Origin of the sequence: Streptomyces sp. NPDC006384, assembly GCF_042870695.1 — a bacterium.
Lineage (GTDB): Bacteria > Actinomycetota > Actinomycetes > Streptomycetales > Streptomycetaceae > Streptomyces.
Genome location: NZ_JBIAHR010000001.1, coordinates 226322 through 283992, shown reverse-complemented (window position 1 = coordinate 283992; position 57671 = coordinate 226322). Strand labels below are relative to the sequence as shown.

Below are 57671 nucleotides of genomic sequence, written 5' to 3'. Positions count from 1 at the left end.
CTGGGTGCTGCGCCAGGGCGTCCCCGAGGAGTACTACGCCGAGGCCGCCGAGCGGGGCGAGGACCTGCACACCCTGCTCACCCGCAAGGCCGCGGACCAGCCGGTCGGCGGTCACGGCCTGGTCGCCCTGGACTGGCTGAACGGCAACCGTTCCGTCCTGGTCGACCACCACCTCTCCGGCGTCATCGCCGGCCTCACCCTCGCCACCCGTCCCGAGGACGTCTACCGCGCGATGCTCGAGGCCACGGCCTACGGCACCCGCGTCATCGTCGAGGCCCTCGAGAACGGCGGGGTGCCGGTGACCGAGTTCATCGTCGCCGGCGGCCTGGCCAAGAACGAGCTGCTCATGCAGATCTACGCGGACGTCCTGCGCCGCCCGGTGTCGCTCGCGGCGTCGAAGCAGGGCCCCGCCCTCGGCTCGGCCATCCACGCCGCCGTCGCCGCCGGCGCGCACCCCGACGTGCGTACCGCCACCGCCGCCATGGGACGGCTGGAGCGCGCCGTCTACGTGCCCGACCCCGCGCGCGCCGACGCCTACGACGCGCTGTTCGCGGAGTACCGGCTGCTGCACGACCGCTTCGGGTCCGACGGCCTGCTGCACCGTCTGAGGGCCATCCGCAACACCTCGCTCACCGCCGAATGACATCCCCCGCCGGCCGCAGCACCGCGGCCGGCGGCAGTCCCGCCTTTTCCTCTCAGGAGACGACGTGTCCAGCCACAAAACCCCCGTCCGTGAAGTCTGGTTCCTCACCGGCAGCCAAGGGCTGTACGGGGAGGAGACGCTGAAGCAGGTCGCGGAGCAGTCCGCGCAGATAGCCGAGGCGCTGGCGGACACGGCCGGTCTTCCCGTCCGTGTCGTGCAGAAGCCGGTGCTCACCGACGCCGCCGCCATCCGCCGCGTCTGTCTGGACGCCAACAGCGACGACCGGTGTGTGGGCCTGATCGCCTGGATGCACACCTTCTCGCCCGCGAAGATGTGGATCGCGGGCCTGGACGCCCTGCGCAAGCCGCTGCTGCACCTGCACACCCAGTCCAATGTCGCCCTGCCCTGGGACACCATCGACATGGACTTCATGAACCTCAACCAGGCGGCGCACGGCGACCGCGAGTTCGGCCACATCCAGGGCCGCGTCGGCGTGCCGCGCAAGACCGTGGCCGGCCACATCTCCGACCCGACGACGGTCGCGCGCATCGTGACGTGGGCCCGTGCCGCCACCGCCCGCGCCGAACTGGCCACGCTCAAGGTCGCCCGCTTCGGGGACAACATGCGCGACGTCGCCGTCACCGAGGGCGACAAGGTCGCGGCGCAGCTCCGCTTCGGCGTCTCCGTCAACACCTACGGCGTCAACGACCTGGTCGCGGTGGTCGACTCGGCGGACGAGAGCGAGGTCACCGCTCTGGTCGAGGAGTACGAGGAGCTCTACCGGCTGGCGCCGGAGCTGCGCGCGGGCGGCGACCGCCACGACTCCCTGCGCTACGCCGCGCGGATCGAGGTGGGTCTGCGCTCCTTCCTCACCGAGGGCGGCTTCAAGGCCTTCACCACCAACTTCGAGGACCTCGGCGGTCTGCGCCAGCTCCCGGGCCTCGCCGTGCAGCGCCTCATGGCGCAGGGCCACGGGTTCGGCGGCGAGGGCGACTGGAAGACCGCCGTCCTGCTGCGCGCCCTGAAGGTCGCCGCCGAGGGGCTGCCCGGCGGCACCTCGTTCATGGAGGACTACACCTACGACCTGACGCCGGGCAACGAGCTCATCCTGGGCGCCCACATGCTGGAGGTGTGCCCGTCGATCGCCGCGGACACGCCCAGCTGCGAGATCCACCCGCTGGGCATCGGCGGCCGTGAGGACCCCGTCCGCCTGGTGTTCGACGCGGCGCCCGGCCCGGCCGTCGTCATCGGTCTGAGCGACCTCGGCGACCGCTTCCGCATGGTGGCCAACGAGATCGACGTGGTGACGCCGCCCCACCCGCTGCCGGCGCTGCCGGTGGCCCGCGCCGTCTGGCGGCCGCGGCCCGACCTCCGTACCTCCACGGAGTCCTGGCTGATGGCCGGCGGCCCCCACCACACCGTCCTGAGCACGGCGCTCACCTCCGAGCACCTGGACGACCTCGCCGAGATGCTGAAGGTGGAGCTCGCGCTCATCGACGCGACGACCACCGCCCGGCAGTTCCAGCGCGACCTGCGGTGGAACCAGGCGTACCACCGTCTGGCGCTCGGCATGTGAGACCCCGTCGTGGGGGGGGGGGCGGCGGGGGCCCCCCCCCGCCCGCGCGCGCGCGGGCGCGGCCGGGCGGCCCCCCCGCCCCCCCCCCCGGCCCCCCCCCCCGCCCGCCCCGCCCCGCGCCCCCCCCCGCCCCGCCCGCCGCCCCCCCCCCCCCCCCCGCCCCCCCCCCCCCCCCCCCCCCCCCCCCGGGCCGTCGCGGAGAACCGACCGAGGCGAGGCACCGGCATCCCGGTGCCTCGCCTCGGCGCGTTCCGGCCCCTGCGGCGGGGGCCGGCGGGCGAGGCGCGCGGCGAAACCCTTTCGTGAGCGGACCGGTGACACGGCGATGCCGTGTCCCGATACTTTCCAGCAGCCGGCACACGGCCCAGGAGTGCACGGGCACCTCCATGCGACCGCTGGTGCCGTTCCGCCTCGCCCCGAAGCCCGCCCCGGAGGCGTTTCCCCCTGTGCGTCACGGCCGGCGGGTCGGGGCTGCCCCGGTGCGCACATCCCCTGGAGGAGCCGCAGTTGAAGCACGCATCGATACGGAAGAGTCTCGCGACGGTGACCGCCGCGGCGGCCGGGGCGGCACTCGTGCTGGCCCTCGCGCCGGACGCGTCGGCCTACCGGCCCGGCCCGTCGGACCTGTACACGGCCCAGAACCCGGCCTGCAACAAACGGCCCTGCGTCCTGTACCCGAAGTCGGCCCAGCTGCCGAGCGGCCGGATCGTGGCGGCGTTCGAGAACAGCCAGGGCGACCCGGTCGGCCAGACCATGCCCCTGTACAAGAGCGACGACCACGGCACGACCTGGCAGAAGCTCACCGACGTCGAGGCCCCCGCCCGCCTGTCCGGCGACCCGCGGTACGCGAAGTACACCAGCAACTGGACCAACCCGTACCTCTACGTCCTCCCCCACGACGTGGGCCGCATGAAGGCCGGCACCCTGCTCCTGGCGAGCGTCGTCTCCGGCGACGACGCCTACTACCGCGAGCGGAAGGCCGCCGATCCGGACTGGCAGCCCTCCGGCGACGGCGACCGCAGGGACGTCTCCATCGCCCTGTACTCCAGCACCGACGACGGCGTCACCTGGGGCTTCGAGAACATCGTCGCCGCCGGCGGCTGGCAGGGCGGCGGCGGGACGAACCGCTCGGCCGCCAACACGGCCGGGCAGCAGGACCCCGTCTGGGAACCCCACCTGATCGCCCGGGACGGCAGGCTCATCGCCTACTACTCCGACGAGAACGAGTTCACCGGCCACGACACCACCACCGGGATCCCCGTCCCCGACCCGGACAACGCCACCGCGGCCGACCCGGGCACCCAGATCCTCGTCCACAGGACCTGGGACGGCACCAGCGCGTCCTGGAGCGCCCCGGTGGTCGATGTCCCGGGCACCACCGTGCGGTCCGGCGGCAGGAACCTCATCGGCGGCGGGCGCCCCGGCATGACCACCGTCGTCCCGACCACCGACGGCAAGTGGCTGCTGACCTACGAGTACTGGGGCGGCGGCTCCACCGTCCGCCACCGCGTCGCCGACGATCCGCAGAACTTCCGCTCGGGCGGTGACGCGCCGATCGACGCGCTGCCCGTACCCGGCGGGGGCCGCGCGCCGGCGGCGGGCGGCAGTCCGGTCCTCGCGGCGATGCCCGACGGGCGGATCGTCTACAACGCGTCCGGCAGCGGCAGCGTCTGGGTCAACGAGTCCGGTGCCGCCACCGGCACGTGGAAGGAGTACCAGACCCCCGTCCCCGCCGGGTACAGCCGCACCCTCCAGTACGTGGAGGGCACCGGCCGGATGCTGATCCTCCAGGCGTCCTGGGCGGGCGGAAGCATCGGGCCCGTCAGGTACGGCGAGGTCGACCTCGGGCACTCCGACGGCGACTACCACACCCTGGTCAACCGCCGCACCGGCCAGGCCCTCGGTCCCGAGAACGGCAAGACCCAGGACGCGAACCTCACCGGCGACGTCCCCGACCTCGTCACCCTCCCGGTGTCCGCGAGCGACGACACCCAGCGCTGGCACCTGACGGAGAAGGGGGACAGGGTCACCCTGCTCAACAAGGCCGGCGGCCGCGCCACCGGCATCTGGACCGGCGCCGCGACCCCCGGGCAGAGGCTCGCCCAGTGGGTCGACGACGGCGCCACCGACAAACAGTGGACCCTCGTCCCCACCACCGACGGTCACTACAGGATCCGCTCGGCCCGGAACGGCGACCTGTACCTCACGGCCGGGGCCCCGGGCGGCGCCGTCACCGTGGAGACGGCCACCGCCGACGCCGCGCAGGAGTGGCGCCTGGTCCGCGAACCCCGGTCCGGTGACGCCGCCCGGAAGCGGAGCAGAGGGTAGGTGCACAGGCGGCGGGCGCCGGAGGCTTGTCCGCCGGTGCCCGCTGCTGTTGGCTGGCGGCGGAGCAGACCGGTGCCGGACCGGTGGAGAAAGCGGGAAAGTGACCGTTCAGGGCAAGGGACAGCGGGAGGCGCAGTACGGGATGCTGACGGGCATCGCCCAGGAGGCGGGCGTGTCCCTCAGCACCGTCTCCAAGGTGGTGCACCGGCGGCGGGACGTCGGCCGGGCGACCAGGGAACGGGTCGAGGAGCTGCTGGCCCGCCACGGCTACGTCCGGCCGTGGGAGCGGGACCCGGAGGCGCCGCGTCAGATCATCGCGGTCTTCCGGGACCTGTCGGGGCCCTACACCCTGGAGGTGGTCCGCGGGATCGTCGACGCGGCCGGTGAGCTGGGTGTGCACGTGCTGACCGGCACCACCGGCAGACGTTCCCTCTCGCAGTGGCTCCAGGAGTGCGTGGCGCTGGACGCGGCCGGGCTGATCGTCGTGATCTCGATGGTGACGGAGGAGGACCAGCGGCGCATCGTCGAACAGCGGCTGCCGGTGGTGCTGGTCGACCCGCTGAGCGCTCCCACCGAGGACATCCCGAGCATCGGGGTGACGAACTGGAGCGGCGCCAGGGACGCGGTGCGCCACCTGATCGGTCTCGGGCACACGCGGATCGGCATGGTCGCGGGGCGGTCCCACTCGCTGGCGGGCGCGGCCCGGGTGCACGGCTACCGGGCCGCGCTGGAGGAGGCGGGGATCGGCTACGACGCGGCCCTGGTGCGCTCGACGGACTTCGACTACGAGGAGGCGCTGGCCGCCGCCCGGCACCTGCTCGGCGCCGGGCGGCGGCCCACGGCCGTGTTCGCGGCCAGTGACGCGCAGGCGCTCGGGGTGCTGGAGGCCGCCCGGCAGCTGGGGCTGCGCGTGCCGGACGACGTGGCGGTCATGTCGTTCGACGACACGCTGGTGGCGGCCATGGCGAGTCCGCCGCTGAGCGCGGTGCGCCAGCCGTTCGAGGAACTGGGCCGTGAGGCGACCCGGGTGCTGCTCGACGTGGCGGACGGCCGGCCGCCCGCGTCGCCGCGGGTGGAACTGGCGACGCGGCTGGTGCTGAGGGCCTCGACGGCCGCCCCGGGCGGCGCCTGAGCCCGCGGGAAGGGGCGGCCGGCCCCGGGGACCGGCCGCCCCTTCCCGCGGGCGCGTGCCGTTCAGCCGCGCGTGACCGTCACCGGCACCGCGTGGTGCCGCAGGACCGACGCGTCACGCACCCCTCCCACCAGGGTCACCACCGCCTCGGCCGGGGTGTCGGCGCTGGAGGAGCCGGCGTGCAGGAGGATGTCGCCGGGCTCGACGATCCGCCGGCCGTCCAGGCCCGTGAAGGCGAGGCGGTCGGTGTGGACGTCGAAGGCCACGGTCACCTCCTCGCCGGGCTCCAGGTGCACCTTGGCGAACCCCAGCAGTGCCCGTACCGGCCGGGTGACCTGGGCGAGCGGGTCGGTGAAGTACAGCTGGACCGTCTCCGCGCCGGGGAGCGGCCCGGTGTTGCGCACCCGCACCGAGGCCGTGAAGGCGCCGTCCGTGGTGGTCCGGCGGCGGTCGGTCTCCAGCCCTTCGACCGCGAACGTGGTGTACGCCAGGCCGTGTCCGAAGGGGAAGGCGGGTGTGGGGTCGAGGTTGGACAGGAAGCTCTGCCGGTCGCCGAGCGGCGGGTGCAGATAGGTGTACGGCTGCCCGGCGGGCGAGTTCGGGATCTGGACGGGCAGTCTGCCGCTGAAGTTGGCGGCGCCGGAGAGGAGTTCGGCGACGGCGCGGCCGCCTTCCTCGCCGGGCAGGAAGACCTGCACGAGGGCCGCGGCGTCCGGCGCGAACCGTCCCACCGCGTACGGGCGGCCGCTGTTGACGACCAGGACGACCGGCTTCCCGGCGGCGAGCACGGCCTCGACGAGTTCCTCCTGGACGCCGGGCAGGCGCAGGTCCTCGACGTCGCACCCCTCGCCGGAGGTGCCGATGCCGAACATGCCGGGCCGGTCGCCGACGACCAGGACGGTGAGGTCGGCCGCGGCACTCGCCCCGACCGCGGCCCCGATGCCGGAGCGGTCCTCCTCCCGGACCGGGCAGCCCTGCGCGTACACCCAGTCCACCCCGGGGAGTTCGGTGGCGAGCGCCGCGCGCAGGGACACGGCGTCGACGCCGTCGCCGAGGTCGTCGCGGTCGGAGAGGACGTGGTTGGGGAAGCTGTAGCAGCCGAACATCGTGCGTACGTCGTCGGCGCAGGGGCCGATCAGCGCGATCCGTCCCGTGGACGGCAGGGGCAGGGTGCCGTCGTTCGCCAGCAGGACGGCACTGGACTGTGCGACGGCGTGTGCGAGGGCGCGGCTCGCCGGCTTGTCCAGGTCGAGTCCGCCGGCGCGCAGCGCGGTGGGTTCCGGGTCCCAGTCCGGGTCGAGGAGCCCCAGTTCGATCTTCTGCCGCAGTACCCGGCGCACCGCCCGGTCGACGTCGGCCTCGTCGGCGTCCCCGCGTCGTACGGCCTCGACCAGGGCGGCGCCGAAGCCGCGCTGGTCCGGCAGTTCGACGTCCATCCCCGCCGCGAGGGCGAGCGCCCCGGCGCCGGGGAGGTCGGCCGCCACCCGGTGGGCGTTCACGAGGAAGGGCAGGGACCAGTAGTCGGAGACGACGGTGCCCTCGAAGCCCCACTGTTCGCGCAGGACGGTCGTCAGCAGCCACCGGCTGGCGGCGGGGGCCTCACCGTCGATCTCGGCGTAGGAGTTCATGACGGATCCCACGCCGGCGGCGACGATCCGCTCGAAGGGCGGGAGGACGACGTCGGCCAGTTCGCGGCGTCCGATGCGGGCGGGCGCGTGGTTGCGGCCGCCCATGGAGACGGAGTACCCGGCGAAGTGCTTGAGCGTGGCGTGCACCCCGGCGCTCTGCAGGCCGAGGACGTAGGCCTCGCCCATCTCGCCGACCAGGTACGGGTCCTCGCCGTAGGTCTCCTCGCAGCGGCCCCAGCGGTAGTCGCGGACGACGTCGACGACCGGGGCGAGGCCCTGGTGGACGCCGGCCTCGGCCATGTCGGCGCCGATGGCCGCGCCGACCCGGCGGATCAGGTCCGGGTCGAAGGTGGCGGCCATGGCGAGGGAGGTGGGGTAGATGGTGGCGCCGTAGGCGGTGAAGCCGGTCAGGCACTCGTCGTGTGCCATGGCCGGGATGCCGAAGCGGCTCTGCGCCATGATCTGCCGCTGGCGTTCCGCCAGGAGGCGGGAGTGCTCCAGGGCGGGGCGGGGCACGGTGCCGTAGGGGCGGGTGAGCTGGCCCAGGCCGTGGCGGGCGGTCTCGGTGAGCGGGCCGGCCGGGGCGAAGAGACTGGTGCCGGGGGCGACCTCGGGGCCGGCGGGCTCGACGTCCTCCCAGCCGCTGCTGAGCTGGGCGGCCTTCTCCTCGAGAGTGAGGCGGGCGAGCAGTGCCTCGACTCGTTCGGCCGTCGGCAGCGTGGGGTCGGCCCAGGGCCGGTCGTCCGCCGTCCGCCCGGGGTGTTCGCGGTGCGGCGCGTCGTGTTCCGGCGTGGTGGTGCTCATGCAAGTGCTCCTCGTGGGCGTTTCTGGGCATGCCGGGGCCGGCCGGGCGGACGGCCCGGCCGTTTCCTCCGGGATGCGTTACTTGGAGAATCCGGCGGTCAGTCCGGCGACCAGCTGCCGCCTGGCCAGGACGAACACCACCAGCATGGGAAGGGTGGACAGCACCACCGCGGCCATGGTCGCGGGCACGTCGATGCCGAACTGGCCGCGGAAGAGGGTCAGGGCGAGCGGCAGCACGGCCTTGTCGCCGCTCTGGGTGAGGATCAGCGGGAACAGGAAGCCGTTCCACACCTGGAGGCCGTCGTAGACGGCGACCGTCATCAGGGCGGGGCGGGCCATCGGCGCGACGAGCGAGAACAGCATGCGCCAGTCGCCGGCGCCGTCGACGATCATCGCCTCGAACAGCGAGCGGGGGATGTCCCGCAGGAAGCTGACGAGGATCATCACCGTGACCGGCAGCGCGAACGCCGCCGAGGGCAGCACGATCGCGAGCAGGCTGTCGTACATCTGCATGCGGATGATCAGCAGGTAGACCGGGATGATGACCGCCTGCAGCGGGATGGCCAGGCCCAGCAGGTACAGCCGGAAGGACAGGCGGGACCAGGGGGTGGAGTACCGGACGATGCTGAAGGCGGCCATCAGGGCGGTGGCCACGGTGAGCGCGACGGCCCCGGCGGTGACGACGGCGCTGTTGAGCAGGTAGGTGGTGAAGTCGCCGTCGAGGACGGTCCGGTAGTTCTCCAGGGTCGGGTGGCCGGGCGGGGCCAGCGGGCTGTCGGTGGTGAAGTCGGTGCGGGTGCGCAGGCTGGTCACGACCAGCCAGTACACGGGGACGAGGACGACCGCGGTCCACAGCAGGGCGGCGGCGCCGGAGAGCGCGCGGCGCAGGGGGGTGCGGGCGCGTCGCGGGCGTGCGGCGGCGGACCGCACCGGGGTCCGGGTGGCGTGCTGCGGCCCGTGTGCGCCGCGTGTCTTGGTCAGGGTGGTGCTCACAGGCCCTCCTGCTGGCTTTCCATCCGGGTGAAGCCGGACAGGCGGGTGGTGAGCAGCGACAGTCCGAGGCCGAACACCACCAGGAGCGTGGCGAGCGCGCTGGCCCGGCCCATGTCGTGCGCCTGGAAGCCGGTGATGTACATGGCCAGGGGCAGTACGCGGGTCGCGTCACCCGGCCCGCCGGTGCCGCCGGACAGGACGAAGATCAGGTCGAAGTAGGTCAGCGAGCCCACCAGCATGAGCGTGCTCGACGTGACGAAGGTGTACTTCAGCTGCGGCAGCGTGATCCGCAGCAGACGGGTCAGCGGCCCGGCGCCGTCGATGGCGGCGGCCTCGTACAGGGAGACGGGGATCTGCCGGACGCCGGCCTGGTACAGCAGGGCGTGGAACGGCACGAACTGCCAGGCGATCACGAAGATCACCGTGTAGAGGGCCAGGTCGGGCGAGCCGAGCAGCGGCCGGGCCAGCCAGTGGAGTCCGGGGGTGGAGCCGATGCCGAAGGACGGGTCGAGCAGGGCCTGCCAGGTCAGGCCGATCGCCACCGCGGACAGCAGGAGCGGGAGGAACCACAGCACGGCGAGGAAGGCGCGTGTCCGGCCGCGGGGGGCCTGGAAGAGGCCGAGCGCCAGCGCCAGCGGTGTCTGGACCACCCAGCTGACCAGCATCACCTTGACGGTGAGCCACAGCGCCTGCCAGGTGGCGGTGTCGGTCAGGACGGCGCTCCAGTTGCCGAGCCCGTTCCAGCCGACGGCGCCCAGGCCGTCCCAGTCGGTGAGGCTGAGCACCAGCACACCGCCGAGCGGGACCAGGCCGAACAGGCCGAACAGGACCAGGGCGGGCGCGGCCATCAGCAGGCCGCCGACGCCGCGCCGCCCGCCACGGGCCGTGCCCGGCCGCGCCGTGCGGGGCGCGGCCGGGGACGGCGTACGCGCGACCGACGCCATTACTTCGCCGCCTCGCTCATGTTCACGCCGAACCGCTCGGGCTCGATCTGCCCCAGGAACGACTTGTCCACGTTGGTCAGCAGCGGGTCCGCCTGGTCCGAGGGCAGGTCCTGGTCCCAGGAGAGCTGGAAGTTCGGGGCTTCCGACACCAGGCCGTGGACGAAGGCCAGCCACTTCCTGTCGTCGGCCGACTTCACCTCCGCCAGCCGGGAGTCCAGCCTGGTGACGGGGGGCACGCTGCCGGCGGCGAGGTAGGCGCCGATCTGGTCCTCGTTCATGACGTAGTCCTTCAGATACGTCAGCGCCGCGTCCTTGTTCTTGCTCGCCGAGTTCAGCGACAGGAAGTTCGACGGGTTGCCGACGATGTTCTTCGGGTCGCCCGCGCCGCCGGGCAGTGCCGGGAAGGGGAGGTAGCCGAGGTCCTTCTTCACGAAGTCCGGTGCCGCCTTGACCATGTTGGCGTACTCCCAGGTGCCCATCAGCTCCATGCCGGCCTTGCCGGTGTAGAGCAGGGCCGTGGAGGCGCCCTGGTCGTAGTTGACGGAGGAGGCGTTGTCGCCGAAGGCGCCGGCCTCGGCGAGTTCCCGGAGGCGGGAGTTGGCCTCGGTGACCGCCGGGTCCTTCCAGGCCGCCGTGTCCCCGGAGGCGATCCTGTGGAACACCTCGGAGCCGCCCTCGCGGTCCAGGAGGTACTCCAGGTGCATCAGCGTCGGCCACTTGGAGTTCGCGGCGAGGGATATCGGGGTGACCTCGGCGTCCTTGAGCTTCTTCACGGCGGTGAGCAGCTCGTCGTAGGTCTTCGGCGGCTGGACGCCGGCGTCCGCGAGGACCTTCTTGTTGTAGAAGAGGACGACCGGGGCGAGTCCGTTGGCCGGGACGCCGTAGACCTTGCCCTGGAACTCCGCGCTCTTCAGCACGCTCGGCATGAAGCGCAGCAGGTTGACCTGGCTGTCGTCGACGGGGTCGACCTTGCCGGCCTCGACGTAGTCGTTCAGGGCGCCGCCGCCCCAGTTGAAGAAGAGGTCGGGGGCCTGGTTCGCGCCGAAGGCGACGCGCAGCTTCTGCTTGTAGTCGTCGTTGGCGAACAGCCGCAGGGTGATCTTCTCGTCCGGGTGGTCCTTGTTGTAGGCGTCCACGGACTCCTTGAGGATCGTCTGGTCCGTCAGCGCCCACATCGTCAGGCCCTCTCCCGAGGCGGTCGTGGAGGGGCCGGACGATCCGCACGCGGTGAGGCTCAGCGCCGCCGCGGCGGCGACCACGGGGACGCTCACGCGCCGTGCCTTCGCCGGGCGGTTTTCTCTGCTGCCAAGTCCCGGGAACCCGTGCATGTTCAGTCTCTCTTCTGTTCGGATTGCTCTGTCCGTGCGCCAGGCCGGCGACCGGGCGGCACGAAAGGCTTTCGGAAGCGCTCGGTGCGGGCGGTCCGCCTGATGAACCGGGAGACTGGCACGGATTTCACGACCGGGACAAGGAAGGGAAATCCCTCGGTTACGAAAGGCTTTCGCAGGTACGCGGAGGGCGCGTCCGAAGGAAGCGCGGCGGCAGGGACAGTGTCGTGACCGGGATGCCGGACCTGGCCACGGGCCGCTTCACCGAGCCGTGGGGGGTGGCCGACGCCGTCGTGCCGCCGGCGTCGCCGCGCTCCGGCGGTGCCGCGGGCGCCGAGTTCGTCGTGGGCGGCCGTCTCCCGCCTCTGCACTCCCTGGCCCCGGGGGGGTGTCCGTTGCGGTGAGGGACGACAAGGCCGAGCGGTCGGCCGCTCTTGTGGCGGCGCACCGGGAAGCCGGCTCCACCGAGCCGGTACGGGTCCTTCGCCGAGGCGTCCCCCGTCTCCGGCGCCCGTCTCCGTCCACGGCCGGCAAAGGCCTCGCCGACCGGGCAGGACGCCCTGTCCGGGCTCGTGTTTCCGCGGTTCAGCGTGGGTTTCGCCGTGGCTTCAGGGGTGTGTTCGGCAGTTCGGGCGCGGGCAGGGGGGCGCCGTCGTAGCCGTGCACCTCGCCGAAGCGGTCCCCCTTCGCCCAGTCCTCGCGGGCCCGCGCGATCTCCTCGTGCGTCCGGCAGACGAAGTTCCACCACATGACGATCTCCTCGTCGAACGGGGTCCCGCCGAGCAGCACCGCGCGTGCCGGCCCGTCGGACTCGTTGCGGAGCGTCAGGGTGCCGGCGCCGGGGCGTGTGCAGCCCAGTTCCGCCGGGCGCAGCAGGGTGCCGGCCAGGCGGACGTCCCCGCGGTCCACGAGGAGGCCGTGTTCGAAGCGGGGGTCCACGGTCAGGGTGAGCGAGGCGTGCGGGGCGAGGGTGATCTCCGCGCCGAGGAGGGGGGTGAAGGTCGGCACGGGTGAGACGGAGCCGGCCAGCCGGCCCAGGAAGACCCTGGTCTCGGCGCCGTCGGTCCGTACGGGCTCGGGCACGTGGTGCCGGAAGTCGCTCGCGGTGTGCCGGTGTTCGTCCGGGAGGGCCACCCACAGCTGTACGCCGTGCAGGACCGTGGTCCGCGGGGTGGAGACCTCCGAGTGGCTGATGCCGTGCCCGCCGGTCATGAGGTTCAGCTCGCCGGGGCGTACCAGGGCGTGGGTGCCGAGGCTGTCCCGGTGCTCGATCTCGCCGCTGAACAGCCAGCTCACCGTCTGCAGTCCGGTGTGCGGGTGCGGGGCGACGTCCATGCCCCCGGTGAGGGTGACGTCGTCGGGGCCGTAGTGGTCGGCGAAGCACCAGGCTCCGATCATGGACCGGGTGCGCTGCGGCAGCGTGCGCCGGACCGTCATGGCGCGGGGGCCGCCCAGCGGCACGTCGCGCGGGGTGAGCACCTCGACCCGCGGCGCGTCCGGCCGCTCGGCGTCGTCCGCCGCCGCGCAGCGGACTTCCCCGGGGTTCTTCTCGGCATTGCTCACGGAGAGGCACTTCCCGTCGTCATCGTGTTTTCGATTTCAACTGTCCGTCGTTGTGGCGCATTCCGGCCGTGCCGGGGAAACCTTGTCGGACCGCTCGATGATCCCTTACGTTCGGGAGGTGAAGAAGGTGATCGACCTCAACGCGGACCTCGGTGAAGGTTTCGGCCGCTGGACCCTCACCGACGACGACGCCCTGCTCTCCGTCGTCACCAGTGCCAACGTCGCCTGCGGTTTCCACGCCGGCGACCCTTCCGTGATGCGGCGCGTCTGCGACCTCGCCGCCGAGCGCGGGGTGCGCATCGGCGCCCAGGTGTCCTACCGGGACCTGGCCGGTTTCGGGCGGCGGGCGATGGACGTGCCCGCCGGTGAGCTCGCGGCCGAGGTGGCCTACCAGATCGGCGCGCTCAGGGTCTTCGCGGAGGCGGCCGGGGCCCGGGTGGCCTATGTGAAGCCGCACGGCGCGCTCTACAACCGCACCGTCCACGACGCCGGGCAGGCCGGTGCCGTGGTGGCGGGCGTGCGGCTCGCGGGCGGGGGCCTGCCGGTGCTGGGCCTGCCCGGGTCGCGGCTCCTGGCCGCCGCGCGGGAGGCCGGTCTCGCCGCCGTGCCGGAGGCCTTCGCCGACCGCGCCTACACCCCCGAGGGCACCCTCGTCCCGCGCCGCGAGCCGGGCTCGGTGGTGACGGACGGGGACGCGGTCGTACGGCGCGCGGTGGCGTTCGCGGTGGACGGCGCGGTCGAGGCGGTGGACGGTACGACGGTCGCGGTCGCCGCCCGTTCCCTGTGCGTGCACGGCGACACCCCGGGCGCGGCCCGGACCGCGGCGCGGGTGCGTGAGGCGCTGGAGACGGCGGGGGTCGGGGTCGGGGCGTTCGCATGAGCCCGGCCCCGCTCCCGACGGTCCGCCCCGCCGGGCGGCACGCCCTCCTCGTCGAGCTGCCCGACGCCGAGCACACCGCGGCCTTCCACGCCGAGCTGCTGCGGCGGCGCGCGGCCGGGGCGCTGCCGCCGGTCGAGGAGATCGTGCCGGGGGCGCGGACCGTGCTCCTGGACGGGGTGCGGGACCCGGACGCGCTGGCCCGTCTGCTCGCCGGCTGGGAGGTCACGCCCGGGGAGGCGGACGACGGGGAGGCCGTGGACATCGCCGTGCGCTACGACGGGCCGGACCTCGCGGAGGTGGCGGCCCTGTGGCGGGTGGCGCCCGGGGAGGTCGCCGGGCTCCACTCCTCCTTCGTGCACCGCGTCGCGTTCTGCGGTTTCGCGCCGGGCTTCGGCTATCTCACCGGGCTCCCGCCGCATCTGCACGTGCCTCGCCGCGCCACGCCCCGCACGCGGGTCCCGGCCGGGGCGGTCGCGGTGGCCGGCCCCTACAGCGCCGTCTATCCGCGCTCCACCCCGGGCGGCTGGCGGCTGATCGGCAGCATGCCGGACCCAGGCCGTCTGTGGGACCCCGCGCGGGAGCCGGCGGCGCTCCTCACCCCGGGCACCCGGGTGCGTTTCGTCCCGGCGGACGGTACGGACGGTGGGGTGTGAGCGGCGCGCTGACGACGGTGCGGGCCGGTGCCCTCACCACGGTGCAGGACGCGGGCCGGCGCGGCCACGCCCACCTGGGCGTCCCCCGCTCCGGCGCCCTGGACGCGGGGGCGATGCGGCTCGCCAACCGCCTGCTCGGCAACGATCCCGGTGCCGCCGTCCTGGAGACCACCCTGACCGGCTGCGCCCTGCGGCCCGACCGCGCCGTCACCGTGGTGGCCGGCGGCGCGCCGTGCCCGGTGACGGTGGACGGGCGTCCGGCGCCCTGGGGCGCCCCCGTGCGGGTGCCCGCGGGTGCCGTCCTGGACGTGGGGGCGGTGAGTGCGGGTGTGCGCACGTACGTCGCGGTCGCCGGAGGCATCGCCGTCGAGCCGGTCCTCGGCAGCCGCTCCACCGACCTGCTCTCCGGGCTCGGCCCAAAACCCCTGCGCGACGGGGACGTCCTTCCGCTGGGCGCCCCGGCGGGGCGGGCGGCGCCGGCGGTCGCCGTTCCCTGGCCGGGACCGCCCGCCGAGCTGGTCCTCCCGGTCAGCCCCGGCCCCCGGGCCGACCGGTTCACCCCGGCCGCGCTGCGCACCTTCACCTCGGCGGCGTACCGCGTCTCCCCGCACAGCAACCGCGTCGGCCTGCGCACCGAGGGGCCCGCGCTCGCACACGCGTCGACGGCCGAACTGCCCAGCGAGGGCATGGTGCTGGGCGCGGTCCAGGTCCCGCCGGACGGGCGTCCCGTGGTGTTCCTCCACGACCATCCGACGACCGGCGGCTACCCGGTGATCGCCGTCGTCGCCGAATCCGCCCTCGCGGCGGCGGCCCAGGCGCCGGCCGGGACACCGGTGCGGTTCACACCCGGCTGACGCGGAAGGCGGAAGCACCCGGCCCGCGCGGGCCGGGTGCTTCCGCCTTGGACTCGACTCCACGCACGGGGAGTTGGCGCCCTGGTGATCGTTCGTACGCTCCCGTTCACGGCGAGGCGCATACCTACCGGAGCGCTGGCCGCAGGGGCGCTCCTCGTGCCGCCGGATTCCCGTTCGTGGTACGGGCGAGGCCCCGGGTCCGGCCGGTGCGGGAACCCCCGTTCTCACGGAGGTCCCGCTCGGTCCGGCCGGGCCCCGGGGTCTGCGCGCGTCGGTGACGGATCGCCTCCGGCGTCAGTGGCCGGCCGTGTCGGGCCTGCGGCGCACACCGGCGGCGGCCGTCACGGCGCCGAGGACGCACAGCACTCCGGCGACCAGGGCGGCGGTGTGCACGCCGTTCATGAACGCCTGGTGGCTGCCGTCGATGACGGCGGCCTTGAGCTGGGCGGGCATCGCGTCGGAGACGGGTGCGACGCCCATCGCCACGGCGTCCTTGGCCTCGCTCAGACCGGCGGCGGCCTGGGCGGGCGCACCGGCGGAGGTCAGTTCGCCGGTGAGAGTGGAACCGACGCGGCTGCTGATGAGCGAGACGAGCACGGACGTGCCGAGGGCGCCGCCGATCTGCAGGGCGGTCGCCTGCAGGCCGCCCGCCACGCCGCCGTCCTTGACGGGCGCGTTGCCGACGATGGCGTCGGAGGAGGACGACATCACCATGCCCACGCCCAGGCCGAGCGCGATGAACGGCGGCCACATCGTGGCGTACGACGAGTCGACGCTCCAGCCGAGCATGGCGAAGCAGGCGACGCCCTGGAGGGCCATGCCGAGCGGCATGGTGAGCCGCGGCCCGAACCGGTCGGTGAGCGCCGCGCCGAGCGGGGAGGCGAGGACCGAGGCCAGGCTCAGCGGCAGCGTGCGCACGCCGGCCTCCACGGGCGTGAAGCCGCGCACGTTCTGGAGGTAGAGCATGACGAAGAAGATCACGCCGAGCAGTACGAAGAAGTTCAGCGCGGTGATGACCGTGCCGATGGTGAGTGCCGGGTTGCGGAACAGGCGCATGGGCAGCAGCGGGGCCGCCACCCGCGTCTCGTGGAAGCCGAAGGCGAGCAGGATCACCAGGCCGGCCCCGATGGCGCCGAGGGTGCCGCCCGAGGTCCAGCCCCAGGTCTCGCCCTTGACGACGCCGAAGACGACGGCGAGCAGACCGAGCGCCAGCAGGATGACCCCGGGCAGGTCGAACTTCTCGTCCGCCGCGCCGCCGCTCCTGGTCTGCGGCAGCACGATCGTGCTGAAGACCAGGGCCAGGACGCCGATCGGGGCGTTGATGTAGAAGACGGACTCCCAGTTGACGTGCTGCACGAGCAGTCCGCCGACGATGGGGCCCAGCGCGGTGGAGACCGAGGAGACCATGGCCCAGATGCCGACCGCCATGCCGAACTTCTTCGGCGGGAAGACGGCCCGCAGCATGCCGAGGGTGTTGGGCATCAGCAGCGCACCGAAGAATCCCTGTACCGCGCGGAAGGCGATGACGCCCTCGATGGATCCGGCGAGGCCGATGGCGACGGACGCGACGGTGAAGCCCGCGACGCCGATCAGGTAGAAGGTGCGGCGTCCGAACCGGTCGCCGAGCTTGCCGCCGAGGATGAGCGCGGCGGCCAGGGCCAGCAGGTAGGCGTTGGTGACCCACTGGAGATCGGTGGTGGAGGCGTTCAGGTCCCGGCCGATCTCCGGGTTGGCGATGGAGACGACGGAGCCGTCGAGGCCGACCATGAACAGCCCGAAGGCGACGGCGATCAGCGTCAGCCAGGGGTTCGCGCGCCGGCCGCCCGGCCGCTCGGCGGGCGGGGCGTGGGTGCGCGCGGTGGAGGGGTCGGAGATGGCGGAAGGCATGGGTGTGCCGGTCCTCTTTCACGTTTCGGGGGTGGGGGTCACGGGCGGGAAGGAGCAGCGGCACAGCGGCGGCTCCCCCTCCGCGCGGAGGGGGGAAACGGCTGCCGCCCCCTGGAGGGGCGGAGCGCGGAAAGGGTACGGAGGGGCTCTTCCGGCCCCGCCGTAACAGGACCCCGGCCTGTCGGAGGGTCCGGGGTCAGTCGCGGTCGTGGAGGTGCCGGCCGAGCGCCGAGAGCGCGCCCAGCGCCGAGCCGAGCGCCGCACGCTCACCGTCGGTCATCGCGCGCAGCGCGCGGGCGATCTGGGCGGCCATCACGCGCTCGGCCTCGGTCAGCCGCTGCCGTGCGGTCGGCGTGAGGTGCAGATGCACGACCCGCTTGTCGGCGGGGTCGGGCCGTCGCTCCAGCAGTCCCTGCTCGGTGAGCTGGGTCACCAGGGCGCTGACGTTGTTCGGCTTCATGAGCAGCGCGTCCGCCGCCGCACGCACGGTGGTCCCGTCGTGGGTGTGCACGTGCCGGAGCAGTGCGAGCTGGGCCTCGGGGGGCTTGGGGTACGGGAAGTCCTGACCGACCCGCCGGTCCAGAGCCCGGGACAGCGCCGGCAGACACGCCACGAGCCCTGCGGCCACATGGTCGATGTCCTGCGCGGACGGACTGTTCTCGGGCATGACCGAGAATCTACCTATAGGACTATAGGTATGTCAAAGTAGCTATTCCGGAAGCCCCCTTCCGTCGGCCCGGCCGCACGCCCGTCCGGCCGCAGTCGGACAATGCGGTGCGGCCGGCGCAGGTCCTGGACCCGGTCCCGCGGGCCGGCCTGAGACGTGAGGTCCCTGCCGGCCCGCACGGTGCCGGGCTGACGCCTTCGGCGAGGTGGTCTTCACGGTGACCGGAGACAGCCGTGATCACCGTTCCGGGCGGAGGGAACTCCTCAGTGCCCGGGCAGGCTGGAACGCCTGACGACCAGTTCGGGCTGGAGCACGACCTGCCGGTGGTCATGGGTCTGCCCTCGGTCCTGCGACTCGGTGTCCTCCAGCAGGAGTTCGGCGGCGAGTGCGCCCATGGTGACGGCGGGCTGGCGGACCGAGGTGAGCGGGACGGCCGCCGCGGCGGCGAACTCGATGTCGTCGTACCCCACGATGGCCAGATCCTCCGGCACCCGGACACCCGCCGCGTACATGGCCTGCAACAGCCCCAGCGCCAGCAGGTCGTTGGCACAGAAGACCGCGGTGGGCCGGTCGGCCAGACCCAGCAGACGCGCACCCGCGTCACGCCCCGCGGCCACGTCCAGACGCTCGGTGGGCAGCTCCCGCAGCGCTCCCGCCCCCAGCCCCGCCTCCACCAGCGCACCCAACGCCCCCGTACGCCGGTCACGGACCTGATGCAGACCCGGCGGACCACTGACATAGGCCAGACAGCGGTGCCCGGCGTCCAGCAGATGCCGCACCGCCAGCGCACCCCCCGCCACGTCGTCCACCGAGACCGAGCACTCGGCGGCCCCCTCGGCGACCCGGTCCACCAGCACGAAGGGAATACCGTGCCGCCGGAACCCCTCGATGTTGCGGCCGGTGGCGTCGGCCGGGGTCAGCAGCACCCCCCGCACCCGCTGCTCGGCGAAGAGCGCAAGATACTCCGCCTCCTCCGCCGCACTCTGCGCGCTGTTGCACACCATCACTCCCAGCCCCGCCTCCCGCGCCGCCCGCTCGGCACCCCGCGCCACGTCCACGAAGAAGGGATTGCCCATGTCCAGCACGAGCAGCCCCATGATCCGGCTGCGGCCCGCCCGCAGCTGACGCGCGGACTCGCTGCGCACATACCCCAGCCGGTCGATCGCGGCCAGCACCCGCGCCCGCGTCCCGGCCGCGACCGTCTCCGGACGGTTGATGACGTTGGAGACCGTGCCCACGGATACTCCGGCCGCACGGGCGACGTCCTTGATACCCACCGAAGGGACCATCGGGCAGAGACCTCCAGGATCGAGGGGCGACAGGTGGACCGCGTGCGCCTCCTGTCGCCCTGCGAGCGGACCGGGCCTGGCCGAGCCTGACCGCGAGGCGGGACACAGAAGCACCGCATCGGTGCTTCCCGGTCTAGAAATCGAACTGGTCGATGTTCCCGGCGTTGAACACGGTCGGCTTGCCGAGGGTGATCACGCCGTCCTTGCCGATGGTGTATTCGCCCATGGCGTCGGCCTTGAAGGTCTCGCCCTCCTTGCCGGTGATCTGGCCCGACTCCAGGGCGACGGCGGTGCGCGCGGCGAGTTCGCCGAGCTTGGCCGGGTCCCACAGCTCGAACGCCTCGACGGTGCCGTTCTTGACGTACTTGCGCATGTCGTTGGGGGTGCCGAGGCCGGTCAGCTTGACCTTGCCCTTGTACTTGGAGCCGGACAGGTACTGGGCGGCGGCCTTGATGCCGACGGTGGTCGGGGAGATGATCCCCTTCAGGTCCGGGTACTCCTGGAGCAGTCCCTGGGTCTGCTGGAAGGACTTCTGGGCGTCGTCGTCCCCGTAGGCGATCTCGACCAGCTCGATGTCCTTGTACTTCGGGTCCTTCAGCTCCTCCTTCATGTACTCGATCCAGGCGTTCTGGTTGGTCGCGGTCTGCGCGGCGGACAGGATCGCGATCTCGCCCTTGTAGCCGATCTGTTCGGCGAGCAGCTGCACCTCGGTGCGGCCGAGGTCCTCGCCGGAGGCCTGGGAGACGAAGACGTTGCGGCACTCGGGCCTGGTGTCCGAGTCGTAGGTGACGACGCTGATGCCGTTGGTCATGGCCTGCTTGAGGGCGGTGCACAGGGCGCCGGGATCCTGTGCGGAGACCGCGATGGCGTCGACCTGCTGCTGGGTGAGGGTGTTGACGTAGGAGACCTGGCCGGAGGTGTCGGTGCCGCTGGAGGGGCCGACCTCCTTGTAGTCGGAGCCCAGTTCCTTCAGGGCCTTCTCCCCGCCCTTGTCGGCGATGGTGAAGTACGGGTTGTTGACCTGCTTCGGCAGGAAGCCGACGGTCAGGCCCTTCCTGGTCGCGGCGTTCGGGTCCGCCTTGCCCGCCGCGGCGTTGCCGGCGCCCTCCTTCGCGGCGTCCTCCTTGGTGGTGCCGCCGCAGGCGGTGGCGCCGAGGGCCAGGGCGACGGTGACGGAGAGGGCGGCGGTCAGCCGGCGGGCTCCGGACGGGGCAAGAGACATGGCGAGTCCTGGTTCCTTCGGTACGGGAGGGCGGGCACTGGGGCGTGGGGCGGGGGTCAGGGGGTGACGGTCGGTGGTGCCGAGGGGGCGGCGGCAGCCTTCCTGCGTGCCCTGGAGCGCGCGATCTCCCGGCCGGTGCGCGGGGCGAGCACGGACAGGACGAGCAGCACGCCGGTGACGACGATCTGCGACTGCGCGGAGACGTCCTGCAGGCTCATCACGTTCTGCAGCGTGCCGAGCAGGAAGACGCCGGCGATCGCGCCGCCGAGGGTGCCCTTGCCGCCGTCGAAGTCGATGCCGCCCAGCAGCACGGCGGCGATGACGGACAGTTCCAGCCCCAGGGCGTTGTCGTAGCGGGCGCTGGCGTAGTGCAGGACCCAGAAGACGCCGGTGAGGGACGACAGGACGCCGGTGCCGACGAACATGGCCAGCTTGAGCCGCTTGACGCGGATGCCGGCGAACCGCGCCGCCTCCTCGTTCGCGCCGACGGCGAACAGGCAGCGGCCGACGGACGTGGCGTGCAGGAGCACGGCGGCGATCGCGAACAGGACGACGAAGGGGATCGCGGCCTTGGGCACGAACGAGTCGCCGATGCGGCCGGCGCCGAAGTCCAGGTACCGCATCGGGAAGTCGGTGACCGAGTCGGAGCCCAGGACGATCTGGGCGATGCCGCGGTAGGCGGCCATGGTGCCGATGGTCACGGCGAGGGAGGACAGTCCGAGGCGGGTGACCAGCAGGCCGTTGACGAGTCCGCAGACCACGCCCAGCAGCGCGCACAGCACGATGATCGTCTCGATCGCCATGCCCTGGTTCCACAGCGCGCCCATCACCGCGCCGGAGAGTCCCGCGGTGGAGCCCACCGACAGGTCGACCTCGCCGGAGACGACCAGCATGGTCATCGGCAGGGCGATCAGCGCGATGGGGAGGGTGTTGCCGATGAGGAACGACAGGTTCAGCGTGTTGCCGAAGTTGTCGATGAAGGAGAAGGAGCAGATCAGCAGGGTCAGGAGCAGCGCGCCGACCACGGTGTCCCAGCGGAGCGCGCCGCTCAGCCGTGCCAGGGGGGCGGCCTTGGCGGTCGTGGGGTCAGGCATGGCGGGCGCTCCTCAACTGTGCGGCCTGCCTGCGCAGCACCGAGGCGACGCGCAGGGCGAGGATCCGGTCGACGGCGATGGCCAGCAGCAGGAGGGTCCCGTTGATGGCGGTGACCCAGACGGAGCTGACGCCGAGGGCGGGCAGGACGCTGTTGACGGAGGTCAGCAGCAGCGCGCCGAGCGCGGCGCCGTAGACGCTGCCGGAGCCTCCGGTGAAGGCGACGCCGCCGACCACGACGGCGCTGACGACGGTCAGTTCGTAGCCGCTGCCCGTGGCGGAGTCGACGTTGCCGAAGCGGGCCAGGTAGAGCGCTCCGGCCAGCCCGGCGAGGGCGCCGCACAGCACGTACGCCGTCATGATCCTCCTGCGGACGGGGATGCCGGCGAGTGCGGCCGCCTCGGGGCTGGAGCCGAGGGCGTACATGTCACGGCCGCTGCGGTAACTGCGCAGGTAGTAGCCGACGGCGAGGAGGACGGCCGCGGCGAGCAGCGCGAGATGGGGGACGAACAGGATGCCGCCGGAGCCGAAGTCGACGAAGCCGTCGGGCAGGGCGTCGGCGGTGATCTGCCGGGAGCCGACCCAGAGGGAGTCGATGCCGCGGACGACGTACAGGGTGCCGAGGGTGACGACCAGTGCCGGGACCTTGCCGAAGCTGACCAGGGAACCGTTGAGGAGGCCGAAGAGGGCGCCGAGGGCGACGGCGAGCAGTACGGCGGTCAGCGGGCCGCCGCCGTGCTGCAGGTGGTCGCCGGCGGCGAAGGCGCTGATGCCGAGGACGGAGCCGACGGAGAGGTCGACGTTGCGGGTGATCACGACGACGGCCTGGCCGGTGGCCACCAGTACCAGGATGGTGGCGTTGAGCAGCAGGTCCTTGACGCCCTGCTCGGACAGGAACGCGGAGTTGGACACCTGCGTCGCCAGGAGCATCAGCACGAGCACGGCGGCCACGGCCAGCTCACGGGCCTTGAACACCTTGTCGATCAGACGCCGTCCCGCGGCGGGGCCGGTCGGTGCCTCTTCGCGCACCGGCGGAGCGGTCACGCTCATGCCGCCTTCCCCCCTCGGTCCGTCCGGCCGGTGGCCGCCGCCATCACGGTTTCCTCGGTCGCCTCGGCGCGGGTGAGTTCCGCGGTCAGCCGGCCCTCGTGCATGACGAGCACGCGGTCGGCCATGCCGAGGATCTCGGGCAGGTCGGAGGAGATCATCAGGACCGCGACCCCCTCCGCGGCCAGCGACGACAGCAGCCGGTGCACCTCGGCCTTGGTGCCGACGTCGATGCCGCGGGTGGGCTCGTCCACGATCAGCACCTGCGGCCGGGTGGCGAGCCACTTGGCGAGGACGACCTTCTGCTGGTTGCCGCCGGACAGGGTGCCGACGAGGTCGGCGAGACGGGCGTACTTCACCTGGAGCCTGACGGACCAGTCGACGGCACGGCTGCGCTCGGCCCTGCGGCTCATCAGTCCGCCGCGGACGGTGTCGCCGAAGCCCGTCAGGTTGATGTTGCGTTCGATGGACATGTCCATCACCAGTCCCTGGGCCCTGCGGTCCTCCGGGACCAGGGCGAGGCCCGCCCTCATGGCCACGCTGGGCGCTCCGGGCCTGAGCTTCCTGCCGAGGACCTCGACCTCGCCGCCGTCGAAGCGGTCGACGCCGAACACGGCGCGCGCGACCTCGCTGCGGCCCGCCCCGACCAGTCCGGCCAGGCCGACGATCTCACCGTGCCGCACCTCGAAGGAGACGTCCGTGAAGACGCCCTCGCGGGTCAGCCGCCGCACGCCGAGGGCGACGTCCCCGATCCGCGTGGTCTGCTTGGGGTAGAGCTCCTCCAGGTCCCGGCCGACCATCCGGCGCACCAGGTCGTCCTCGGTGAGTCCCTCCAGGGGCTCGCTGCCGATCAGGGCGCCGTCGCGCAGCGTGGTGACGCGCCGGCACAGCTCGAAGATCTCCTCCAGGCGGTGGGAGATGAAGAGGACGGCCGCGCCCTGGTCGCGCAGGGCGCGTACGACGCCGAACAGGCGGGCGACCTCGCTGCCGGTCAGGGCGGCGGTCGGCTCGTCCATGATCAGCACGCGGGCGTCGAAGGAGAGCGCCTTGGCGATCTCGACGAGCTGCTGGTCGGCGATGGACAGGCCGCGGGCCGGCTGCCCGGGGTCGAGGGCGACGCCGAGACGCCGGAACAGGTCCGCGGCGGCCTGCTCGACCGCTCGGTGATCGACCCGGCCCAGGGAGCGGGTCGGCTGGCGGCCCACGAAGATGTTCTCGGCCACCGACAGGTCCGGGAAGAGCGTGGGCTCCTGGTAGATGACGGCGACGCCGGCGTTCCGGGCGTCGGCGGGACCGTGGAGGACGACCGGGGCGCCGTCCAGCAGGATCCGGCCCGTGTCGGGGCGGTGCACGCCGGCGAGGATCTTGATCAGGGTCGACTTGCCCGCGCCGTTCTCACCGGCCAGAGCGTGTGCCTCCCCGGCGTACAGGCGCAGGCTGACGTCGCGAAGCGCGCGCACGGCACCGAAGGACTTGCTCACCCCCTCCAGTGCGAGCACCGGAGGGGACTCCGGTTCAGGGTGCGTCATTGCGTGTCTCCATGGTGTGCCGAAGGTGTGCGCCGAGAAAGGAACCGGGCGCATGGGCGCTGTCCGCACTGCCGACCTGTGATGAATTGTTTCAATGAGCTGACGGGAAGCTAGCCCCGCCCATCACCCAGGTCAAGGGGGCGGACGGAAATCAATCCGCAGACGACATCCCGCACCCGTCCGTCCCTCACAACATGCCGCTGGAGTGCAGGAAGAGGCAAGAAGGCGACCCATTACCCGCCTTACGGCACGATTGGATAACGCCGGACGCGGGGGTTGCGCCAACGCTTGACGTGAATACGACGAGCCACTATCTTCCGCAAGATATTGAATCGATTCACAATCACTCCCCCACCTCTTCGGCCTTTCTCGCGCCGCCGCGCGGACGTCACCTGACGCGGATCTCCGCCAACTGCAGGCGGTACCTGCCGGCCTCGTCAGAAGCCGGCGCGCCGAGCCTGGTCGCGCTCAGCCGGAGGTGACGTCCGGTTGCGGAGGCGAGGCTGTAGGTCTGGGCCGCTCCTCGGGGATCGGCCTGGCCGGTGACGGTACGCACCGTCGTCCAGGCCGTGGAGCCGTCGGCCCGGGTCTGGAACGAGAAGTCGACCGGGAAGCCCGCCGTGCCGCCGCCGGCCGCGGGGGTGTCGGTGCGGGGGAAGAGGCTGACCGACCCGATGGGCCGGTCCGCGCCGAGGTCGATCTCGATCCGGACGGGCGTGCCGCCGACATCTGCGGAGGGGAAGTCGATGCTGGTGAAGCCCTTGGCACCGGGCACGCCGGTGAGGACACCGTCCAGGAGGCGGGTCTTGCCCCAGTCGCCGTTCTCCAGCGTGTAGTTGGCGGTGACGGTGGTCCCGGCGGTCGGGACGGTGAGTTCGGCGAGCTGGAGCCGGTGCCTGGCGGGCTCGTCGGAAGCGGACTTGCCGAGCCTGGTGGCCTGCAGGCGCAGGTAACGGGCGGTGGTGGTCCTGAACCCGTATGTCTGGACGAGGCCGCCCGGGTCGGGCTCGCCGGTGACGGTGCGGACGGTGGTGTGGGAGGCGGCGCCGTCGGCGCGGGCCTGCAGGGTGAAGTCGACCGGGAAGCCCGCCGTGCCGCCACCGGCCGCGGGGGTGTCGGTGCGGGGGAAGAGGCGTACGGCGTCGATGTCGGTGTCTGCGCCGAGGTCGATCTCCACCCAGACGGGGTTCGCGCCGATGCCGGCGGAGGGGAAGTCGTTGCTGGTGTAGCCCTTGGCGCCGGGCGCGCCGGTGAGCGTGCCGTCGGTGATCCTGTCGCGGCCCCAGTCGCCGTTCTCCAGGCTGTTGTTGCTGGTGACCGGCCGTCCCAGGGCCAGGTCGTCCAGACGGCCCACGCCGGTGGCGGTGAACGTCCACCTGCCCGGCCCCACGACGAAGTACAGGTACGCGGCGTCCTTGCCGTCGTATCTCAGACCGCCGACGCCGCCGGCGGGCGCGCCTCCGGTGAAGACGGTGGTGCCGTTCGCCCTGACGACGGGCCGCGCGCTGCCGTACGTGGGCACGCCGACCCGGGCCGTCGTGCCGCCCGGTGACGTGAGCGTCAGCGTGACCCTCGTTCCGTCGCGGACGATGCCGAAGCGGATGTCCCCCCGGCCGGTCGGCGTCACAGCGTCGATCTTCGTGAGGGTGCCGGTCTGCGGGATCACCTCGTACGTCCTCCAGCCCGGTTCCGTGGGGCGGATCCCGGCGGCGTAGGCGGACAGGGCGTACAGCGGGCCGCCGTTCCAGGCGTGGTTGTCGGTGCCGTCGGCCTTGGTCCACAGCTCCCACAGGGTGTGGCAGACGGGATCGGCGACCTGGGCGGCGAAGCGGTTGCGCATCCGTTCCTCGGCGACGGTGGCCGCGCCCATGAGGTACAGCGCCTCGAGCACGTAGAACTCCATGTAGGGACTGGCGTTGAGATGGGTGCGCAGCACCTCCGTGACCGCCCGGTGGCGGGAGGCCGGGGCCAGGCCCGCGACGACGGCGAGGGCGTTGGCGCGGTCGTCGGTGTCCTTGGTGTAGCCGGGCGAGCGGTACTCGTTCTTCGAGGAGTTCCACAGGACGCGGTCGAAGTTGGCCCCGATGCTCGCGCGCCGGGCCTCCCAGTCCGCCACGTCGGCGGTGTTCCCGCTGAGGGCGGCGAGCCTGGCGGCGGTGCCCAGGGCCAGGTGGTACCAGCAGTTGTCCAGGACCCGGACGTCGATGTTGCCGCCCCAGTCCGCCCAGTCCCAGTCCCCCCTCCGGTGGCCGACGAGACCGTCGCCGTCCAGGCTCCACAGTTCCAGGTACTTCCTCACCGCCGGGTAGGCGCCGATGACGGTGCTCGCGTCGCCCGTGTAGAGGTAGTACGTCCAGAACGACCACACCGAGGCCAGCATCTGCAGGGGAAGCTCGCTGGTCCAGATCACGCTCGGCATCGGTGAGTACAGCACGCCCCCCTGCTCCTGCCAGGACGTCAGCTGGGCGATGGCCTTCTTGCCCAGGGCGTGCGAGCGGGTGTCGAAGGTGTAGAAGCCCTCCTTGAGCTGGTTCACCACGTCGCCCCACCACTGGGCACGCTCGCGGGTGGGGCAGTCCATGTAGTTGTCCCGCATGTTGACGTACATCGTGCGGGCCGCCTTGGTCCACAGCGTGTCGAGGAAGGCGTCGCTGCTGGCGAACGATCCCGCGAAGTCGGTGTCGTAACCGGACTCGCGGTACTTCAGGTCCAGGATCCTGACCCCTGCGGGGATCGTGTAGCGGACCGCGGTGCCGCTCATCCACGCCAGGCACTCGAACTCCTGCACCCCGCCCGTGCAGACGTAGGTGGCGCGCACGTTGTAGCCGGTCCCGGGTTCGATCCCGGTCAGGTTCGCGCCGTCGTCGTAGTGGTCGGTCCGGACATCGATCACCGCGCCGGCGGGGGCGTCCACCTTCAGGTACGGGGTGACCTGGAGGTTGGAGGGCAGAGCGGCCTGGACGGCCACCGCCCCCTGACCCGTGGACGGGAGCGAGGAGGCATTCGTGTAGGACTTCAGAGCTGAGTGGCGGAACTGCGGGATCGGTCGCACGACCAGGGCGTTCCAGGGCGCCGCGCCCGCGGTTCCGAGTTCGGCCGGTGCGCTCCAGGAACTGTCGTCGAAGCCGGGGGAGCGCCAGCCGGCCATACCGGTGGCGTCACGGGCGTCGTAGTGGACGTTCGACTCCGGCAGGCGGAAGTTGGCCTGGGTGCCGCTCGTGTCGTTCGAGTAGCCCGGGTGGACGGTGTGCTTCCAGCCGGCGTCGCTGACGATCCGGGCCGTGGTGGAGCCGGTCGTGATGTCGGCCTGGAAGAGCAGCCCGCCCTTGCCGCTGCCGTGGTGCGAGAAGCCCTGCTTGCCGAAGTACCACACCAGCAGCACCACCGTGTTGCCGCCGCCGCGCAGGTAGGGGGCGAGGTCGATCTCGTCGTAGTAGGTGTCCGTACGGTTGGGGCCCCGTTTGAGCCCGCCCTCGAAGACCACCAGCGTGCCGTTCACCCACAGCCAGTACTTCGAGTCCACGGCGATCCGCGTGACCGCCTTCGCCGGAGCCGAACCCAGGGTGAACGATCTGCGGAACGCCACCCACTGGTTCGCCGTACCGGTCGGTGCCCAGATCCACTTCGCGGACCAGGGCACCGCGGCGGACGCCGCCGGGGCGAGCCCGGGAAGGGCGAGGGAACCCAGGGTGGGGGCGAGGGCCACGGCTATGGCCGAACGCAGGGCGGTTCGGCGCGTTACACGGTTCATGCGGGCTCCTGCTTTCGCTGTGCGGGGCGGAAGGGGGCAGCGTCCGGCATCGAACGGTGGACGAAGTGCTTGAATCGATTCAGTCGGGCATTCGTAGACGCGATGGTCGACCCTCGCGCCACGAGTGTCAACACCTCCGCCACAAGGGGCCCGCACCGACCCGACGTTGCCCTCGCGGGTCACCCGACCTTCTGATCTGCGGTTCTTCCCGAGGCTGCGGAAGGCTTCCGGGTGCCGGTCTCCGCCCCTGCCCTCCCGCACATGCCGGTCACTTCTCGCATGCCCGTTCTCCACGCCGGCGGGAAACCGTCGCGCTCGCGAAGAACGGCGAACTGATGCGTGCGCCGCCCGCACGAGCGGACGCGCATCCCGTGGAGGGCCATCAGCCGTGCGACGGACGGAGGCGAATCGGCATCGGCCGGAAGCGAGCGGAGCGAAGCGGGTCTCCGGACGACGACACGAACCCCTCGCCCGCGTCAGACGCGTCCGCCCCGTCCGTCCGGAGGGCCCCGTCCGTCCGGAGGGCCCCGTACCGGTCCGGCCCGCGCGCTCGGAGCCACACGGCCTTGCCGGGACGAAACGCTGCCTGAAAGGGTGCTCCGGTGAGGCCGGTGGGGCGGAGCGTGCCTTCGGGCGAGCGGCGGGCAGCCGCCCGGACACGGCGGACGCGGCCCCCGGGCCGGCCGGGCGACCGCCGGGCGGTCCTCCACGCGGCCCACGGAGCGAAAGGCGTGCGATGGCGAACTCACGGTCCGGGGAGACGGTCACCGAGCGGATCGTCCGTGTCCTGGAGACGTTCGGCACCGACCGCACGGTGCAGACGGCCGCCGAGATCGGACGGCGGGCGGATCTCCCGTCGTCCACGGCGCACCGGATGGTGGCCGAACTGGTGGAGTGCGGGCTGCTGGAGCGGGACGAGGAGCACCGGGTGCGTCTGGGCATGCGGTTGTGGGAGCTGGCGCTGCGCGGCTCCCGTGCCCTGCGGCTGCGGCAGGCGGCGCTGCCCTTCATGGAACGCGTGCAGGCCCGGGTCCGGGAGCACACCCAGCTCGCGGTGCTGGAGAACGACGAGACGCTCTTCATCGAGCGGCTGTCCCACCCGCACGCGGGCGCCAACATCACCCGGATCGCCGGACGGCTGCCCCTGCACGCCTCCTCGTCGGGTCTGGTGCTGCTCGCCCACGCTCCCGAGCAGCTGCGGGAACGGATCCTGGCCGGGCCGCTCGACGCGGTGTCGCCGGGGACCGTGACCGACCCGGCGCGGCTGCGGCGCCTCCTGGCCGGCATCCGCCGCGACGGTGCCGTCGTGGCCCCGGGGACGGTCGAGGCGGTCTCCACGGGGGTGGCCGTACCGGTGCGCGAGGGCCGTGGCGAGGTGATCGCCGCGCTGTCGGTCGTCCTCCCCCGTGACAGGCCCACCGGGAGCGCGGTGAAGGAACTGCGTGCCGCGGCGGCTGGCATCTCTGCGGTGCTCGGCGACCGGCGCCCCTGAGCCCGGCCGGAACCCGATTCCCGTTCAATGGGAACCCCCGTCGTCAAGTCCTCCGGTCGGCGCCAGACTCCTGGCCATTCCCGCGGCCGTCGAAGGAGACGACATGTCCGTACGCACTCGCGTCGCCGTCATCGGCGCAGGCCCCGCCGGCCTGCTCCTGTCCCACCTGCTCGATCTGCAGGGCATCGAGTCGGTCGTCATCGACTCCCGCAGCCGCGAGGAGATCGAGACCACCATCCGGGCCGGCATCCTGGAGCAGGGCACCGTCGAGATCCTCACCGAGACCGGCGCCTCCGACCGGGTGGGCACGGTCGGGCAGAAGCACGAGGGCATCGAGCTGCGCTTCGAGGGCGAGGGGCACCGCGTCGACTTCACCGGCTCCGTCGGCCGGGCCGTGTGGCTCTACCCCCAGCACGAGGTCCTCAAGGACCTGGTCGCCGCCCGCCTCGCCGCCGGCCAGGACCTGCGTTTCCAGGTGACCGCCGAACGCGTCGAGGACGCCGGGACCGACCGGCCGCGGATCATCGCCAAGGACGCCGACGGTCACCGGATCGAGATCGAGGCCGAGGTCGTGGTCGGCGCCGACGGCTCGCGCAGCGTGGCCCGTGAGGCCGTCACCGGTACCTACGGCGGCTACTTCCGGGAGTACCCCTTCGCCTGGTTCGGCATCCTGTGCGAGGCGCCGCCCAGCGCGGAGGAACTCATCTACAGCCACTCGCCCGACGGCTTCGCCCTCATCAGCCGGCGCAGCCCCGACGTGCAGCGGATGTACTTCCAGTGCCCTCCGGAAGCGGACCCCGGGGCGTACTCCGAGGCGCAGCTGTGGGACATCCTGCAGTCCCGGGTCCCCGGCACGACCCTCGTGGAGGGTCCGATCTTCCAGCGCGACGTGCTGCGCTTCCGGAGTTTCGTCGCCCACGAGATGCGCCGCGGCCGGGTGGTCATCGTCGGCGACGCCGCCCACACCGTGCCGCCCACCGGCGCCAAGGGCATGAACCTGGCCGTCGCCGATGTCGTCCTGCTGGCCGACGCCCTGCGCGCGCTGTTCGCCGAGCGGGACGAGACCCTGCTCGACGCCTTCCCCGACACCGCCCGCAAGCGCATCTGGAAGGCGCAGCACTTCTCCTGGTGGATGACGCGCATGCTGCACGTCCAGCCCGGGGCGAGCGACTTCGACCGGCTGCGTCAGATCGGCGAACTGCGCACGGTCGTCGAGTCGGAGGCCGGCCGCGCCTACCTCGCCGAGGCGTACACCGGATGGCCCCTCGGCCACCCGGGCCCCGGCGCCTGAGGGTGCCGCGGAAGAACGGGGGTCTCCGCCGGGCCGTCCCGGGGCGCGGCCCGGTCGATCCCACAGTTGCGGACCGGCTGGTCACCGGCGTGCCCGGCCGCCCGCGCCCACGGCTCAGGTCCGCGTCGAGTCGAGTTCCTCGTGGTTCCGCTCGACCTCCTGTGCCTTCTGGTGGCTCTCGATGCAGCGCCGAGGACGTCGGCTTGGACCTGGAGGACGTGACGATCCTCGACGACCGGGTGCTGGTGTGGCTCGCCGAGGATAAGACCCACAAGGGCGAGGAACAGACGATCCCTCGGCATGACCGACCGGACCTCAACCTGGTGTTCCGGCTCCGCCGTTGGGTCGGCTACCTAGAGCAGCAGGGCGTCACAACCGGCCCTCTGTTCCGGGAGGTTCTGCGGAGCGGGAAGGTCGCGACACCGGAGACCCGGGCCACGAAAGGGGGTGGGGCCACAAAGCGCGGCAACTACCTACGCCCGCAGACGGTCAACGACCGGGTGAAGCTGTGGTTCACGGCAGCCGGCCTCAAGAGCGATGGCCGCCCCGTCTCCTCCCACGGCCTTCGCGCCGGCGGCGCCACCGGCCTCGGAGCGAGCGGCGCGACAGACGAGGAACTCTGGGAGGCCGGCCGGTGGAAGAAGGGCTCACCCATCCCCCCCGTGAGCGGTACGTACGCCCGGCCCGGGACGCCAACCGGGATGTCTTCCAGCGGGTTCCGGTGCACGATCCGACGGTCGCGGCCGAGGAGTAGTACGCAGGAACGGCCGCCCCGTGCCCTCCGCGCGGCTACGGTAGTCGAGGAGCCCGGTACTGCATCCCCCGTCGGTACCGGGCCCTTTCGCCCACCTCGTCGGGCCCGACCGCGGAGGCGCGCCCATATGGATGGGCGGGGCTGGAATACCGCTACGCCGGCTTGCCCGAATGCTTCGAGGGCCGCCTCGAGCCGGGTGGTGTTCTTGATGTCACCGACGGCCGCAAGCAGTTCGTTCGTCGTCTCGACGATGCGCTCGTCTGGGTGGCACCGGAACGAAGCTGCTGCGTGGACTCGCATTATGGGCTCACGTAGTGTTGCGAGGACTGTCTTGCTGGCGTGATCTTCACGCAGGCCGGGCCACGCCGGCGGCGAAGGTCTGCCACTCAGAGCCACCTCGGACGTGCATCCGGGCGCCTTCTCCGGCCGCAGCGAAGACGAACAGAAAAAGCCGCCGCGCCTTCTCCCATGGGCGATCCCACAGACGGTGATTGAGGTCTGTGGAGGCTCCAACGTCGGCGATGGCAACGATCAGGTTGTCGGCGTGCTCGCGGAAAGTAGCCAGTTCGGTCTTTTCACGCTGCTGCTCATGATGTACCACCAGCAGACGAAGAACCTCCTGGGACCAACGTGCACCACGCCCAGACACACTGCTTTGCCCGTGCCGACGGCGGCTGAGCGGCAAGGCCGGACTCGGTCTCTCAGTCCGGTCACCTGCCGCGCAACGACTCTGAGTCGATCAATCCCTGATGCCCGAGTTCAACGGAGCGTAGTCAGCACCAAGTCAGCACGGGACAGGTGAGGACGGGGGATGACGTGGGATTTTAGTCAGCACCAAACCAGCACGGGAGTCAGCACGGCACCGTCAAATCACCCTGAAATACGCGTCCCGGACGGCACTCGTTCCGGCCACCGTCGATCCCCTGAGACGTCTTTCCATGAGCCGGCATGGTGGCCGCGCGCATAGCCGGCCCCCGAACTGTGTTGCCCCGCCACATGTGCGCCTGACCTGCGGATTCCTACGGTGTGGCGACACGCAAACGTCCCCGTCACACCTCAGGAAGTGGTGCCGATGTCGTCACCCGCAGCCGCTCCGCCCGCTCCGGACAATCTCAAGCGCATCGTCGCCGCGTCCCTCATCGGCACCACCATCGAGTGGTACGACTTCTTCCTCTACGGTTCCGCCGCCGCCCTCGTCTTCAACGAGCTGTTCTTCCCGGACTCCGACCCCCTGGTCGGCACCCTGCTGTCCTTCCTGACCTACGCCGTCGGATTCGCCGCGCGTCCGCTGGGCGCGCTGGTCTTCGGGCACTACGGGGACCGGCTCGGGCGCAAGAAGCTGCTGGTGCTGAGCCTGCTGCTGATGGGCGGGGCGACCTTCGCGATCGGGCTGCTGCCCACGCACGCGACCATCGGCACGGCCGCTCCCGTGCTGCTGACCGTGCTGCGGCTCGTGCAGGGCTTCGCGCTCGGCGGCGAGTGGGGCGGTGCCGTGCTGCTGGTGTCCGAGCACGGGGACGCGCGGCGCCGTGGGTTCTGGGCATCGTGGCCGCAGACCGGCGCGCCGGCGGGGCAGTTGCTGGCGACCGGGGTGCTGTCGCTGCTGACGGCCGTGCTGCCGGACGCCGCGTTCACCGGCTGGGGGTGGCGGATCCCGTTCCTGCTCTCCGGAGTTCTGGTGATCGTCGGTCTGTGGATCCGTCTGTCCGTCGATGAATCCCCCGTCTTCAAGCAGGCGTTGGCACAGGCCGAGGCGCGCAAGGCCGAGGCCCGCGAGGCGGAGGCGCGCGGCACGGAGGCCGAGGCGCTGCCGCTGGTCTCCGTGCTGCGGCACCACTGGCGCGACGTGCTGATCGCCATGGGCGCGCGGATGGCGGAGAACATCAGCTACTACGTCATCACGGCGTTCATCCTCGTGTACGCCACCACCGCGGCGGACGTGTCCAAGCAGACCGCGCTCAACGCGGTGCTGATCGCCTCGGCCGTGCACTTCGCGGTCATCCCGGTATGGGGCGCGCTGTCGGACCGGATCGGCCGCCGCCCCGTGTACCTGCTGGGGGCCGCCGGGGTCGGGCTGTGGATGTTCCCCTTCTTCATGCTGATCGACACGGGGGACTTCGGCAGCCTCCTTCTCGCGGTGACCGTCGGCCTGGTGCTGCACGGCGCGATGTACGCGCCCCAGGCGGCCTTCTTCTCCGAGATGTTCGCGACCCGGATGCGCTACTCCGGCGCTTCCATCGGCGCCCAGTTCGCGTCGGTCGCGGCGGGCGCCCCGGCACCGCTGATCGCGACGGCGCTGCTGTCCGAGTACGACAGCTCGACGCCGATCTCCCTCTACGTCATCGCCGCGGCTCTGCTGACGCTCGTCGCCGTGTGGATGGCCAAGGAGACCCGGCACCGGGACCTCTCCGAGGTCACGCCCACAGGCCGGGACTCTGCGGAGCCGGGCGGTTCCCCCGCCGCGGAAGCGCGCACCGCCTGACCCGCCGTACCGCCTGACCCGCAGCGCGCCCCTGCCCCCGTACGCTCCCCGCGTGCGGGGGTCAGCGTTGCGCGGGGGCCGACAACCGGCGGAGCCGGAGGGCCAGTTGTATCTCCAGTGCGCGGGAGGGGCTCTGCCAGTCGTCACCGAGGAGGCGGCCGACGCGCTCCAGTCGCTGGGCGACCGTGTTCACGTGCACGTGGAGGGCGTCCTTGGTGCGGGCGGGGCTCATGCCGCAGGCGAAGTAGGCGTCGAGGGTGCGCAGCAGCTCGGTGCCGCGCCGCTCGTCGTAGGCGACGACCCGGCCGATGGTGCGGTCGACGAAGCCGGCGACGTCCCGGTCGCCGGCCAGGAGCAGGCCGAGGAAGCCGAAGTCGTCGGCGGCGGCGCCGTCCCCGGAGCGGCCCAGCAGCCGCAGCGCGTCCAGGCAGCGTCCGGCCTCGGTGTAGGCGGCGGCCACGCTCTCGGGCCGGGCGGCGAGATCTTCGACCGGGGCCGAGGCGCCGACGGTGACGGCCTCGTGGACGGCCGAGGCGAGGTCCCGTGCGGTGCGGCGGGCCAGGTCCGTGGCGCCGTCGGGGGTGGCGAGGGGCAGCAGCAGGACGGTGCCGCCGTCGCGGGCGGCGGCCAGGCCGTGCCGGGTCGCGGCGAGGTGGGAGGCGGCGGCCCACAGGCGCCGGCGGGCGTCCGCCTCCCGGTCGGCGTCCTGCGCGGTGGCGTCGAGGCGGGCGACGAGGACGACGTGTGTGGCGTCGAGGTCGGCGTGCAGCCGCCGGGCACGGTCGCGCAGCAGGCGCGGGTCGCGGTCGCGGGCGTCGAGCAGGTCGTCCAGCAGTTCGCCGCGCACGCGCTGTTCGGCCTCGGCGGCGGAGCGCCGGGCGAGCAGCAGCAGGGAGGTGACCATCGCGGCGCGTTCCAGGGTGAGCTGGTCGACGGGGTCGAGTCCGGGGTGGCCGCGCAGGACGAGTGCGCCGAGCAGTTCGCCGCCGGCGGCGACCGCGGCGATCCAGTCGTCCTCGTGCCGGACCGCGTGTCCTTCCGCGCGGGAGGACTGGAGGGCCTTCGCGGGTGCCGTGCCGGCCTCGGTGAACTCGACGGTGCCGTCCAGGACCTGGGAGACGGCGGCGGCCACGTCGTGGACTCCGCCGCCGCGCAGGACCAGTTCGGTGAGCCGGTCGTGGACGTCGGAGGCGCGTTCGATGACGGCGCTGCGGTCCCGGATGATCTCGTTGGCCCGTTCCAGTCCGGCGAGGGCCGAGCGGGTCTCCGCGAGGAGGTTGGCGGTGTCGATGGCCGCCGCGGCGAGGGCGGCGAAGGAGCCGAGCAGGGCGATCTGCTCCCGTTCGAAGACCCGGGCCCGCCGGTCCGCCGCGAAGAGCACGCCGATGACGTGGGGCCCGAGCATCAGGGGTACGCCGAGGATGGCGACGAGGCCCTCGTCCCGGACGCCCGTGTCGATGGCGCGGGTGTGCCGGAAACGGTCGTCCTCGAAGTAGTCCTCGGTGACGTAGGGCCGGGCGGTCTGGGCGACGAGTCCGCCGAGCCCCTCCCCCATGCCGAGCCGCAGCTGCTGGAAGCGGGCCGCGACCGAGCCCTCGGTGACGCGCATGTAGGTGTCGCCCCGGACGGGGTCGTTGAGGCTGAGGTAGGCCACGTCCGTCCCGAGGAGGGAGCGGGCCCGCTGCACGATCGCGCGCAGTACGGCGTCCAGGTCGCGCAGCCCGGCGAGGTCGTGGGCCGTCTCGAACAGGGCGGACAGCTCGGCCTCGCGGCGGCGCCGGCCCTCCAGCTCGGAGCGCACGCGCAGGGCGAGGAGCTTGGCCCGCTCCAGCGCGGCGATCCGCTCGGCCGGTGCGCCCGCCGCGCGGGCGAGCAGCACGGGCTGCTCGTAGGCGTCGGCGGAGGCGTCCCGGGCCAGCAGTTCCAGGAAGGGCGTCTCGGCCGCGGCGTGCCGGACCGGCGCCCCGGCGTCGTGGGCGAGGTGTTCGGCGGACTGCGCGTGATCGCGGGACATGCTCACAGGATCACCCATCGTCCGGTCGTCGCGGCAGCCCTGTGGACGACCCGGGCCACCGGAGGCACCGGCGCCCGGCGGCTGCGCGTGTCCTTTCCTTGCCAGGATCAGGATGCGGAGCTGTCCTCGTCGGCTCCTTGCCGGTGCACAGGGTCCTCCCCGCCGGTCCGCGGGACGCCACCGCGGTCAGTGGGCGGTCCAGCCGCCGTCCAGGACGAGGGAGGTTCCCGTGACGAAGGACGCCTGCGGGGCGCACAGGTACGCCACGGCCTCCGCGACCTCGTCCGGTTCGATGAGCCGGCGTACCGCGCTGTCCCGCAGCAGCACCTCGGAGAGGACCCGCTCCTCGCTGATGCCGTGCGCGCGGGCCTGGTCGGCGATCTGCTTCTCCACCAGCGGGGTGCGTACGTAGGCGGGGTTCACGCAGTTGGAGGTGACGCCGTGGGCGGCCCCCTCGAGGGCGGCGGTCTTGGACAGTCCCTCCAGCCCGTGCTTGGCGGACACGTAGGCCGCCTTGTAGGCGGAGGCGCGCAGGCCGTGCACGGAGGAGATGTTGACGATGCGGCCCCAGCCCTGTCCGTACATGTGGGGCAGGGCGCCGCGGATGAGGCGGAAGGGCGCCTCCAGCATGACGGTGAGGACCGTGTGGAAGACGTCCGGCGGGAACTCCTCCAGGGGCCGCACCATCTGCAGTCCGGCGTTGTTGACCAGGACGTCGGTGCCGGCGGCCGCCTCCTCGGCGGCGTCCAGGTCGGTCAGGTCCAGGACGTGCGGTGTGACGCCGCCCGCGAGGTCCGCGGCCCGTTCGGCGAGCGCGTCGAGCCCCGCGGCGTCCCGGTCGACCGCTCTGACCTCGGCTCCCGCGGCGGCCAGCCGCAGCGCGCAGGCGCTGCCGATGCCGCCTGCGGCGCCGGTGACGAGGGCGGTGCGGCCGCCGAGGTCGAGCGGCGCGGCGTGCGGGGGCGGGAGGACGCTGGGCGAGGTCATGTCTGCGACCCTAGGCAGCGCCCGTCCCATGCCCCATGTGGGCACGCCATACAGTTCAGGCGGGTTCAGTGGGGTCGAACCATGTGGGGCCGTCGGACATCGCCTGCTTGATCCGGAACCGTCCCCACTCCTTCAGGTCCGGCAGGGCGTCCACCTCGAACCAGCCCACGTCCAGCGACTCGTCGTCGTTGACGCGGGCCTCGCCGCCCACTGCCCGGCAGCGGAAGGTGATGTCCATGAACTGGCAGACGTCGCCGTTCTCGTAGGTGACCGGGTCCAGTGCCTGGACGACGACGAGCCGCTCGACGACGCACCGCACCGCGGTCTCCTCCTCCACCTCGCGCACGGCGCAGGCGGCGGGCTGCTCACCCGGTTCCGGGATGCCGCCGATCAGGGACCAGCGCCGGTTGTCGGCCCGCCGGCCCAGCAGCACCCTCCCCTCCTCGTCGAAGACGACGGCGGTGACTCCGGGGAGCCACAGGAGCTGGTGTCCGGCGGAAACGCGCAGGTCGCGGATGAAGTCGGGAGTAGCCATGCGCCCGACCCTAACCGGCCGGCCGGGCCCCTCCCGACGTCATCGCGAAGCATGCCCCCGGCGTACGGGACCACAGCACGGGGCGCGCGCCCGGCGCGCAGAATCGCAGCGTGGGGCGTACACCCGGCGTACGGACCCGCACCGCGGAGCGCGCCCGGCGTACGGGATCTACGCGCTGCGGGCGCGTCGGCCGCGCACTCCGGCGCCGACGGCCCAGCCGATCCCGCCGGCCGCGACCAGCACCAGGGCCGCCTCGGGCCATACGCCGAGCCGGGTGGCGGGCGTCTCGGAGGACCGCAGCGGCACCTCCTGGACGAGCGAGTCCGCCACGAACATGCCGGTCTTCTGGGTGACCCGGCCGTCCGGCATGATGATCGCACTGACGCCGCTGGTCACCGGCACCGTGACCGTCCGGCTGTGCTCGACGGCGCGGATGCGGGACATGGCGAGCTGCTGGTAGGTCATCTCACTGCGGCCGAACGTCGCGTTGTTGCTGGGCACGGAGATCATCTGGGCGCCGTCGGCGACCTCGGAGCGCACCGCCCAGTCGAAGGCCGCCTCGTAGCAGGTGACGAGGCCGACCCGGGTGCCGGCCATGGTGAAGACGCCGGGCTCGGTGCCGCGGCTGAAGTCCCGGGCGACCATGGCGGTCCAGTCCTCGTTGATCGCCCCGACGAGCGAGCGCAGCGGCAGGTACTCGCCGAAGGGCTGGATCTGCCGCTTGTCGTAGGTGTCCACCGGTCCCTTGTCGGGGTCCCACAGGATCTGCTCGTTGAGCAGTCTGCCGTCGCGGTCCACGACGCCGCCGACGGAGACGGGCACACCGATCGCCTCGACGGCCCGGTCGATGACCTCGCGCGCGTCGGGGTTGGTGAAAGGGTCGATGTCGGAGGAGTTCTCCGGCCAGAGCACGAAGTCGGGCCGGGCGATCCGGCCGGCCCTCACCTCGGCGGCCAGGCGTCGCGTCTCCCGCGCGTGGTGGTCGAGCACGGCCCGGCGCTGGGCGTTGAAGTCGAGGCCGGCGCGCGGCACGTTGCCCTGGACGACGGCGACGGTGGCCGTGCCGTCCTCGGCGTCGTCGCTGACCAGCGGCCGTGCGGCCACGGCGCCGGCGACGGGGACGGCCACCGTGAGCAGGGCCGCCGCTGCCGCGCCCCGCCGGAGGGTGCCGGTGCGGCGGGCCCGGACGGCCAGGCGTGCGGCCTCGTACAGGCCGAAGCCGCACAGGACGACCGCGAAGCCCACCACCGGCGTGCCGCCGGCCGCGGCGAGCGGGAGGAAGACGCCGTCCGCCTGCCCGAAGGCGATCTTGCCCCAGGGGAAGCCGTGGAAGGGCACACGCGCGCGTGCCGCCTCCGCGGCGATCCACACCGCCGCCGCCCACACCGGCCAGGCCGGCAGCCGCGACACCGCGGCGATGCCCGCCCCGGCCAGAGCGACGAAGACCGCCTCGACGGCGGCCAGGGCGAGCCAGGGGCCGGGGCCGACCTCCACACCGGTCCACACCAGCAGGGGCAGCAGGAAGCCGAGGCCGAAGAGGTAGCCGAGGCCGAGGCCCGCCTTCCAGGAACGGCCGCGCAGCACCCCGCCGAGGACGGCGAAGGCGGGCAGCGCCAGCCACCACAGGGTGCGCGGCGGGAAGCTGACGTAGAGCAGCACGCCGCAGAGCGCGGCAGCGGCGGCCGGGAACAGGCGCGTGAGCCGTGCGGCCAGGCGCGAGGCGGGTGTGGCCTGCGACTTCAGCCGGTCCGGCTCGCCTACGGGGGTTGCGGTGACGGTCACCCCCGGAGTGTACGGCGCGTCCCTCCGCGGTCCTCCGGGCGGCCGCGGAGGGCTGCCGCGCTCCGGCCCTCAGTGCGCCGGGCCGGGTGCCTTCGGCCGCAGACGGTCCCTGATCACCTGGACGGCCGCCTCCGCGTCGTCCACGGTGACGGTGAACGTGTGGCCGTCCCACAGCCGCAGGACGACGCCCTCGCCGCGCCGTACGACGACGGCGGTGCCCTTCTCCGGCCGCCAGCGGTAGCCCCAGCCGCCCCAGTGCCGGGGGGTGACGTGCGGGGTGAACTCGGCGCCGGCGACGTGCGACAGCGGGATGCGGCGGCGAGGCAGGCCGATGTGGCCGCAGCGCACCTCGAGGCACTCCTCGTCGACTCTGAGCGCGACGTGCACGAAGGCCAGCGTGCCGAAGAGCACGAGCAGCCCGGCCGTGATGCAGCCGACGACGGCCATGGTGAGCGGGGCGATGCCGGACTCCCAGGCCGGATCGACGGCCAGCGCGATGCCGAGTGCCACGCAGGCGACACCGATGAGCGCCAGCAGCCACTGGACGCGGTTGGTGGCACGGCCCGTCCAGACGTCCGGTACGGGGGTGCTCTCGCCGGGGCGATGCCTCATGGATATGAGGTTACTCACGTTTCGCTGCGCGGCTACCTCGTCGCGCAGGGTGACCGGTCCGAGTGGACGGCGGGCCGCTCAGCGGGCGGGCGTGGCCGTCCGCAGCAGGCGGCCCTCCTCGTAGGCCAGCGCCGGCGCCGGCAGGGAGCCCTCGCGTCCGCTCAGCAGCACGGTGAGCGTGCCCTCGGCCGGGGCTCCCGGCTCGGGGGGCGCGCCGATCCGGCGCAGTGCCTGGGCGGCGACGGCGCCGGCGGAGCCGTGCAGGGCCAGGCGCGGGGCGCCGGGGCGCTGCACGGCGGCGCGGATGCGTTCGGCGACGAGCTCGTAGTGGGTACAGCCCAGGACGACGGTCGTCACGTCCTCGGGCGTCAGCGCGGCCGCGGCGGACACGGCGGCGGTGATCGCGCTCTCGTCCGCGTGCTCGACCGCCTCGGCGAGACCGTGGCAGGGGACCTCGGTGACCCTCGCGCCGGCGGCGAACCGCTCGATGAGCCCACGCTGGTAGGGGCTGCCGGTGGTGGCGGGCGTCGCCCAGATGGCCACCGGTCCGCCGCCGGCCGCGGCGGGCTTGATCGCCGGGACGGTGCCGATGACCGGCAGGTCCGGTTCGAAGCGGGCGCGCAGCGTGGGCAGCGCGTGGACGGAGGCGGTGTTGCAGCCGACGATCAGGGCGTCCGGCCGGTGGGCGGCGGCCGCCTCGGCGACGGCCAGGGCCCGCCGGGTCAGGTCCTCGGGGGTCCGCGGTCCCCAGGGCATGCCGTCGGGGTCCAGGGAGAGGATGAGATCGGCGTCCGGTCGCAGGCGCCGTACCGCTGCGGTGGCCGCCAGCAGACCGATTCCGGAGTCCATGAGCGCGATCTTCACCCGGCCACGATAGTCGATGGGCCGCCGCGTGCCGCGTCGTGGGGCACACTGCGCAGGTGAGCGCCGATGTGTGGACGTCCGCCCCGACCGTCGTATCCGCCCTGTCACTGGCCGCCTGGCTGTGGCTGCTGCTCGCCCGGGGTTTCTTCTGGCGTACGGACGTAGGACTGCCCGGCCGCCGGGAACCGGAGAGCTGGCCGCACGTGTGCGTCGTCGTGCCGGCGCGCGACGAGGCGGCGGTCCTGCCGGCGAGTCTGCCCTCGCTGCTGGCCCAGGACTATCCGGGGCGGGCGGAGGTCTTCCTGGTCGACGACGGAAGTACGGACGGCACCGGTGACCTGGCGCGCGAGCTGGGCCGGCGCCGGGCGGGACTGCCGCTCACCGTGGCCTCGCCCGGTGAGCCGCCGGCCGGGTGGACGGGCAAGCTCTGGGCGGTGCGGCACGGCATCGCGCTGGCACGCGCGCGGGATCCCGAGTACCTGCTGCTGACGGACGCCGACATCGCGCACGCGCCGGACAGTCTGCGGCGGCTGGTGGCGGCGGCCCGCACCGGTGGTTTCGACGTGGTCTCCCAGATGGCCCGGCTGCGGGCCGAGAGCGTCTGGGAACGGCTCGTGGTGCCGGCGTTCGTCTACTTCTTCGCGCAGCTCTACCCGTTCCGGTGGATCGGCGGGAGGCGGGCCGGGAGGAAGGGGACGGCCGCCGCCGCGGGGGGCTGTGTGCTGCTGCGCGCGGACGCCGCCGCGCGGGCGCGGATCCCGGACGCGATCCGGCACGCGGTCATCGACGACGTGGCCCTCGCCCGCGCGGTCAAGGGCAGCGGCGGCCGGGTGTGGCTGGGGCTCGCCGACGGGGTGGACAGTGTGCGTCCCTACCCGCGGCTGCGCGATCTGTGGCGGATGGTCTCGCGCAGCGCCTACGCCCAGTTGCGGCACAGTCCGCTGCTGCTCGCCGGCACGGTCGCCGGGCTGGCGCTGGTGTATCTGGTGCCGCCGGTGGCGGCGGTGGCGGGCGCGGCCGCCGGGAACGCGGCGGCCGCGGGGTGCGCGGGCGCCGCGTGGCTGGTGATGGCGGGGACGTACGTGCCGATGCTGCGGTACTACCGGCAGCCGCTGTGGCTCGCCCCGCTGCTGCCGTTCACCGCGTTCCTGTACCTGCTGATGACGGTCGACTCGGCGGTGCAGCACTACCGGGGGCGGGGCGCCGCGTGGAAGGGCCGCACCTACGCCCGGCCCGGTGCCGTGCCCGACGAGGGCTGACAACGTCCGGTCACGGAGCCGCGTTTGGGGCCCGGTCCCCCGGTCACGCCCCGGCCGGGGGCGCGGCCGGGGTCCGCTGCGGTCCGGCCGCCTTCGGAAGAGCGCGGACACGGCCGGTGGACCACCGGTAACCTGACCAGAAGTCGGCACTTACATGAAAATCTTGTTCCGCGCCGCCCTTTTTCACCAAGTTCGCTCGGATTGGTGATCCCCCGTCACCGCAGGCACGGAAAACAACCCTCTTATCGGTCTCCCCAACCAGCACATCGTGGGCTTAACTTATGGCCATGACCTCCCCCCGCTCCAGTTATGGCGGCGGCTACTACTCCGCCTCCTTCCCGGACACCCCGATCTACGACTCGCTCGTCGCCGAGCGGGGCACCCCGCAGATCGCCCCGATCCGGGTCCCGGCCGCGTACGACGCCCCGTCCGGCCACCTTCCGGCGCTCCCGTCGGCCCTGCCCGCCCTCCCGGCAGCCCCCGCCCAGCCCGCCTACGGCGGCTACCCGCAGCAGATGCAGCCGGTGCAGCAGATGCAGCAGCCCGCGCCGCTGCAGCAGGCGCCCACCGCGTACATCCCGCAGCAGGCGAGCGCCCCGCGCGGGTACCCCGGGCCCCAGCAGCAGCCGCAGCCGCCGCGTCCGGCCGCTCCCGGCCCCGCGGGGTACGAGGCGATGCGGCCCGCGGCCCCGCGGCCCGCTCCGGCGCCCTACCAGGACCCGTACAACAACCAGCAGTACCGCGGCTACTGAGCCGTTCGCCGGGGTACCGGTGCCGCCTGGCACCATGACCCCATGGGGAACGCGCGACTGCAGTCGATACACGTCCATCCGGTCAAGGCGTTCCGGGGCCTCGCGCCCCGGGAGGCCGTCGTGGAGCCCTGGGGGCTGGCCGGAGACCGCCGCTGGATGCTGATCGACGACGGGGGAAAGGTCGTCACCCAGCGGGAACAGCCGCGCCTGGCCCTGGCCGCCGCCGAGCTCCTGCCCGGCGGCGTCCGGCTGTCCGCGCCCGACCGCCCGCCGCTCACGGTGCCGGTGCCGCACCCGGCGGACACGGTCCCGGTGCGGATCTTCCGCGACAGGACCGAGGCGGCCTTGGCCGACGACGCCGCGCACGCCTGGTGCAGCGCCTTCCTCGGGGCGGACGTACGGATGGTGCACCTGGACGATCCCGCCACGCGCCGGCCCGTCGACCCCGCGTACGCGCTGCCGGGCGAGACCGTCTCCTTCGCCGACGGCTACCCGCTGCTGCTCACGACGACGGGCTCGCTGGACGCCCTCAACTCCCTGATCGCCGAAGGGGAGCACGCGGTGGAGGGGCCGCTGCCCATGAACCGTTTCCGGCCGAACCTCGTCGTCGCCGGCACCGGCGCGTGGGCCGAGGACGGCTGGTCGCACGTCACCGTGGGAGAGGTCCGCTTCCGGGTCGCCAAGCCGTCCGGGCGCTGCGTGGTGACGACCACCGACCAGCACTCCGCCGAGCGCGGCCGGGAACCTCTGCACACGCTCGGACGGCACCGCCGCATCGGCCGCAAGCTGGTCTTCGGACAGAATCTGGTGCCGCTCGGACCGGGCACGGTCCGGGTCGGCGACCCGGTGACGGTCGTCGGGTGACGTGCCCGCACCCGTAAGTCCGCGCCCACGGGCCCGCGCGTCCGGGTCCGCGGCCGGGAACCCGGTCCGTGGCGCGGGCGTTGGACACCGTAGGACGAAGGCCGAGGGACGCCGGCGCTCCTCCCCGCCCGGGTGTGCACAGGCATGGTCCGAGGCCGTTCCCCTTCCCCCTCCAGGCCGCCACCACGACCGCCGGGAGCGGGGAGGGGAACGGCCGGGCCCGGACCGGCGCCGGCATGCGGCCGGCTTCCGCCTCTGGTCAACCCACCCCGCGCACGCACGCTACGGTGGACCGGCCGAACCGATCGGCGACAACCCGCGCGCGAGGAAACCGCAGGCACGCGCCGGTGCGGGGACGGAACGCCTGCGTGCGGGTCCGCGGGACCGGCACGGCCGTTCTCCCGGCCCCGGCCGCCGCGTCCGGCGGTGACCGGGCGATCAGTACGACGAGGTGGGGGCAGAGCAACGCCATGGCACAGGGCACGGTCCAGGTGACGCACACCGGCACCTCGCGGTGGCGGCGCCGCACGGGTGAGTACGCATCGCTCGCCGCCGCCCTGGAGGCCGCGGCCGACGGTGACGTCCTCACCGTCGCCCCCGGGACCTACCGGGAGAACCTCGTCGTCCGGCGGGCGGTGACCCTGCGCGGGCCCGAGGGGGCCCTGGGCTCGGTGCGGATCGCGCCCGTCGACGGGGTGCCGCTGACGGTGCGCGCCCCGGCCGTCGTCCAGGACCTGTACATAGAGGGGCAGGACGCGGCGGCGCCCGCCGTCCTCGTCGAGGAGGGCACCCCGGAGCTGCTCGACATACGCGTGGTCACACGGTCCGCGTCCGGCATCGAGGTGCGCGGCGGCGCGCGGCCGACGGTGCGGCGCTGCACCGTCGACAATCCGGCGGGCGTCGGCATCGCGGTCCTCGACGGCGGGGGCGGGGTGTTCGAGGAGTGCGAGGTCGTCTCGGCCGGCCAGGCCGGGGTCGCCGTGCGCTCCGGCGCACACCCCCGGCTGGAGCGCTGCCGCGTCCACCACGCGGCGGGCTCGGGCCTGACGGCGACCGGCGAGCACTCGGCGCTGGAGGCGGTGGGCTGCGAGGTCTACGAGGTGCGGGGCAGCGGCGTCCAGGTCTCGGGCCGGGCCACCGCGCATCTGACCGACTGCGACGTGCACCGCACCACCGCCGACGGGATCACCCTCGACACCGACGCCGTGCTCACCCTGGCCGACTGCCGCATCCACGACATCCCGGAGAACGCGGTCGACCTGCGCTCCCGCTCCGTGCTCACCCTGACCCGCACCAGCGTGCGGCAGTTCGGGCGCAACGGCCTGTCGGTGTGGGACCCGGGTACCCGGGTGGACGCCAACCAGTGCGAGATCTTCGACAGCACGGGCGACTACCCGGCGGTCTGGGTCAGCGACGGCGCCACCGCCGTCCTCGACTCCTGCCGGGTGCACGACGTGCCGGACGCGCTGTTCGTGCTGGACCGCGGCTCACGCGTGGACGTCGTCGACAGCGACCTGTCCCAGGTGCGCAACACGGCGGTGTCGGTGAGCGACGGCGCCACCGCGCAGCTCGACGACTGCCGCATCCGGGACGCGGCGACGGGCGCCTGGTTCCGCGACCACGGCAGCGGCGGCACCCTGAACAACTGCGCCCTGGACGGCAACCGCACCGGCGTGATCGTCACCAAGGGCGCCGACCCCACCATCGAACGCTGCACGGTCGACTCCCCCTCGGAGGCCGGGGTGTACGTGTCGGCGGGCGGCCGCGGCAGCTTCCTGGACTGCCGGGTGACGGACAGCGCCGGCTACGGCTTCCACGTGATCGACGGCTGCCGGACGACGCTGCGCAAGTGCCGCACGGAGCGGTGCGCGCGCGGCGGTTTCGCATTCGCGGACGGCGGCCCGGACGCGTCCGGCGCGGGACCGCTCGTCGAGGACTGCGCCAGCGACGAGAGCGGTGGCGGTCTGGCGCCGCCCCCGGCGCGGGAGCCCGCCGTGCAGACGGCGGGCCGCTCCTCCGGCGGCCTGCTGGGCTCGATCCCCGGCCGGCGCGGCGTCGAGCAGGAACCGCTGATCGCCGGTCCCGGAGCCGGCCCCGGACCCGAGGGGCCGGCGCGGTCGGCGAAGGAGGTCCTCGGCGAACTGGACGCGCTGGTCGGCCTGGAGAGCGTCAAGCGCGAGGTCCGGGCCCTGACCGACATGATCGAGGTGGGGCGGCGCCGGCAGCGGGCGGGGCTGAAGGCGGCGTCGGTCAAGCGGCACCTCGTCTTCACCGGCTCTCCCGGCACCGGCAAGACGACGGTCGCCCGGCTCTACGGCGAGATCCTCGCCTCGCTGGGCGTCCTGGAGAAGGGCCACCTCGTCGAGGTCTCCCGCGTCGACCTGGTCGGCGAGCACATCGGCTCGACCGCGATCCGCACCCAGGAGGCCTTCCAGCGGGCGCACGGGGGTGTGCTGTTCATCGACGAGGCGTACGCGCTGTCCCCCGAGGACGCGGGCCGGGACTTCGGCAAGGAGGCCATCGACACGCTGGTGAAGCTGATGGAGGACCAGCGGGACGCGGTGGTGGTGATCGTCGCGGGCTACACCGCGGAGATGGAGCGGTTCCTGTCGGTCAACCCCGGCGTGGCGTCCCGCTTCTCACGGGTCATCACCTTCGGCGACTACGGGCCCGAGGAGCTGCTGCGGATCGTGGAGCAGCAGGCCGAGGAGCACGAGTACCGGCTGGCGCCGGGCGTGCCCGAGGCGCTGACGCGGTACTTCGCCCGGCTCCCCAAGGGTCCGGCCTTCGGCAACGGCCGCACCGCGCGCCAGACCTTCGAGGCGATGGTGGAGCGGCACGCGAGCCGCGTCGCCCAGCTGGCGGACCCGGACACGGACGACCTGACCCTGCTCTTCGTGGAGGACCTCCCCGAGCAGCCCCGGTGAGGCCGGGCCGGCGTCAGCAGTCGGCACGGCCCCCGTCGGCGCTCGGGACGGGCGGTTCCTGGCCGGTCCGGCGCGGTGCGGGCACCTCCGGGCGCAGCCGGTCCAGCAGCCGCCGGCGTTCCTCGGCGAAGGCCGGGTCGGCCTGGTAGTCGGAGTGGCCGAGGATCGGCGCGGGCAGCGGGTGCGGTTCGGTGCGGCCGTACGTCAGCGGGTCCTTGAGGGGTTCGCGGTCCACGGCGGGGCCGCGGTCGCCGGGCAGGCGCACCGGGCCGCCGATGGGGTCGGTGCGCCGGTGGAGGTTGCGCCAGCAGTCGACGTCCCGGTGCAGGGAGGCGAGCGCGTCGGGGCCGAAGTGGGCGGGGAACCAGCGGCCGTAGAGGCGTTCCAGCGGGGAGCCGTAGGTCAGCAGGGCGACCCGTCTGCGGGCGGAGGGCGCCAGTTGCCAGGCCGCGGCGGCGGCCAGCACGCTGCCCTGCGAATGCCCCGAGATGACCAGCCGTCCGCCGGTGGCACGGGTCCAGGTCGCCATGCGCCAGGTCAGGTCGGGCACCGCGCGCTCCGCGTAGCAGGGCGGCGCGAAGGGGTGGGCAGCGCGCGGCCAGAAGGTGCCGACGTCCCACAGGATGCCGATGGTGCGGCGCGCGGAGGCGTCCTTGTAGGCGCGCCGGCCCCAGGTGACGAAGAGGAGGAAGCCGAGACCGATCAGCCAGGAGCCGAGTGCCTGCGCGGTCTGGGCGGCGCCGTGCACCACGGCGTACGTGCCGCGCGTGGCCTCGGCCGGTGTCCGGCCGGTGGTCAGGGCGCCCACCAGGGCGACCGCGCCCAGCAGCAGGGTGGCGGCGGAGACGAGGGCGACGACGAGGGGCGCCCGGTCGGTGAGGGCGGCCATCGCGCGGGTGAGGGCGATGCGGCGGGTGCGGGCCTCGTCCCCCGGCTCCCCCAGGTACTCGGCCTCCACGGCGGCGCGTTCGGCCCGTGCCAGGCGCCAGGTGTGCCGGGCGAGCGCGGCGCACAGCAGCAGGACGGCCGCCAGCAGCGGCGGGATGACGGACGCCTGCCAGGTCAGCAGGACGGGCGGGCCGTCGATGGACGTTCCGGTGCCGTCCAGCCAGTCGGAGACGCGCTGGGCGACCCCGCCGGACATCACGCCGCCCAGGGCGCAGGCCAGCATGGCGACGGCGGGCCCGCCGAGGCCGCGGACCGCGGTGCGCGGGACGGGCAGAGTGCGGTGCAGCGTGTGGGCGGCCACGCCGAGGGCGACGACCAGCAGGCCCTGGACCAGGGTGATGCCGCCGAAGGTCAGGTCGCCGGGCAGCCGTCCGGCCGACGTCCAGCCGGGACGCGACCAGCCGGCGTGCACCAGGGCGAGGGCGAGCAGGCCGAGGGCGGCGAGCGGGAGACGGCGTACGACGTGCTCGTCCAGTTCGCGGTCGAGGCGGTTCTCGCTGCGTCCCCGGCGGCAGGTCACGGCCACCGCCGTGACCGCGAGGGCGGCGAGCGCGGCCTCCAGGAGCCGGCCGAGCACGTCGAGGAGCACGGGGCCGCCGGGCGCCCGGTCGAAGCGGGCCGCGGGCACGGTGACGGCGGCGGCGACGGTCAGCAGGCCCGCGGCGGTGTGCGCGGCGCGCAGCCGGGCCACCAGGCGCCGCCCGTACCAGAATCCGGGGCGGTTCAGGGGGGCGCGTCCGGTGTCCTCGGCCGGGTCGGTGCCGCGGTCCATCGGCTGCTGCGACTCGTACGCCCGCCAGGTGCGCAGGGACAGGTACCAGAGCAGGCCGGTGAGGGCCGCGGGCAGGGCGGCGGCGAGGGCGAGTCTGCGGCCGGGCCGGCTCCACCAGCCGGCGTCGGGTTCCGCCGGTGACAGGAAGTCCAGCCAGGAGTGCCGCGCGGCGCACGCGGGGGTGCCGGCGCACTGCCAGGCCACGAGGTCGAGGGCGACCTCGCAGGCCGCGGCGGTCAGCAGCACGGTGAGGGACAGTCCCGTGAGCCGGACCAGCAGCCCGTAGAACCTGACCGTCCGGACGCGGCCCCGCGCGCCGGGCCGCATCCAGTGCGCGAGGTTGACCACCATGAACGGCAGGAGCAGCAGCCACAGGGCACGGGTGCCGTTGCCGGAGGTGAGGTTGCACCAGACGTAGGCCTCGGGCACCGGGCGGCCCCGGTAGTCCTCGGGCCGGGACTCCGCGTCGGCGTCCTCGGCGCGCCGGAAGACGGCCGCGACGTGGTCGCCGGTGATCCGCACGGTGCGCGGGTCGTCCAGCATCTCGGCGGGGGTCGTGCCGCCCACGCCGTGCACCAGGAGTTCCAGAGCGGTCCCGGTCTCCCGGCCCGCGGGGCCGCGGGCACCGGGACCGTCGTCGGCTCCGGTCCGTTCCTGCGCCTGTTCCACTGTCCGTGCTCCCCCGTGACGCGTCGTCCGCTGTGACCGTGCGAGCACCAGGATCGCCGCTTCGCGGGCGGCGCACACCCCTCGGTACGGAATCTCCCCGAACCGTGTGACGCGGGGCCCCGGAGCCGGGGCGGGGTGCGCGTTCCGCGGGCGGTGGCGCGTCGCGCGGCGGGGCGTGCGAGGATGGGACGCCCTGCGCGGTGACGGCGAGAGTCCCAGGTCGGAGCGGCTGGGCGGGGCGTGTCGGACGGTTTTGCGGCGAAAGGACCGAGGCGTACGTGAGTGAGAACGCGAACCTCCTCGCGGAGCAGCGGCGCGCCCTGATCCTCGACGAGGTGCGCCGGCGGGGCGGTGTCCGGGTCAACGAGCTGACGCGCAAGCTCGGCGTGTCGGACATGACGGTCCGCCGCGACCTCGACGCGCTGGCCCGGCAGGGCGTGCTGGAGAAGGTGCACGGCGGGGCCGTGCCGGTGGTCGAGGCGAGCACGCACGAACCGGGGTTCGAGGCCAAGTCGGGGCTGGAGCCGACCGCCAAGGAGGACATCGCGCGGGCCGCGGCCGAACTGGTCGCGCCGGGCGCGGCGATCGCGCTGTCGGGCGGTACGACGACGTACGCGCTGGCGCACCGGCTGGTGGACGTGCCGGACCTCACCGTGGTGACCAACTCGGTGCGGGTGGCCGACGTGTTCCACGTGGCGCAGCGCACTTCGGGCGTGCGGCAGGGCGCGGCCACGGTGGTACTGACCGGGGGTGTGCGCACTCCCTCCGACTCACTGGTGGGGCCCGTCGCCGACCGGGCGATCTCGGAGCTCCACTTCGACGTGCTGTTCCTCGGTGTGCACGGCATATCGGCCGAGGCGGGGCTGTCGACACCGAATCTCGCGGAGGCCGAGACCAACCGGCGGCTGGTGCAGTCGGCGCGGCGTGTCGTGGTGATCGCCGACCACACCAAGTGGGGTGTGGTGGGCCTGAGTTCGTTCGCGACGCTGGAGCAGGTCGACACGCTGGTGACCGACGGCGGTCTGCCGGAGGAGGCGCGGGCGGAGATCGCGGAGCATCTGCGGCTGGTGGTGGCGGGCGAGCCGGAGGGCACCGACTGACGGTGCGACACCGTGCGCCCGGCCCGCCCGGGGCCGGGGGCGGGCCTTCCCCGGCGCGGTCCTGTCGCCGGACCGGCGGCCGGCCGGGACGTGACCCGGCCCCCGTCGCCGGTCAGCCGGGCCAGGCGCCGGTGCGCAGCAGGGTGTCGATCGCCGCGGTGTACGGCGCGATGTCCAGGCCCTGTCCGGCGAGCCACGTGTCCGAGTAGTACTTGTCGAGGTAGCGGTCGCCCGGGTCGCACAGCAGCGTCACCACGCTGCCCTGGCGTCCCTCGGCCACCATCTCGGCGACGATCTTCAGGGCGCTCCACAGTCCGGTGCCCGTGGAGCCGCCGGCCTTGCGGCCGATGGCCCGCTCCAGGGCGCGTACGGCCGCGACGCTCGCCGCGTCGGGCACCTTCATCATGCGGTCGATCGCGCCGGGCACGAAGCTCGGTTCCATGCGGGGCCGGCCGATGCCCTCGATGCGGGATCCGCAGTCGCAGGTGACGTCCGGGTCGCCGGTGGTCCAGCCGTCGAAGAAGCAGGAGTTCTCCGGGTCGGCGACGCAGATCCGGGTGTCGTACTGCATGTAGTGCACGTAGCGCGCGAGGGTCGCCGAGGTGCCGCCGGTGCCGGCGGTGGCGACGATCCACGCGGGCTCGGGGAAGCGCTCCAGCCGCAGCTGCCGGAAGATCGACTCGGCGATGTTGTTGTTGCCGCGCCAGTCGGTGGCCCGTTCCGCGTAGGTGAACTGGTCCATGTAGTGGCCGCCGGTCTCGGCCGCGAGGCGGGCCGACTCCTCGTACATGGTGCGCGGGTCGTCCACGAAGTGACAGCGTCCGCCGTGGAACTCGATCAGGCGGATCTTCTCGGCGCTGGTCGTGCGCGGCATCACGGCGATGAAGGGGACGCCGATCAGCTTCGCGAAGTACGCCTCGGAGACGGCCGTCGAGCCGCTGGACGCCTCGATCACGGGCCTGTCCGGCCTGATCCAGCCGTTGCACAGGCCGTAGAGGAACAGCGAACGGGCGAGCCGGTGCTTGAGGCTGCCGGTCGGGTGGGTCGACTCGTCCTTCAGATAGAGGTCGATGCCCCACCGCTCGGGCAGCGGGAAGAGGAGCAGGTGGGTGTCGGCGGACCGGTTGGCGTCGGCCTGGACCTTGCGCACGGCTTCTTTCAGCCAGGCCCGGTAGTCGGCGTCGCTGTGGTCGACGTCGAGGGTGACGCCGGTCCGGTCCTGCTGGGGGCTGCTCACGAAAGGGGCTCCTTAGGCTGCGCGCCGACGGCGCCCGGCGCGGTCGGCAACACCGATCATAAGCACCTGCCGCACGCTTCTCACCTGCATAAACACGTCTTTGGCCGCCTCAAAGCCGCCCTGGGGGGCGGGTTGTGGACCCGTGGGGGCGCATTCGCGCGAGTGCTCCGGGCGGCCCGGGAAAGGGACGGCGCGTACTGGTGCTCGGCGCCGGGTGCGGGCAGACTTCACCCGGCGGGACCCCAGGTCCCCGCCGGGGCGCACACTGGAGCACGACACGAGCCGGTACCGGGCTCTTCGCGGTGCCATGATCCGGCTCACCGACGCGCACGAGGGGGCGACGGCATGGCGGAGCCGGAGTTCAGGGCCACGGGGGTGCGGATCGGCAGACGGCTGCGGTCGCTCACCCGGGCCGGTCAGGTCCGGATCAGCGGCGGCCGGCTGGAGTTGCTCACCAGTCACGGCACCGAGATAGACAGCGCGCCGGTACAGGTGGTGCGCGCCTCCCGCCCCTGGTTCGTGTCCGGGGGCCGGGCGCTCGCCGACCTCGACGGCACGCGGTATCTGCTGACCCTCGGCGGGGGCGACACCGCTCCCGGCGAGCCGGGCCCGTCCGCGGCACGCCGTTTCGTCGAAGCGGTGCGCAGGGCGGCGGGGCGCAGCGGCTGAGATGTCCGTGACTTGCGTCACTCCACCCCTTGCGCCACTCTGGTCTCACGTCACTCTGGGTTTACCGGCGATAACGCTGCGAACCAGCCCGCCGGCCATGACAGCAGGCGGCGATGCGCCGCGTGCGCCCTGCTGGATCCGAACTCCGTGTTCTTCCGGACCTCTATGTCGGGGAGTCGCAGCCGTGATCAGTCACCCAAGCAGACACTGCGCGGTGGAGCTCCAAGCCCTGCCGTCGCGGATCGGCCAGGTCCGCAGAATCGTATCTGCGCAATTGCGCTACTGGCATATGGACTCCCTGATCGACCGGGCGGCGCTCGGCGTGACGGAGTTGCTGACCAACGTCCATCTGCACGCCACACCCGACAAGACGTGCACCGTGGAGCTGGAGCTGCTCCTGGACCGTCTCACGGTCTCGGTGCGCGACCACGATCCGCATCTGCCCGTCGTGGACGACGCCGAGCCGCTCGCGACCTGCGGGCGCGGCCTGTCCATGGTGGCCGCGATGAGCGAGAGCTGGGGCGCCCGGCCGGACGGTGAGTCCGGCAAGGTCGTGTGGTTCTCCCTCCCCGTCGCCACCGCGCCGCCCGCCGCGGGACGCCCGCCGCGCCTCCTGGTCGAGGAGATGCCGGCCGCCGTGTTCGCAAAGGCCGGACAGGTCGCCGCGCCGGGCGGACCGCAACCCGCTCCCGCCCGGTCGGCCGTTGCCGGCTGACCGGGCGGTGACCGCCCGCTGCCGCGGGCCGGGCGCGTCCGGGGCCGGGTGAGTTTGCCCGGCCCCGGACGCGCCCGGTGAGCGGTGGCCCGGTCCCCCGACGCGGCGCGGATTCCCCGGTGTTCGGGGCGGTGGTGCCTCGGTGTGTGCTCCCGGTCGACGTGTGTCACGGCGTCCGAGGACGCCACACCTCGCGGGGCCCCGGTGAAACGGGCGCCCCGCAACGGGCGTGCCGAGCGGCGGGTGGAGAGGCAGCTGACGGCGGAGCTGAAGAAGGTGCGGGGCAAGGAGGGCATCCTCTTCAGGCTTGCCGACGCGGCGATCGGTAAGCCGGACGAGATCGTGCGTACGGCGCTGTACCCGGTGATCGGGGAGAAGACGCTGCGCGACCTGGTGGCGGAGGCCAAGGCGAAGAAGGTCTTCAAGGCCAAGGTCCGCACCACCCTGCGCTCCTCCTACAGCTCGTACTACCGGCAGATGCTGCCGCCGCTGCTGAAGACGCTGGGCTTCAAGTGCAATAACACCGCCTACCGGCCGGTGATGGACGCGCTCGCGCTGCTGGAGAAGTACGCCGGCGTCGACGGCAAGACGCGCTTCTACGACGCCGGCGACGTGGTGCCGATGGACGGCGTCGTACGCAAGGACTGGCGCGAGACCGTCGTCGACGAGAAGGGCAAGGTCGAGCGGATCCCGTACGAGCTGTGCGTCCTGGTGGCGCTGCGGGAGGCAATCCGCCGCCGCGAGATCTACGTCGACGGCGGGAGGCGTTGGTGCAACCCGGAGGACGACCTGCCCGGCGACTTCGAGGCCACCCGCACCGTGCACTACGCGGCGATCCGCCAGCCCACGGACCCCGCTGAGTTCATCAGCGGCCTGAAGCGGCGGATGACCGACGGCCTGGACCGGCTGTCCGGGGCGCTCGCGGACGGCTCGGCGGGCGGGGTGAAGGTCACCACCCGCAAGGGGCGAGCCCTGGATCACCGTGCCGAAGCTGGACAAGCTGGACGAGCCCACGGGCCTGACGGCCCTGAAGGAGGAGGTCGTACGCCGCTGGGGCGTGCTCGATCTGCTGGACGTGCTGAAGAACGCCGACTTCCTCACCGGCTTCACCGACGAGTTCGCCTCGGTCGCCGCGTACGAGCGCATCGACCGGGCCGTCCTCCAGCGCCGCCTGCTGCTTGCCTTGTTCGCGCTGGGCACCAACATGGGCATCCGCGCGATCGTGGCGACCGGCGAGCACGGCGAGAGTGAGGCGGCACTGCGGCACGTGCGCCGGCACTTCATCACCGTCGACAACCTGCGGGCCGCCGTGACGAAGCTGGTGAACGCCACCTTCGCCGCCCGGGACACCGCATGGTGGGGGCAAGGGACGGCGTGTGCGTCGGACTCGAAGAAGTTCGGGTCCTGGTCCTCGAACTTCATGACCGAGTACCACGCCCGTTACGGCGGCAACGGCGTGATGGTGTACTGGCACGTCGAGAAGAAGAACGTCTGCATCTGCTCCCAGCTCAAGAGCTGTTCGTCGTCCGAGGTCGCGGCGATGATCGAGGGCCTGCTGCGGCACTGCACGGACGCCGAGATCGAGTCGAACTACGTCGACACCCACGGCGCCTCGGTGGTCGGGTTCGCCTTCACCGAGCTGCTCAACTTCCGTCTGCTGCCCCGGCTGAAGAACATCGGCAGCATCCGCCTGTACCGCCCGGACGACTCCCCGCCCGGCTGGCCGGCGCTCGGCGCCTCGCTGACGACCCGGGCCATCAAGTGGGACCTGATCGCCCAGCAGTACGACCAGATGGTCAAGTACGCCACCGCGCTCCGCCTGGGGACGGCGGAGTCGGAGCAGGTGCTGCGGCGCTTCACCCGCGGCGGGCCCAAGCACCCCACGTACGCCGCGCTCGAAGAACTCGGCCGCGCCGTGCGCACGGTCTTCGCCTGCGACTACCTCGCCGCCCCCGGCCTGCGTCGGGAGATCCACGGCGGGCTCCAGGTCGTGGAGTACTGGAACAGCGCGAACACCGTGCTCCACTACGGCAAGGACGGCGCGCTGACCGGCCCGGACAAGGAACACGCTGAGACCTCGATGCTCGCCCTGCACCTGCTCCAGTCCGCGCTCGTACACGTCAACACGCTCCTGGTTCAGCAGATCCTCGCCGAACCGGCCTGGGCGAAGAAGCTTTCGGACGAGGACCGGCGGGGCCTGACCGCGCTGTTCTGGTCGAACATCAACCCGTACGGCACCTTCCGCCTGGAGATGGACAAGCGGCTCGACCTCGCGCCTTCCCTGTCCGTTCCCCGCCCCCGCACCCCGGCGGACGCCGTCGGCCACGTCCTGGCGGAGTCGCGGTGAACCCCGTGCTGTCGGGCCGGTGCATCTACAGCGCCGAGCGCGTCTACGTCGACGAAGCGGGTGTTGGACACGAGGTTCTGCACCTGTATGCCACCGGCCACACCACTACCGGCACGCCCATGGACGCCTCGGACTGGCCCGAGGACCTCGACCTGTGGCACCTGGTGTTCGACTTCGACGAGGACGGCCGCGCCATCGTTGCCCCTGCCTCGTTCGACGAGCGATGGACCTGCCGCCCGGAGCGGTGGGACCCCTCACTGTTCTGGCTAGGTCCACCGTCCCCGGTGATCACGCTCGGGGATGACCAGCCCCCGCCGACGGCCGGTGTGATGCGGCAGGGAGAACTCCATGTCGCGTGTGAAAGCGGATGTACGGCCCGGGCGCTGAGTTCCGCGGAGCCCTCACCGAGTTCCGTGCGGAACGCCACCGCCACCATGCCGCCCTGGCCCAGATCGAGGAGGCAAAGGCCCGCAGGGCCGGGATGCTGGCCGAGCTCGACCGGCTCGAAGCCAAGATCGGGGACCTTCTTGTCGAGGACCTGCGCAGGCGGGGGCCATGCTGGGCGGTTGGAGGAGATGTGCGCGAAGCGCGCCGGGCCATGGCCCGGCGCGCTTCGCGCACATCTCCTCCAACCGCCCAGCATGGCCCCCGCCTGCGCAGGTCCTCGACAAGAAGGTCCCCGATCTTGGCTTCGAGCCGGTCGAGCTCGGCCAGCATCCCGGCCCTGCGGGCCTTTGCCTCCTCGATCTGGGCCAGGGCGGCATGGTGGCGGTGGCGTTCCGCACGGAACTCGGTGAGGGCTCCGCGGAACTCAGCGCCCGGGCCGTACATCCGCTTTCACACGCGACATGGAGTTCTCCCTGCCGCATCACACCGGCCGTCGGCGGGGGCTGGTCATCCCCGAGCGTGATCACCGGGGACGGTGGACCTAGCCAGAACAGTGAGGGGTCCCACCGCTCCGGGCGGCAGGTCCATCGCTCGTCGAACGAGGCAGGGGCAACGATGGCGCGGCCGTCCTCGTCGAAGTCGAACACCAGGTGCCACAGGTCGAGGTCCTCGGGCCAGTCCGAGGCGTCCATGGGCGTGCCGGTAGTGGTGTGGCCGGTGGCATACAGGTGCAGAACCTCGTGTCCAACACCCGCTTCGTCGACGTAGACGCGCTCGGCGCTGTAGATGCACCGGCCCGACAGCACGGGGTTCACCGCGACTCCGCCAGGACGTGGCCGACGGCGTCCGCCGGGGTGCGGGGGCGGGGAACGGACAGGGAAGGCGCGAGGTCGAGCCGCTTGTCCATCTCCAGGCGGAAGGTGCCGTACGGGTTGATGTTCGACCAGAACAGCGCGGTCAGGCCCCGCCGGTCCTCGTCCGAAAGCTTCTTCGCCCAGGCCGGTTCGGCGAGGATCTGCTGAACCAGGAGCGTGTTGACGTGTACGAGCGCGGACTGGAGCAGGTGCAGGGCGAGCATCGAGGTCTCAGCGTGTTCCTTGTCCGGGCCGGTCAGCGCGCCGTCCTTGCCGTAGTGGAGCACGGTGTTCGCGCTGTTCCAGTACTCCACGACCTGGAGCCCGCCGTGGATCTCCCGACGCAGGCCGGGGGCGGCGAGGTAGTCGCAGGCGAAGACCGTGCGCACGGCGCGGCCGAGTTCTTCGAGCGCGGCGTACGTGGGGTGCTTGGGCCCGCCGCGGGTGAAGCGCCGCAGCACCTGCTCCGACTCCGCCGTCCCCAGGCGGAGCGCGGTGGCGTACTTGACCATCTGGTCGTACTGCTGGGCGATCAGGTCCCACTTGATGGCCCGGGTCGTCAGCGAGGCGCCGAGCGCCGGCCAGCCGGGCGGGGAGTCGTCCGGGCGGTACAGGCGGATGCTGCCGATGTTCTTCAGCCGGGGCAGCAGACGGAAGTTGAGCAGCTCGGTGAAGGCGAACCCGACCACCGAGGCGCCGTGGGTGTCGACGTAGTTCGACTCGATCTCGGCGTCCGTGCAGTGCCGCAGCAGGCCCTCGATCATCGCCGCGACCTCGGACGACGAACAGCTCTTGAGCTGGGAGCAGATGCAGACGTTCTTCTTCTCGACGTGCCAGTACACCATCACGCCGTTGCCGCCGTAACGGGCGTGGTACTCGGTCATGAAGTTCGAGGACCAGGACCCGAACTTCTTCGAGTCCGACGCACACGCCGTCCCTTGCCCCCACCATGCGGTGTCCCGGGCGGCGAAGGTGGCGTTCACCAGCTTCGTCACGGCGGCCCGCAGGTTGTCGACGGTGATGAAGTGCCGGCGCACGTGCCGCAGTGCCGCCTCACTCTCGCCGTGCTCGCCGGTCGCCACGATCGCGCGGATGCCCATGTTGGTGCCCAGCGCGAACAAGGCAAGCAGCAGGCGGCGCTGGAGGACGGCCCGGTCGATGCGCTCGTACGCGGCGACCGAGGCGAACTCGTCGGTGAAGCCGGTGAGGAAGTCGGCGTTCTTCAGCACGTCCAGCAGATCGAGCACGCCCCAGCGGCGTACGACCTCCTCCTTCAGGGCCGTCAGGCCCGTGGGCTCGTCCAGCTTGTCCAGCTTCGGCACGGTGATCCAGGGCTCGCCCCTTGCGGGTGGTGACCTTCACCCCGCCCGCCGAGCCGTCCGCGAGCGCCCCGGACAGCCGGTCCAGGCCGTCGGTCATCCGCCGCTTCAGGCCGCTGATGAACTCAGCGGGGTCCGTGGGCTGGCGGATCGCCGCGTAGTGCACGGTGCGGGTGGCCTCGAAGTCGCCGGGCAGGTCGTCCTCCGGGTTGCACCAACGCCTCCCGCC

Annotated in this window: 42 protein-coding genes (1 of these 42 cut by a window edge); 19 read left to right on the top strand and 23 right to left on the bottom strand. The window is 72.8% G+C overall.

Annotated features, from left to right (window positions below):
- The 4 genes from araB to ACFYOJ_RS01215 all read left to right on the top strand — a co-directional run.
- Positions 1-643: the 3' end of a ribulokinase gene (gene araB, locus ACFYOJ_RS01230; RefSeq protein ID WP_388596069.1), read on the top strand. It extends 1058 nt beyond the left edge of the window; the window shows 643 of its 1701 coding nt (coding positions 1059-1701); its start codon lies beyond the left edge, outside the window; its stop codon occupies positions 641-643.
- A gap of 64 nt (positions 644-707) precedes the next feature.
- The gene (araA, locus tag ACFYOJ_RS01225; RefSeq protein WP_356552314.1) at positions 708-2219 is read left to right on the top strand and encodes an L-arabinose isomerase; all 1512 of its coding nucleotides are present in this window, start codon (positions 708-710) and stop codon (positions 2217-2219) included.
- Between the two features lie 507 nt (positions 2220-2726).
- Positions 2727-4547: an RICIN domain-containing protein gene (locus ACFYOJ_RS01220; protein ID WP_388596071.1), complete on the top strand. Its 1821-nt coding sequence runs from the start codon at positions 2727-2729 to the stop codon at positions 4545-4547.
- Positions 4548-4647: 100 nt separating this feature from the next.
- Positions 4648-5679, top strand: coding sequence for a LacI family DNA-binding transcriptional regulator (locus tag ACFYOJ_RS01215; protein WP_356552312.1), 1032 nt, complete (start codon positions 4648-4650; stop codon positions 5677-5679).
- Positions 5680-5741: 62 nt separating this feature from the next.
- Here ACFYOJ_RS01215 and ACFYOJ_RS01210 read toward each other — a convergent pair whose 3' ends face one another.
- The 4 genes from ACFYOJ_RS01210 to ACFYOJ_RS01195 all read right to left on the bottom strand — a co-directional run bounded on the left by ACFYOJ_RS01210 (position 5742) and on the right by ACFYOJ_RS01195 (position 11319).
- Positions 5742-8111, bottom strand: a complete 2370-nt coding sequence (locus tag ACFYOJ_RS01210) for a glycoside hydrolase family 3 N-terminal domain-containing protein (protein WP_356552310.1) — start codon at positions 8109-8111, stop codon at positions 5742-5744.
- A gap of 78 nt (positions 8112-8189) precedes the next feature.
- Positions 8190-9104 carry a carbohydrate ABC transporter permease gene (locus tag ACFYOJ_RS01205; RefSeq protein WP_356552308.1) on the bottom strand — a complete coding sequence of 305 codons (915 nt, stop codon included), beginning with the start codon at positions 9102-9104 and terminating at the stop codon, positions 8190-8192.
- Positions 9101-9952, bottom strand: a complete 852-nt coding sequence (locus tag ACFYOJ_RS01200; RefSeq protein ID WP_356552566.1) for a sugar ABC transporter permease — start codon at positions 9950-9952, stop codon at positions 9101-9103. Before ACFYOJ_RS01200 ends, ACFYOJ_RS01205 begins: the two co-directional genes overlap by 4 nt.
- Positions 9953-10047: 95 nt before the next feature.
- Positions 10048-11319: an extracellular solute-binding protein gene (locus ACFYOJ_RS01195; protein ID WP_356552306.1), complete on the bottom strand. Its 1272-nt coding sequence runs from the start codon at positions 11317-11319 to the stop codon at positions 10048-10050.
- A gap of 284 nt (positions 11320-11603) precedes the next feature.
- Here ACFYOJ_RS01195 and ACFYOJ_RS01190 point away from each other — a divergent pair, with 284 nt between their 5' ends.
- On the top strand, positions 11604-11780 hold the full coding sequence (locus ACFYOJ_RS01190; RefSeq protein WP_356552304.1) for a hypothetical protein: 177 nt from the start codon (positions 11604-11606) through the stop codon (positions 11778-11780).
- Between the two features lie 181 nt (positions 11781-11961).
- On the opposite strand, the gene ACFYOJ_RS01185 is transcribed toward ACFYOJ_RS01190, so the two are convergent.
- Entirely contained in the window at positions 11962-12939 is a 978-nt protein-coding gene (locus tag ACFYOJ_RS01185) for a pirin family protein (RefSeq protein WP_356552302.1), read from the bottom strand.
- 127 nt (positions 12940-13066) lie between these two features.
- On the opposite strand from ACFYOJ_RS01185, the gene ACFYOJ_RS01180 reads away from it, so the two are divergent.
- Genes ACFYOJ_RS01180 through ACFYOJ_RS01170 form a run of 3 tightly spaced genes read left to right on the top strand, consistent with a single transcriptional unit; the run spans position 13067 to position 15326 of the window.
- Entirely contained in the window at positions 13067-13819 is a 753-nt protein-coding gene (locus ACFYOJ_RS01180) for a 5-oxoprolinase subunit PxpA (protein ID WP_356552565.1), read from the top strand.
- Positions 13816-14472 carry an allophanate hydrolase subunit 1 gene (locus tag ACFYOJ_RS01175; protein WP_356552300.1) on the top strand — a complete coding sequence of 219 codons (657 nt, stop codon included), beginning with the start codon at positions 13816-13818 and terminating at the stop codon, positions 14470-14472. Before ACFYOJ_RS01180 ends, ACFYOJ_RS01175 begins: the two co-directional genes overlap by 4 nt.
- Positions 14469-15326 (top strand): biotin-dependent carboxyltransferase family protein, encoded by an 858-nt coding sequence (locus ACFYOJ_RS01170; protein ID WP_356552298.1) that lies wholly within the window; start codon positions 14469-14471, stop codon positions 15324-15326. The genes ACFYOJ_RS01175 and ACFYOJ_RS01170 overlap by 4 nt, the downstream gene beginning before the upstream one ends.
- Positions 15327-15620: 294 nt before the next feature.
- Here the strand turns inward: ACFYOJ_RS01170 and ACFYOJ_RS01165 are convergent, their stop codons facing one another.
- From ACFYOJ_RS01165 to ACFYOJ_RS01130, 8 genes are all read right to left on the bottom strand, one after another.
- Positions 15621-17213: an MFS transporter gene (locus ACFYOJ_RS01165; protein ID WP_356552296.1), complete on the bottom strand. Its 1593-nt coding sequence runs from the start codon at positions 17211-17213 to the stop codon at positions 15621-15623.
- Positions 17214-17409: 196 nt separating this feature from the next.
- Positions 17410-17880: a MarR family transcriptional regulator gene (locus ACFYOJ_RS01160; RefSeq protein ID WP_356552294.1), complete on the bottom strand. Its 471-nt coding sequence runs from the start codon at positions 17878-17880 to the stop codon at positions 17410-17412.
- Positions 17881-18143: 263 nt separating this feature from the next.
- Entirely contained in the window at positions 18144-19169 is a 1026-nt protein-coding gene (locus ACFYOJ_RS01155; protein WP_356552293.1) for a LacI family DNA-binding transcriptional regulator, read from the bottom strand.
- 133 nt (positions 19170-19302) lie between these two features.
- The gene (rhaS, locus tag ACFYOJ_RS01150) at positions 19303-20391 is read right to left on the bottom strand and encodes a rhamnose ABC transporter substrate-binding protein (RefSeq protein ID WP_356552291.1); all 1089 of its coding nucleotides are present in this window, start codon (positions 20389-20391) and stop codon (positions 19303-19305) included.
- A 56-nt stretch (positions 20392-20447) separates the two neighbouring features.
- Positions 20448-21485 carry an ABC transporter permease gene (locus ACFYOJ_RS01145; RefSeq protein ID WP_356552289.1) on the bottom strand — a complete coding sequence of 346 codons (1038 nt, stop codon included), beginning with the start codon at positions 21483-21485 and terminating at the stop codon, positions 20448-20450.
- A complete protein-coding gene (locus tag ACFYOJ_RS01140; RefSeq protein WP_356552287.1) occupies positions 21478-22533 on the bottom strand; it encodes an ABC transporter permease in 1056 nt (351 codons plus the stop codon). Before ACFYOJ_RS01140 ends, ACFYOJ_RS01145 begins: the two co-directional genes overlap by 8 nt.
- Positions 22530-24059 (bottom strand): sugar ABC transporter ATP-binding protein, encoded by a 1530-nt coding sequence (locus ACFYOJ_RS01135; RefSeq protein ID WP_356552285.1) that lies wholly within the window; start codon positions 24057-24059, stop codon positions 22530-22532. The genes ACFYOJ_RS01140 and ACFYOJ_RS01135 overlap by 4 nt, the downstream gene beginning before the upstream one ends.
- A gap of 388 nt (positions 24060-24447) precedes the next feature.
- The gene (locus ACFYOJ_RS01130) at positions 24448-27810 is read right to left on the bottom strand and encodes a discoidin domain-containing protein (protein ID WP_356552283.1); all 3363 of its coding nucleotides are present in this window, start codon (positions 27808-27810) and stop codon (positions 24448-24450) included.
- 736 nt (positions 27811-28546) lie between these two features.
- Between ACFYOJ_RS01130 and ACFYOJ_RS01125 the strand changes: the two genes are divergently transcribed.
- A complete protein-coding gene (locus tag ACFYOJ_RS01125) occupies positions 28547-29302 on the top strand; it encodes an IclR family transcriptional regulator (RefSeq protein WP_356552281.1) in 756 nt (251 codons plus the stop codon).
- Between the two features lie 103 nt (positions 29303-29405).
- Positions 29406-30593: a 4-hydroxybenzoate 3-monooxygenase gene (locus ACFYOJ_RS01120; RefSeq protein ID WP_356552279.1), complete on the top strand. Its 1188-nt coding sequence runs from the start codon at positions 29406-29408 to the stop codon at positions 30591-30593.
- Positions 30594-31693: 1100 nt separating this feature from the next.
- On the opposite strand, the gene ACFYOJ_RS01115 is transcribed toward ACFYOJ_RS01120, so the two are convergent.
- The gene (locus ACFYOJ_RS01115) at positions 31694-31948 is read right to left on the bottom strand and encodes a hypothetical protein (RefSeq protein WP_356552277.1); all 255 of its coding nucleotides are present in this window, start codon (positions 31946-31948) and stop codon (positions 31694-31696) included.
- Positions 31949-32419: 471 nt separating this feature from the next.
- Here ACFYOJ_RS01115 and ACFYOJ_RS01110 point away from each other — a divergent pair, with 471 nt between their 5' ends.
- Positions 32420-33829: an MFS transporter gene (locus ACFYOJ_RS01110; protein WP_356552275.1), complete on the top strand. Its 1410-nt coding sequence runs from the start codon at positions 32420-32422 to the stop codon at positions 33827-33829.
- 61 nt (positions 33830-33890) lie between these two features.
- Here the strand turns inward: ACFYOJ_RS01110 and ACFYOJ_RS01105 are convergent, their stop codons facing one another.
- The 6 genes from ACFYOJ_RS01105 to ACFYOJ_RS01080 all read right to left on the bottom strand — a co-directional run bounded on the left by ACFYOJ_RS01105 (position 33891) and on the right by ACFYOJ_RS01080 (position 40623).
- Positions 33891-35843, bottom strand: a complete 1953-nt coding sequence (locus ACFYOJ_RS01105) for a GAF domain-containing protein (RefSeq protein ID WP_356552273.1) — start codon at positions 35841-35843, stop codon at positions 33891-33893.
- Between the two features lie 186 nt (positions 35844-36029).
- Positions 36030-36830 carry a 3-hydroxybutyrate dehydrogenase gene (locus ACFYOJ_RS01100; RefSeq protein WP_356552271.1) on the bottom strand — a complete coding sequence of 267 codons (801 nt, stop codon included), beginning with the start codon at positions 36828-36830 and terminating at the stop codon, positions 36030-36032.
- 55 nt (positions 36831-36885) lie between these two features.
- Entirely contained in the window at positions 36886-37365 is a 480-nt protein-coding gene (locus ACFYOJ_RS01095; protein WP_356552269.1) for an NUDIX domain-containing protein, read from the bottom strand.
- 168 nt (positions 37366-37533) lie between these two features.
- Complete coding sequence (gene lnt, locus ACFYOJ_RS01090) at positions 37534-39147, bottom strand: apolipoprotein N-acyltransferase (protein ID WP_356552267.1); 1614 nt, start codon at positions 39145-39147, stop codon at positions 37534-37536.
- Between the two features lie 69 nt (positions 39148-39216).
- Positions 39217-39759, bottom strand: coding sequence for a hypothetical protein (locus ACFYOJ_RS01085; RefSeq protein ID WP_356552266.1), 543 nt, complete (start codon positions 39757-39759; stop codon positions 39217-39219).
- Between the two features lie 78 nt (positions 39760-39837).
- A complete protein-coding gene (locus ACFYOJ_RS01080) occupies positions 39838-40623 on the bottom strand; it encodes an aspartate/glutamate racemase family protein (RefSeq protein WP_356552264.1) in 786 nt (261 codons plus the stop codon).
- A gap of 38 nt (positions 40624-40661) precedes the next feature.
- Here ACFYOJ_RS01080 and ACFYOJ_RS01075 point away from each other — a divergent pair, with 38 nt between their 5' ends.
- The 4 genes from ACFYOJ_RS01075 to ACFYOJ_RS01060 all read left to right on the top strand — a co-directional run bounded on the left by ACFYOJ_RS01075 (position 40662) and on the right by ACFYOJ_RS01060 (position 46425).
- On the top strand, positions 40662-41882 hold the full coding sequence (locus tag ACFYOJ_RS01075; protein ID WP_388596077.1) for a glycosyltransferase: 1221 nt from the start codon (positions 40662-40664) through the stop codon (positions 41880-41882).
- A 287-nt stretch (positions 41883-42169) separates the two neighbouring features.
- Positions 42170-42634: a DUF6643 family protein gene (locus tag ACFYOJ_RS01070; protein WP_356552260.1), complete on the top strand. Its 465-nt coding sequence runs from the start codon at positions 42170-42172 to the stop codon at positions 42632-42634.
- A 42-nt stretch (positions 42635-42676) separates the two neighbouring features.
- Positions 42677-43498, top strand: coding sequence for an MOSC N-terminal beta barrel domain-containing protein (locus ACFYOJ_RS01065; RefSeq protein ID WP_356552259.1), 822 nt, complete (start codon positions 42677-42679; stop codon positions 43496-43498).
- A 470-nt stretch (positions 43499-43968) separates the two neighbouring features.
- The gene (locus tag ACFYOJ_RS01060; protein ID WP_356552258.1) at positions 43969-46425 is read left to right on the top strand and encodes a right-handed parallel beta-helix repeat-containing protein; all 2457 of its coding nucleotides are present in this window, start codon (positions 43969-43971) and stop codon (positions 46423-46425) included.
- 13 nt (positions 46426-46438) lie between these two features.
- On the opposite strand, the gene ACFYOJ_RS01055 is transcribed toward ACFYOJ_RS01060, so the two are convergent.
- Positions 46439-48814 carry a hypothetical protein gene (locus tag ACFYOJ_RS01055; protein WP_356552256.1) on the bottom strand — a complete coding sequence of 792 codons (2376 nt, stop codon included), beginning with the start codon at positions 48812-48814 and terminating at the stop codon, positions 46439-46441.
- Positions 48815-49092: 278 nt separating this feature from the next.
- Between ACFYOJ_RS01055 and ACFYOJ_RS01050 the strand changes: the two genes are divergently transcribed.
- Complete coding sequence (locus ACFYOJ_RS01050) at positions 49093-49914, top strand: DeoR/GlpR family DNA-binding transcription regulator (RefSeq protein WP_356552254.1); 822 nt, start codon at positions 49093-49095, stop codon at positions 49912-49914.
- Positions 49915-50026: 112 nt separating this feature from the next.
- On the opposite strand, the gene ACFYOJ_RS01045 is transcribed toward ACFYOJ_RS01050, so the two are convergent.
- Positions 50027-51151 carry a PLP-dependent cysteine synthase family protein gene (locus tag ACFYOJ_RS01045; protein ID WP_356552252.1) on the bottom strand — a complete coding sequence of 375 codons (1125 nt, stop codon included), beginning with the start codon at positions 51149-51151 and terminating at the stop codon, positions 50027-50029.
- A 345-nt stretch (positions 51152-51496) separates the two neighbouring features.
- Between ACFYOJ_RS01045 and ACFYOJ_RS01040 the strand changes: the two genes are divergently transcribed.
- The 3 genes from ACFYOJ_RS01040 (at position 51497) to ACFYOJ_RS01030 (ending at position 54882) form a co-directional block, all read left to right on the top strand.
- Positions 51497-51820, top strand: coding sequence for a hypothetical protein (locus ACFYOJ_RS01040; protein WP_356552250.1), 324 nt, complete (start codon positions 51497-51499; stop codon positions 51818-51820).
- A gap of 184 nt (positions 51821-52004) precedes the next feature.
- Positions 52005-52535, top strand: coding sequence for an ATP-binding protein (locus ACFYOJ_RS01035; RefSeq protein WP_356552248.1), 531 nt, complete (start codon positions 52005-52007; stop codon positions 52533-52535).
- A gap of 982 nt (positions 52536-53517) precedes the next feature.
- Entirely contained in the window at positions 53518-54882 is a 1365-nt protein-coding gene (locus tag ACFYOJ_RS01030) for a transposase (RefSeq protein WP_356552246.1), read from the top strand.
- Positions 54883-56080: 1198 nt separating this feature from the next.
- Here the strand turns inward: ACFYOJ_RS01030 and ACFYOJ_RS01025 are convergent.
- A complete protein-coding gene (locus tag ACFYOJ_RS01025) occupies positions 56081-57445 on the bottom strand; it encodes a transposase (RefSeq protein ID WP_356552246.1) in 1365 nt (454 codons plus the stop codon).
- Positions 57446-57671: the final 226 nt, after the last annotated feature.

Coding starts and splice junctions, on each gene's coding strand:
- ACFYOJ_RS01110 (WP_356552275.1), top strand. CDS start 32,420: ATGTCGTCACCCGCAGCCGCTCCGCCCGCTCCGGACAATCTCAAGCGC.
- ACFYOJ_RS01060 (WP_356552258.1), top strand. CDS start 43,969: ATGGCACAGGGCACGGTCCAGGTGACGCACACCGGCACCTCGCGGTGG.
- rhaS (WP_356552291.1), bottom strand. CDS start 20,391: ATGTCTCTTGCCCCGTCCGGAGCCCGCCGGCTGACCGCCGCCCTCTCC.
- ACFYOJ_RS01085 (WP_356552266.1), bottom strand. CDS start 39,759: ATGAGGCATCGCCCCGGCGAGAGCACCCCCGTACCGGACGTCTGGACG.
- ACFYOJ_RS01105 (WP_356552273.1), bottom strand. CDS start 35,843: ATGTCCCGCGATCACGCGCAGTCCGCCGAACACCTCGCCCACGACGCC.
- ACFYOJ_RS01040 (WP_356552250.1), top strand. CDS start 51,497: ATGGCGGAGCCGGAGTTCAGGGCCACGGGGGTGCGGATCGGCAGACGG.
- ACFYOJ_RS01175 (WP_356552300.1), top strand. CDS start 13,816: ATGAGCCCGGCCCCGCTCCCGACGGTCCGCCCCGCCGGGCGGCACGCC.
- ACFYOJ_RS01070 (WP_356552260.1), top strand. CDS start 42,170: ATGACCTCCCCCCGCTCCAGTTATGGCGGCGGCTACTACTCCGCCTCC.
- ACFYOJ_RS01130 (WP_356552283.1), bottom strand. CDS start 27,810: ATGAACCGTGTAACGCGCCGAACCGCCCTGCGTTCGGCCATAGCCGTG.
- ACFYOJ_RS01200 (WP_356552566.1), bottom strand. CDS start 9,952: ATGGCCGCGCCCGCCCTGGTCCTGTTCGGCCTGTTCGGCCTGGTCCCG.
- ACFYOJ_RS01165 (WP_356552296.1), bottom strand. CDS start 17,213: ATGCCTTCCGCCATCTCCGACCCCTCCACCGCGCGCACCCACGCCCCG.
- ACFYOJ_RS01120 (WP_356552279.1), top strand. CDS start 29,406: ATGTCCGTACGCACTCGCGTCGCCGTCATCGGCGCAGGCCCCGCCGGC.
- ACFYOJ_RS01125 (WP_356552281.1), top strand. CDS start 28,547: ATGGCGAACTCACGGTCCGGGGAGACGGTCACCGAGCGGATCGTCCGT.
- ACFYOJ_RS01065 (WP_356552259.1), top strand. CDS start 42,677: ATGGGGAACGCGCGACTGCAGTCGATACACGTCCATCCGGTCAAGGCG.
- ACFYOJ_RS01140 (WP_356552287.1), bottom strand. CDS start 22,533: ATGAGCGTGACCGCTCCGCCGGTGCGCGAAGAGGCACCGACCGGCCCC.
- ACFYOJ_RS01145 (WP_356552289.1), bottom strand. CDS start 21,485: ATGCCTGACCCCACGACCGCCAAGGCCGCCCCCCTGGCACGGCTGAGC.
- ACFYOJ_RS01135 (WP_356552285.1), bottom strand. CDS start 24,059: ATGACGCACCCTGAACCGGAGTCCCCTCCGGTGCTCGCACTGGAGGGG.
- ACFYOJ_RS01160 (WP_356552294.1), bottom strand. CDS start 17,880: ATGCCCGAGAACAGTCCGTCCGCGCAGGACATCGACCATGTGGCCGCA.
- ACFYOJ_RS01100 (WP_356552271.1), bottom strand. CDS start 36,830: ATGACCTCGCCCAGCGTCCTCCCGCCCCCGCACGCCGCGCCGCTCGAC.
- ACFYOJ_RS01095 (WP_356552269.1), bottom strand. CDS start 37,365: ATGGCTACTCCCGACTTCATCCGCGACCTGCGCGTTTCCGCCGGACAC.
- ACFYOJ_RS01210 (WP_356552310.1), bottom strand. CDS start 8,111: ATGAGCACCACCACGCCGGAACACGACGCGCCGCACCGCGAACACCCC.
- ACFYOJ_RS01155 (WP_356552293.1), bottom strand. CDS start 19,169: ATGGTCCCTTCGGTGGGTATCAAGGACGTCGCCCGTGCGGCCGGAGTA.